Raw genomic sequence first — 57671 nt, 5'->3', positions numbered from 1 at the left:
CTTCGTCCTCAACGGCGTCGGGCTGGGCATCGCGCTGGCCTGTCTCGGGTTCTCGCGGTACGTGCTGGGGCTGTCCGGGCCGCTGGCCGACAACATCGCGGCCAACGTCGTGGGGCTGCTGCTGGGCACGCTGTTCCGGTTCTGGTCGTACCGCACCTGGGTCTTCCCGGCGATCCAGCAGACCACCTGACCGGCCCAGCAGGCCACCTGACGCCGGCGGCGGCTCAGCTCGCCGCGGTGCGGGTACGCGGTCCGGCCCGCAGCACCTGAGAGTCCAGCTTCCGCCCGACCAACTGCTCGGCCAGGCCGGCCACCGCGAGCAGGGCGTCCAGGTCCACCCCGGTGTCGATGCCCATGTCCTCGAGCATGTACACCAGCTCCTCGGTGGCGATGTTGCCCGAGGCGCCCGGGGCGTACGGGCAGCCGCCCAGGCCGCCGACCGAGGCGTCGAAGTCGTCCACGCCCAACTGCAGCGCGGCGTAGACGTTGGCCAGGCCGGTGCCGCGGGTGTTGTGGAAGTGCAGCCCGAGCGGCACGGCCGGATGAGCCGAGCGGGTGTCGCCGACCAGGTGGGTGACGCGGGTGGGCGTCGCCATGCCCGTCGTGTCGCCGAAGGCCAGCGAGTCGACGCCGGCCGCCACGCCCTGCCCGACCGCCCACAGCACGCGCTCGACCGGCACGTCGCCCTCGTACGGGCAGCCCCAGGCGGTGGAGACGATGAGCTGCAGGGTGCCGCCGCCGTCGTGGACCAGCCGCGCCAGCTCCGGCAGCTCAGCCAGCGACTCCTCGGTGGAGCGGTTGATGTTCTTGCGGTTGTGCGTGTCGGAGGCGGAGACGACCACCTCGAGCTCGGTGAAGCCGGCGGCCAGCGCCCGCTGCGCACCACGCAGGTTCGGCACCAGCGCTGAGTAGCGGACCCGGGGGTCGCGGCGGACCCGCGACCACACGTCGTCGGCGTCGGCCATCTGCGGGATCGCCTTCGGGTGCACGAACGACACCGCCTCGATGCGCCGCACCCCGGTCCGGGACAGCGCGTCGATCAGCTCGACCTTGGCCGTCGTCGAGATGGGGTCCTCGTTCTGCAGGCCGTCGCGTGGGCCGACCTCGCGCACGCTCACACTCTGGGGGAACGCCACCGTCACTCACCTGGCCAATCGGGACGCCGCTTCTCGTTGAACGCCGCCACACCTTCATTTCTATCCCCGCTGAACGCGGTGGCGCGCCAGGCGGCGTCCTCGATGTCCAGCCCCGACCGCAGCGACGCGTCCAGGCCGTGCCGCATCGCCTGCTTGGCGTTGCGGACCCCCACCGGGGAGTTCGCGGCGATCGACGCGGCCAGCTCCAGCGCGGCGGCCCGGTCCTGACCGGCGGGGACTACCCGGTCGACCAGTCCCAGGCGATGCGCTTCGGCGGCGTCGACCCGGCGGCCGGTGAAGATCAGATCGGCGGCTCGGTTCCAGCCCAGGCGCCGCGGCAGCAGCTGCGTGCCGCCGCCACCGGGGACCAGGCCGACCGTCACCTCCGGGAGCCCGAGCACGGCGGTCTCGTCGGCGACGATCAGGTCGCAGCCCAGCGCCAGCTCCAGCCCACCGCCGAGGGCGTGGCCGTGCACCGCCGCGACGGTCGGCACCGGCAGCTCCAGGACGCCGGTGAACGCGGCCCGGAAGACCAGGCGCTGGCGCCGCAACCCGTCGTCGTCGATGGTCTTGCGCTCCTTGAGGTCGGCGCCGACGCAAAAAGCTCGCTCGGCCGACGACGACAGCACGATCACGCGCACCGCGGGGTCGGCCGCGACCTCGGCGGTCGCGGCGACGATGGCCCGCGCGTGCTCGGTGGAGATGGCGTTGAGCGCCTCGGGGCGGTCGAGCACCAGCTCTGTTACACCAGGTACGCCGTCGGGCCGGTTGATCGTCACACTGCTCATGCGGCTGACCCTATCGGCCGGCGGCGAACTCCCTGGCGGCCTCGGCGATGTCCTTCGCGGTGTCGATGGCGCGCCAGTAGCCCTCGATCGGGAAGCCGGCCAGCCGGCGTTGCTTGGCCAGCGACGGGAACGTGGTGCGCTCGTGGTCGCCGACGTCGGGCAACAGGTCGAGGATCTCCGGCGCGAACACGTAGATACCGCCGTTGATCGAGTACGGAGACGGCGGAGACTCGACGAAGTCGGTGACCCGGCCCAGCTCGTCCAGCTCGACCACGCCCCAGGGCATCCGCGGCCGGGCCAGTCCGATGGTGGCGACGGCCTGGCGCTCGGCGTTGTAGGCGGCCATCGCCCCGAGGTCGAAGCGGGTCCAGATGTCGCCGTTGAGCGCGTACCAGCTCTGGTCCGGGTGCGGCAGGTGCTTGCCGGCGTACTTGAGCCCGCCGCCGCGGCCCAGCGGCTCGTCCTCGATGACCGACTGGAGGCGCACCGGCTGCTCCCGGGAGTCCAGGTGCGACACCAGGACGTCGCTCAGGTGGCCGGCGGAGACGACGACGTCGGTGACGCCGGCCTCGGCGAGCCATTCCAGCTGATGGTCGATGATGCACCGACCGGCGATCTCGATCATCACCTTGGGGACGGTGTCGGTGTACGGCTTGAGGCGCGAACCCTGCCCACCGGCGAGGATCACGGCCTGGCGCACCGGCGCTGCGCTCATCATGCCGCGGACGCTACACGGCACCGGCTGGGAGATGCCCAGCGGCTCCCTTCGAACTGGTCGCATGTACGCACCACCTCGCCCGGGGCGTATATGCGACCAGTCCGAAAGCGGACCGAAAACGTCGACCCCGAGGCGCCACCAGCCGCCGGCCGGTCCCGGCAGCAGGACCCGCCGCAGCAGGTCGGGGTAGCGCGGATCGGGCAGCGTCAGGGCCAGGGCCTCGTCGAGGCTGAACCAGCGCACGTCGTCGTGCTCCTCCGGGGCGAGGTTGCGCGGGGTCCGGTGCCGCCGGGTGACCTGAACGCCGAGTTGTTCCTCGGCAGTCGCGGCGCACCGCGTCCACCGCGCACGAGCACCCCGGCGGCAACCCGATGCTCGACCGTCACGACGGCCTCACGGCGCCGTCGGCTCGCGCCGCACCGTCACGGTGAACGCGTTGACGATGCCCAGGCCGCGCACCGTCGTCGGCGGGAGGGCGCGCAGCGCGAAGTCGCCCACGTCGGCCAGCTCCTTCGCCGTCACGTCGTCGACCATCACGGTGTTGCGCTCGGCCAGCGCGGTCAGCCGGGCCGCGAGGTTGGTGGGTGTGCCGAACACGTCGCCGAGCCGGGCCACCACCGGGCCGGTCGCGATGCCGACCCGGATGTCGGGCAGGGTAGTGTCCTCGCCGATCTCGGCCACCAGCCGGCAGGCGATGGCCGCCGCGGTCTTGGGATCGTCGGCGGTGAACACGACCTCGTCGCCGAGCGTCTTGATCACCCGGCCGCCGGTGCCGAAGATGACGTCGTTGGTGGTGGCCTCGAACCGCTCGACCAGCTCGCCCAGCGCCTCGACGCTGAGCCCGCGTGACAGCCGGGTGAACGACACCAGGTCGGCGAAGCCCACCGACGCCGGCGCGGCCAGCAGCGGCGCCTCACCGATGCGCCCGATCGCGACCAGCCGGTTCACCGACGCGGCAAGCTTGCGCCGCCACGCGTAGATGAGCAGCCTCTCGAACTCCGGCAGCAGCTTCTGCGCGACCAGGTACGCCGACGTCAGCCGGCTGCCGGTGCCGCGGCCGGACGCCTCGTTCTCCTCGATGATCTCGGCGAGAGTCTCGACGTGCCACTCGGCCAGACGGCCGGTCATCCGCCCCAGCGCCCGCACCATCTGAACCGCCGTGGCCTCGTCGACCACGTCGTCGCGCACGAGGTCGGTGACGCCGCGCAGCGCCTCCAGGTCCCAGACGGTGAACGCCTGCTCCTCGCCGACGTCGGGGAAGCCGAGGGCCCGCCAGTACCGCAGTGCCTCCTCGACGGTGAGGCCGGCGCCTTCGGCGATCTGCTCACGCGTGTAGCGCCGGGACGCGCCCAGCAGCAGCCGCTCCAGCTCGTCGGCGGTAGGCCGCCGTGTCGGCTCGGGCGGCAGGGTCACGCGCGCTCGTCCTCGTCGTGCGCCTCGCGCACGAGCTCGCTCAGCTTCAGCTGAACCTGCTGGACCCGGGGGACGTCATCGAGTCGGACCTGCCCCTGCTCGCTGGCGGCGGAGACCACCAGCGTGCCGCACCGCAGGACGCGGTCGTTGAGCTGCATCTCGTAGGCGACATCGTTGATCACTCGCAGCGGGATGTCGCGCCCGGTGCGCGTGATGATGCCCTTGCGGGTGACGAGCCGCTCGCTGGTGATGGTGTAGGTGGTGGTCAGCCAGGTGAGGAACGGCCAGATCACCCACACGAAGAGCACCACGACGCCGACGATCACCAGGGCCCAGCGGCCGATGGTGCCGATCAGCTCATCGTCGGGTAGCGCGCCCAGGCCGAAGCCCACGCCGGCGGCCAGCACCAGCAGCACGAGGACCGGGACGATGAGCGCCTTGATATGCGTGTGCAGGTGGAAGATCACCTGCTCGTCGTCGCTCAGGTGCTTGTCGGAAAAGCCCATGCCGTGAATCCTGGCACGTCGCGGCACCGCAGGTGAACCGCCACACTCACCGAGGCCGCAGATGCACGACGTCGCCGGCTCCGACGACGACCGTCCCGGCGCCCGTGTCGACCACCAGCCGCCCGGAGTCGTCGACACCCGTGGCGCGGCCGTCGACGGCGGCACCGTCGGGCAGCTCGGCGCGGACCTCCCGTCCGATGGTGTCGCAGCGGTCCCGGTAGGCGGCCGCCAACGACGGCATCAGGTCACCCCCGGCGGCCCGCCAGGACCCGTACCACGCGGCCAACCGGTCGGCGACGGCGTCGAACAGCGCGGTCGGCTCGACCCCGGTGGCCGCCAGCGACGCCGCACCCGGCGGCAGCTGCTCCGGAGTCTGCGACACGTTGAGCCCGATCCCGACGACGGCAGCCGGCCCGCGCTCCGTCTCGACCCGCTCGGTCAGGATGCCGGCCAGCTTCCCGACGACGTCCCCCGCGCCGGCGGCCAGGAGCACGTCGTTGGGCCATTTGAGCACCGCGGACGCGCCGGCGGCACGTTCGACCGCCTCGGTCACCGCGACACCGGCCAGCAGCGGCAGCCACGGCCATCGCGCGCCGGGTACGTCGTCCGGCCGGAGCAGGAACGACATCGCCAGCGACGTGCCCGGAGGGGCCTCCCACCGCCGGTCGAGCCGGCCGCGCCCCGCACTCTGGTGATCGGCGACGACGACGAAGCCCTCGGCCGCGCCGTCCCGGGCCCCGGCGGCGACGTCAGCGTTCGTCGACCCCGTCGTCGCGACCCACCGCACGTCCCACACCGTCACCGCACCAGCCTTTCTCCCGCCGTCGGAATGATCACGTTCAGCACGAGATCTCGTGTCGCACCACCCTTACAAGCATGGTGCGACACGAGATCTCGTGCTGAACGTGATCATTACGGGAGTGGGCAGGAGCATCCACGGCGGCGGGTGGCTCAGCCGGTGTTCTGGAGGCCGGCGGCGACGCCGTTGACGCTGATCTGCAGGAGCCGGCGGTTGGCGGCTTCGGCAGCGGAGCCGGACTCCACCTCGTCGCGCCGGAGCGCCCGCAGCGCCCGGACCTGCAGGTACGACAGCGCATCGACGTAGGGGTTGCGCAGCGCGACCGCCCGGCCCAGCACGTGGCGGTCCTCCAGGAGTCGGCTGTGCCCGGTGACGTCGAGGACCCAGCGCGTGGTGAGCGCGTGCTCGTCGAGAATGCGTTCGGTCAGTTCCGGCCGGTCGCCGAGCGCGAGGTACCGGGCGGCGATGCGCCGGTCGGACTTGGCCAGCGACATCTCCGCGTTCTCCATCATCACGGTGAACAGCGGCCACTCGGCGTACGCGCGGCGCAGCAGCTCCAGGTCGCCGACGGCGGCCAGCCCGGAGCCCAAGCCGTACCAGCCGGGCAGGGTGACGCGGGTCTGCGACCACGAGAACACCCACGGGATGGCGCGCAGGTCGTCCAGCGACGACACGGTCAGCCCGCGCCGCGCCGGTCGCGAGCCGATGGGCAGCGAGCCGACCTCCTCCAGCGGGGTGACCCGGGCGAACCAGTCCGGGAAGCCGTCGGTGCGCACGAGCGCGTGGTAGGCCTCGCGAGCGGCCTCGTCCAGCATGGCCGCGACCGAGGCGAAGTCGACGGCCGCGGCCCGGGCTCGCTCCTCCACGGCCGGCGTGGAGGCCAGCAGCACGGCGGAGGCCACCTGCTCGATGTGCCGGCGGGCGATGGCGGGGTCGCCGTACCGGGCGAAGATGACCTCGCCCTGCTCGGTGAGCTTGAAGCGGCCGTCGACGGAGCCCGGCGCCTGCGCCAGGACGGCCCGGTTGGCCGGCCCGCCGCCGCGGCCCAACGCGCCGCCGCGGCCGTGGAACATGGTCAGCGTGACCTCGTGCGAGCGCGCCCACGCGGTGAGCCGGGCCTGCGCGTCGTAGAGCGCCAGCGTCGCCGAGACCGGGCCGACGTCCTTGGCGGAGTCGGAGTACCCGAGCATGACCTCCAGGCGCCGGCCGGTGGTGTCGAGCCGGGCTTTGGTCTGTGGCAGTTCGACGACCTCATCGAGGATGTCGACACAGGCGGCGAGGTCGGCCCCGGTCTCGAACAGCGGCACGACGTCCAGCGCCAGCGGCCGGCCGTCCAGCGCGTGCCGGGCCAGCGCGTGCACCGCGGCGACGTCGTCGGCGGACTGGGTGAACGAGACGACGTAACGGCGGCAGGCATCGGGGCCGAAGCGGGCCTGGATCTGCGCCATCACCCGGATGGTCGCCAGCACCTCCTCGGTGCGTTCGGACAGCTCGCCGCCGGCGGCGATCTCGTCCAGCGCGGCCTTGTGCACCGCGCTGTGCTGGCGGACCTCCAGCTCGGCCAGGTGGAAGCCGAACGACTCGACCTGCCAGATCAGGCCCTGCAGCTCGCCGTAGGCCTGCCGGGCGGCGCCGGCCTCGGCCAGGCTCCCCTGCACTGCACGCAGGTCGGCCAGCAGCTCGGCGGCCGTGCCGTAGGACAGGTCGGCGTCGCGGCGGCGGGTGGCACCGACGCGCGCCGCAGCGTAGAGAACCGCGATGCGGTGCGGCTCGTTCGGCGAGCGGGAGGCCAGCTCGGTGTACGCGTCGGGCTGGGCGGACTCGGCGTCGGCGAGCATGCGGCGCACCTCGGGCGAGGCCGGAGTGTTGGCGGCATCGAGGGTGAGCCCGCGCCCGACCCGCGTGCAGGCGGCCTCCAGCGCGGACAGCACGTGGTCGGACTGGATGGCCATGGCCTGACGGGTGATGGCGCTGGTGACGTTGGGGTTGCCGTCGCGGTCGCCGCCGATCCACGAGCCGAGCCGGACGAACGCCGGCACCTGGGGGGCCGCGACGGGACCGGTGCCGGCCGCCGCGTCGCCGCCGGACAGCGCCATCTCCGCCCGCCGGTACACCTGCGGCACGACGTGGAACAGGACGTCGTCGAAGGCGGACATGGCCGTACGGACCTCGTCGAGCGGTCCGGGCCGGTCGACCCGCAGCGGCTCGGTGCGCCACAGCACGTCGATCTGCTCCAGCAGCATCCGGTGCGTCTCGGCGTCCTCGGACGCGCCGAGGCGGGGGTCGTCGCGTCGCTCCAGCAGCCCCGCGATGCGCCGGATCGCGGTGACGATGGCACGCCGGCGCGCCTCGGTGGGGTGCGCGGTGAGCACCGGGCGGAACTCCAGCCCGTCCAGCAGGTGTTTGGCCTTGTCCTGCCCGGCCAGCCGGGCGACGTCCTCGACGGCCTTGGCGACGGTGCCGGCCAACGGGTGGTCGGCGCGGTCGCCGGCGCGCAGCGAGCGGACCCGGTGATACTCCTCGGCGGCGTTGACCAGGTGGAAGTAGACGGTGAACGCGCGAGCGACCTCGTCGGCCCGCTCCAGCGTCCACGACGCGACCAGCTGTTCGGCCTGCGTGGCGGCGTCGTCGGCGACGGTCTGGTCCTCGTGGTGCGAGGCGATGGTCAGCTCGCGGAGCCGCTCGACGTCGGCGAGCAGCCCGTTGCCGCCGTATTCGCGCAGCACCTGGCCGAGCGCGTCGCCCAGCTGGCGCACGTCGGCACGGAGCCGCTCGGGCATCTCGAAACGGGCGGCCTCGCGGGAACCGGTGGCAGTTGCGGCCATGCGGCCCAGGGTAGTGACGTCGAGCCTGGCCGGCGGTCGTGCCCCACAGTGCGAGACGGCGCCTATCGCCCGTGCTCTAACCTGCTAGAGCTTCGTCCACCCATCGGAGGCACCGACATGACCGTGCACGACGTCCCCGACATCCACACCACCGCGGGCAAGCTGGCCGACCTGCGGCAGCGGATCGACGACGCGGTGCACGCGGGCTCGGAGCGGGCCGTTGAGAAGCAGCACGCCCGCGGCAAGAAGACCGCGCGCGAGCGCATCGCCATGTTGCTGGACGAAGGGTCCTTCGTCGAATTCGACGAACTGGCCCGGCACCGCTCCACTGCGTTCGGCATGGAGAAGAACCGTCCGTACGGCGACGGCGTCGTCACCGGCTTCGGCACGATCGACGGCCGTCAGGTCGCGGTGTTCGCGCAGGACTTCACCGTCTTCGGCGGCAGCCTCGGACAGGTGTTCGGCGAGAAGATCGTCAAGGTCATGGACTTCGCGCTGAAGACGGGCTGCCCGATGATCGGCATCAACGACTCCGGCGGCGCGCGCATCCAGGAGGGTGTGGTCTCGCTCGGCCTCTACGGCGAGATCTTCCGCCGCAACGTCCACGCGTCCGGCGTCATCCCGCAGATCTCACTGATCATGGGGCCGTGCGCGGGCGGCGCGGTGTACTCGCCGGCCATCACCGACTTCACGGTCATGGTCGACCAGACCTCGCACATGTTCATCACCGGGCCCGACGTCATCAAGACCGTGACCGGCGAGGACGTCGGGTTCGAGGAGCTCGGCGGCGCCCGGTCGCACAACACCAAGAGCGGCAACGCGCACTTCATGGCCGCCGACGAGGCCGACGCCATCGACTACGTCAAGGCGCTGCTGTCGTACCTGCCGCAGAACAACCTCGACCCGGCGCCCTCGTTCCCGGACGCGGACGCCGTGCCGGAGATCACCGACGCCGACCTCGCGCTGGACACGCTGGTGCCCGACAGCGCCAACCAGCCGTACGACATGCACGCCGTCATCGAGGCCGTGCTCGACGAGGGCGATTTCCTCGAGGTGCAGCCACTGTTCGCCGGCAACATCGTCGTCGGCTTCGGCCGCGTCGAGGGCCAGTCTGTCGGCGTCGTGGCCAACCAGCCGATGCAGTTCGCCGGCACGCTGGACATCGACGCCTCGGAGAAGGCCGCGCGGTTCGTGCGAACCTGCGACGCCTTCAACATCCCGGTCCTGACGTTCGTCGACGTGCCCGGGTTCCTGCCCGGCACCGACCAGGAGTGGAACGGCATCATCCGCCGCGGCGCCAAGCTCATCTACGCCTACGCCGAGGCCACCGTCCCGCTGGTCACGGTCATCACCCGCAAGGCATACGGCGGCGCGTACGACGTCATGGGCTCCAAGCACCTCGGCGCCGACGTCAACCTCGCCTGGCCGAGCGCGCAGATCGCGGTCATGGGCGCCCAGGGCGCGGTGAACATCCTGTACCGGCGCGAGCTCGCCGAAACCGCCGACCCGGAGGCCCGCCGCGCGGAGCTGATCACCGAGTACGAGGACACCCTGGCCAACCCCTACGTCGCGGCCGAGCGCGGCTACGTCGACGCCGTCATCGCACCGTCGCGGACCCGGGTGGCCATCGTCCAGGCGCTGCGCGCACTGCGCACCAAGCGCGAGAGCCTGCCGCCCAAGAAGCACGGCAACATCCCGCTGTAGCCGGCCTGAGCCCGGCCGGGGTCATCCAAGGTTCATTCCTCGTTCCCGGCCGCTTCCGCCGTGCGACCGGTCGCTTCGGTTGGCTGAGACCTCCCGAGCCACCAGGAGGTCGTCGTGAACAGCACCGCCGGTACGAGCGCGAGGACGTGGAGCCGACGGGGATTCCTGGGGGTCTCGGCCGGCGCGATCGCCATCCCGTTCGGGCTGGGCAGCCCGCAGGCCGGTGCCGGCGAGGACGGGTTCCGGTTCGGTGTCGTCGCCGACTGCCAGTACGCCGACTTCGAGAACACCGGGACCCGCCACTACCGGGCGTCCATCGGCAAGCTGGCCGAGGCGGTCGAGACGTTCAACCAGAGCGACCTGGAGTTCATCACCCACCTGGGCGACTTCGTCGACCGGTTCGAGCGCAGCTTCGCCGAGATCCTGCCGGTGTTCGAGAAGGCGCGTCGGCTGAAGGTCCACGTCCTGGGCAACCACGACTTCCAGATGCCCACCGACCAGCTGCTCGATGTGCTCGACATGCCGAACCAGTACTACCACTACCGGCGCGGCGGCTGGCGGTTCGTCGTCCTCGACACCAACGACGTCAGCACGTACGCGAACCCCGAGGGCTCGGAGAAGCACGAGCTGGCCCAGGAGATGTACGACGAGCTGGTGCGGCAGGGCGCCGTCAACGCCTACACCTGGAACGGCGCCGTCGGGGAGGACCAGCTGGCCTGGCTCGAGGACGTGCTGACGATGGCACGGCGCAGGGGCGAGAAGGTGGTCCTGAGCGCGCATCACCCGGTGTACCCGAAGGACGCGCACAACGCGTGGAACGACCACGCGCTGCTGGACGTGATCGACTCCTACGACAATGTGATCGCCTACTTCAACGGGCACAACCACCAGGGCAACTACGGGTTCCGCAACGGCGTCCACTACGTCACGTTCCGCGGGATGGTCGAGCTGGACTCGAACGCGTTCTCGATCGTCCAGGTCCACGCCGACCGCTTCGAGATCGACGGGTACGGCCGCGAGCCGAACCGGACGCTGCCGTTCCGAGCCCCGTGAGACGGGGTTAGGGTGACGGCGTGAGCGAGACGCCGTTGCTACGGGTGGTGCGGGGCAACCCGACCGACGAGGAGCTGGCCGCGCTCGTCGTCGTGCTCACGGCGAAGGCGACGGCCGGACGTGCGCCGTCGGGCCCGCGGCGGTCGTCCTGGGCGTCGTACTGGGCCTATCGGGCGCCGCTCACTCCGGGCGCGGGTGCCTGGCGGGCCAGCGCGCTACCTCGCTGACGGGGCGAATCTGACCGAAAAGGACGCGACCGTCTAGGGTCGCTCCCGTGACCAATCCGCAGCCACCGCGAACCGTCGACGAGATCGCTGACGCCTACGTCGACGCGTACGCCGCCCTCGACCCCTACACCGCCACGTACGTCGGCCTGACCGGCCACGACGACGCGAGCACCGACCTGTCGCCCGACGGCTTCGCCGCGCGGCGGGCGCTGGCGCGGCACACCCTCGCCGACCTGGACGCCGCCACCGCGGCCGACGAGCGCGAGCGGGTCGCCGCCGAAGCCATGCGGGAACGGCTCCGCCTCGACCTGGAGATGGACTCCGCCGGGCTGAACCGCAACCTCAACGTCATCGACAGTCCGATGCACTGGGCACGCGAGACCTTCGACCTCATGCCCACCGAGACCGGCGAGCAGTGGGCCAACATCGCCGCTCGGCTGCGACAGGTACCCACCGCGTTGGAGCAGTACCAGCACACCATGCGCGAGGACACCGCGGCCGACCGGCCGCCGGCGCTGCGCCAGGTGCTCGCGGTCGCCGAGCAGGCCCGCCGCATCTCCGGCACGTTCTTCGGCGAGCTGGTGTCCACCGGCCCGGAGGCGATGCGCGGCGACCTGGACCCGGCCGCCGCCGAGGCGTCGCTGGCGTTCGAGCGGTTCGGCCGGTTCCTCACCGACATGGTCGCGGCGAAGGCCCGTGAGGACGACGCCGTCGGCAAGGACGCCTACGCCATCGCCTCGCGGTACTTCCTCGGCGCCGAGATCGACCTGGACGAGACGTACGAGTGGGGCGTCGCCGAGCTGACCCGCATCGAGGCGGAGATGGCCGAGGTCGCCCGTCAGGTCGTTCCCGGCGGCAGCGTCGACGACGCCGTCGCCGCGCTCGACGCCGACCCGGCCCGGATGATCGCCGGTACCGACGCGCTCCGGGCGTGGATGCAGACCCTCTCCGACCGCACCGTCGAGTCGATGAACGGCGTCCACTTCGACATCCCGGAGCCGATCCGGCGGCTGGAGTGCCGCATCGCGCCCACCAAGGACGGCGGCATCTACTACACCGGCCCCAGCGACGACCTCACCCGGCCGGGCCGGATGTGGTGGTCGGTGCCGGAGGGGGTGGACCACTTCTCCACCTGGCGCGAGACGACGACGGTGTTCCACGAGGGCGTCCCGGGGCACCACCTGCAGGTCGCCCAGGTCATCTACCGCCGCGAGGTCCTCAACCGCTGGCAGCGGCTCATGTGCTGGGTGTCCGGGCATGGCGAGGGCTGGGCGTTGTACGCCGAGCGGCTCATGGCCGACCTCGGGTTCCTCGACGACCCCGGCGACCGGCTGGGCATGCTCGACAGCCAGGCGTTCCGCTCCGCGCGGGTGGTGGTCGACATCGGGATTCACCTCGGCAAGGACATCCCAGAGTCGCTGGTGCGCTCCGACGGGCTGGCGCCCGGACCATGGACCGCGGAGTCCGCGTACGCGTTCCTGCGGGCGCACTGCCGGCTGCCCGACGAGTTCCTCCACTTCGAGCTGGACCGTTACCTCGGCTGGCCGGGCCAGGCCCCGTCGTACAAGGTCGGTGAGCGGATCTGGCTGGCCGCCCGCGACGATGCCCGGCGCCGTCAGGGCGACGCGTTCGACCTGCGGGAGTTCCACCGGGCGGCCCTCGACCTCGGCTCGGTCGGCCTCGACCCGCTGAAGAACGCCCTGGCCCGCCTCTGACAGCCGTCCCGTGATCGAGCCGCTTGCTGCTCGACGGGGTTCGGCCGGGCGAGCAGCGCCGGACCAGACCCACCGCCCAGCCGGCGGCTACGGCTGCCGGCCGGTCCCTAGGACCCGCCAGAGGGTCGGGTCCTCGCCGCCGAGCCGCCACACGAACACCCCGCCGAGATCGTGCTCGGTGGCGACGTCCAGCTTGGCGGCGAGGCTGGGTGCGTCCTCGAACCAGACCGCGTGCTCGTTCTGAGCGCCGGGGTAGGTGAACCACGGCACCTGCGCGTCGGTGTCCCACTGCACTACGCTGTCGTGCCGCTCGGCGACGGCCATGGCGTCGGCGAACATGACGCTGCGGGCGCCGTCGTCGCCGGCTGCTCCCCAGTCGTAGCCGTGCGCGGCCAGCCCGAGGATCACCCGGTCCTCGGGGATGTGCCGGACCGCGAACCGGACGACGTCGTCGACCCAGCCGACCGGCGCGATCGGCCCGGGCTCGGAGCCGGCCCACGCGTGGTCGTAGGCCATCACGCGGACCTCGTCGACAGCGGCCCCGGCGAGCTCGTAGAGCCGGGCCAGTCCGGGCGGATCGTCCGTGGTCGCGGCTGGCAGGGCCGCCGTCAGCCGCCTGCCCTGGTCGTGCAGGGCGTCGGCGAGCTCGTGCAGGAAGACCCCGAACGCTTCGTAGTCCTGCGGTGCCAGCGCCTCGTAGTCGACGTCGATCCCGTCCCAGCTGTTGGCGTGGACGGTGTCCACGATTGCCTGGACGTGCCCGGCCCGCCGCCGCGGATCGGCCACGAGCTCGTGCACCAGGGCGCCGTCCCACTGGTCGTCGCGGAAGTTGCTGATGGACGGGATCACCTCCAGGCCCAGCGCCCAGGCCTGGTCGCGCACGTCGTCGGTCTCCGACTCCTGGTTGCGGGTCAGCCCGCCGGCGTCGGTGGGGGTGTACCAGACCGGGCTCACCGAGGTCAGTACGTCGGAGGCGACCTGAAGGGAGGCCAGGCCACGCTGCTGATCCCACGGCGCCAGGTACGCGCCCACCGTCCAGGTCCGCTCGGGCGGCTCGTCCGGGCTGGTCGCCGGGATCGCGGCCCACGAGGTGATCAGGAGCGCGACCAGGACCGCTACCCCGAACCGGCTGAAGACCGCCGCGACGCCGCGGCTCCACGCCGGACGGCGAGACACGGACGTCGTGTGGACCAACCCGGGCAGCAGCCGGACCGGCCGGCCGGCGGCGACGTCCTCCGCCCACCCGAACAGCACCGTGGCCAGCACGGTCAGGGCCGCGGCCAGGAGCGCGACGGCGCCCAGGGCGGGAACGCCGAGATCGGCACACAGCCCTACGGCGAGGACGATCGCGATGCCGTGCCACAAGTAAAGCGTCACGACGCGCGCGGTCATGAAGTCGACCAGCCGCCCCAGCAGCGGAACCCGGTCCACCCCGTCCGGCCGCGGAGACCATCGCATCAGCAGCAGGACGGCGCCCACGGACCACAGCGCCTGCGCCACCGGGATCTTGTAGAGGTCGTTGCCGAACTCGGGCGCCGCCTGGGTCAGCGCCCACCCCAAACCGGCGGCCATGCCGGCAGCTGCCAACGTCGCCGCGATCGCCAGATGCAGCCGGCGCAGCCCGCCGCTGCGGTACGCGAACCCGAGGAGCCAGCACGCGCCAAAGGTCGCGAAGTCCAGCAGTCCGTCCCCGGGCGTGCCCCACGCATCCAGTTCGAGCGGGCCAGCGGCGCTCAGGACGATGACGGCGATCGGTGCCAGCACCGTGGGCACGGGCCATCGCCGGAAGGCCCACATCAGCACCGGCGACAGCACAACGAACCAGAGGTAGGCGCGCACATACCACAGCGGTTCGGTGGCGCCGGCCGCCCACGCACTAGCGGGCGGGTCGAGCACCGGGACGATCCAGTACACCAGCTCGTCCCACGGCACCGGTACGGTGTCGCCGTCGGCGTCCCAGCCGCGCCACAGCATTGCGGGGACGACCACCGCGCCCAGCAACCACAACGGCGGCAGCAGCCGGCGCAGCCCCTGCGCGATCACGTCGAAGGCCGGCGCCCGTTCCAGCGACCGCGCCACCAGCGAACCCGCCACCGCGAAGATCACGCCCATTGCCGGGAACACGATGGACTGCCAGGCCCACCCGGCCAGGTGGTAGGCCATCACCCCCAGGAGAGCGACGGCCCGGTATACGTCGAGGTGCCGCTCCCGCTCCATGGTTCCTGTTGCGCCCATCATCGCGCCTCCCGAGTGGACGACTCATGCATGGAGGATTCCCGGGTGGTGATTCCGTGGGCCGACGTCCGCGGACCTGGGTGGACGGCGGCGGACTCGTCCTCCTGTTTGCCCACCCTTCGCAGCTTCTGCCAGCGCAGCCGGATGCCCTCCAGCGCCGTGACGATGGACTGGATCACCACCGCATACATCAGCTGCCGGTACACCAGTTGCTGCAAAGGCAGCAGCCACAGCCCGGACATCGACTCACCGTCCAGCCGGCTGGCGTACGCTCCGGCGAACAGCTGGCTGCCCACCAAGGCGAGCCAGCCCAGCAGCGTGCGGACCGGGTCGAGGAACACCAGGCCATAGACCAGGAAGACGTCGATCAACGGCGCCAGCAACGGCAGCAGCACCTGGTAGAGCGCCAGGTGCAGCAGCCCGATCCGGCCGAAGCGGCCCGAGCGGCCGGGCTCCACGACCGCACGACGGTGCTTCCACATCGCCTGGATCGTCCCGTAGCTCCACCGGTAGCGCTGTCGCCACAGCTCACCCATGCCGGCGGGGACCTCGGTCCACGCCACCGCGGTCGGCTCGTACACCACCCGCCAGCCGGCTCGCGAGATCGCCATGGTCAGGTCGGTGTCCTCGGCCAGCGTGTCGTCGCTGACCCCGCCGACCTCCGTCAGCGTGCGCCGACGGAACCCGCCCACCGCGCCCGGGACGGTCGGCATGCACTGCAGCACGTCGTAGGCCCGGCGGTCGATGTTGAAGCCGACGACGTACTCGATGTGCTGCCAGGCGCCGAGCACCCCGGACCGGTTCGCCACCTTCGTGTTGCCGGCCACGGCACCGACGCCCGGGTCCGCGAACGGCTGCACGAGCTGGCGGACCGTGTCCGGCCCGAACGTCGTGTCGCCGTCCATCATCACGATCAGGTCGTGCCTCGCGTGGGCGACCCCGGTGTTCAGGGCGGCCGGCTTGCCACCGTTGGGCTGCCGGATCACCGTCACGTCCGGCAGGTCCAGCGCCCGCGCCACCTCCGCCGTCGCGTCGGTCGATCCGTCGTCGACGACGATCACCTCGGCGGGGTGGTCGCTGCGAGCCAGGGACCGGACGGTGTCGGCGATGCAGGCCTCCTCGTTGTACGCGGGGACGATGACCGACACCGGGTCGTGGGCCGGAGGCCGGTGCGGCGCCGACCGCCGCCGGCGGGCATGCCGGCGCGCGAGCACCACGAGCGTCAGCAGCCGTAGGATGACCAGGGCGCCGGCGATGGCCGTGAGGAAGGCGAGCACCGTTGTCGCCGTCGTCGCGGCGCGGACCAGGACGAGCAGCGTGGTGCCGCGCAGCCACTCGACCTGGTCGGCCCGTGGGTTGAGATCCTCCCCGCCCACAACGTCGGCGACCGTGGCGAATCGGTAACCGCGGGCGCGCAGCTCCGGGATGAGCCGGTCCAGCGCCTCGACGGTCTGCGCGCGGTCCCCGCCCGAGTCGTGCATCAGGACGATCCCGCCGGCACCGTTTTCGGGAATGGCGTCCCGTGCGATCGCGTCCGCGCCAGGACGGGACCAGTCCTTGGTGTCGTGGGTGGTCAGTACCGTGATATACCCTCCACGGCCGAGGTTGCGGATCGACGGCCAGGTGGTGTCGTCGATCGCCTCGGACACCGACGAGTACGGTGGGCGCACGAGCGCCGACGTCACGCCGGCGGCACCGGCCACCGCGAGCTGGGTCTGCGAGAGCTCGAGCTCGCGGCGCCAGTCCGGGAGGTAGGCGAGGTCGGGGTGGGTGAACGTGTGGATCCCCAGCTCACTGCCGGCCGAACGGATCTGGCGGACGAGTCCCGGCCACTGGGCCACGAGGTTCCCGACCACGAAGAACGTGGCAGGGACGTCGTGGCGGCGCAGCACCTCCAAGACGCGCGGCGTCCACACCGGGTCCGGGCCGTCGTCGAAGGTGAGCACGACGGTCCGTTCCGGGATCGCGAACGCACGTGCCGTGCCGTCGCGCAGGTCGATGATCGGCCGGCCGGAGCGGACGACGTCCGGGACGCTGTAGGCGTCGGTGGGCGGCGCCACTCGGTGGTCAGCACCGAACTGCGCCTTGACCAACCCGTTCACCAGGAGCAGCACCGCGAAGACGACAATGACCACGCTGATGAGCAGCCAGTGCAGCCGCGGCGTGGTCGCATGGGCCATGCCTGAGGTCCTGGTCAGCTGGTCCGGCGGGGGTCGCGGCCGGACCGACGTCATCTCGGTACGCCCACCTCGGCCGGTCGCGGCGTTCTCTCGACTGCCGGGACATCCGTAGATCCGCTCCGGTCACCGGGACGCACGGGGTCGGCTGCCAGGCTGGCGACCAGCAGCGCGACATAGAGCACGCATACCGCGGCGACCGCCAGGCCCCACCAGGTCATCCTGCGGCGTCGCCGACCGCGATGGTCGAGGAACACTGGCCGGCCGCCGGCACGAGCAGGTGGGTGCCGGTCTCGATCATGCGCTGACCGCACGAACAGCTGCGGGGCGACGGCAACACCGTCGATTTCGTGCATGGCTCCCCCCGAGTGCGCACGATTTCGAACGTCACGCCCGGCCGGCGGGTGCCCACCACACCTCGGGTGCCGGCTCGTCGCGGCGCGGCCTGTACCGGCGATCGTACGTCCATATCCGGCGAACGGCGCGGGAACGATGGTCCCGACTTCGGCGGAGCGCGACTTTCCGCCCGACTTCGGGAATAGCACTCCGTCTGGGTGGGTTAGGGTGTATCGGCCATGGCGAACATCTGGGGACTCACCGAGCGCCTGCACGTCGATCTGCGACGGCAGGCCAGCGCGGTCTGTCCGGGTTGAGCCCAAGCGAGCGCCCGCCGCGCCGGCGATGGGCGGCCCCGCGCTCGCCGCTCCCCGTGTGACCGTCCCCCGTTCCGTGTTCCGAAAGGCTTCAGCATGTCCCAGTCCACGACCGCCGATGCGCCCGCGTCCAGACGGCTGCGGCTCCCGTCCTTCTCCGTCCAGGTCCTGATCGGCCTGGTCCTCGGCGTCGTCCTCGGCCTCGTCGCCCGCAATCTGGGCCCGGCCGCCGACGGCAACCCCAACTGGCTCACCAGCACGCTCGACACCGTCGGCGGGCTCTTCGTCGACCTGCTCCGCACCGCGGTCGTCCCGCTGATCTTCACCGCGATCGTCGCCAGCATCGCCAACCTGCGCAACGTCACCAACGCCGCCCGGCTGGCCGGTCAGACCCTGCTGGGGTTCGCCGCCACCGCGCTGATCGCGGTGAGCATCGGCCTCGCGCTGGGGCTCATCCTGCAGCCCGGCGAGCACACGTCGGTCACCGAGGCGGCCGCCGCCGAGCCGGGCCGCACCGGCGACTGGTGGGCGTTCCTCACCAGCCTGGTCCCGACCAACGTCCTCGGCCTGGAAGCGTCCACGTCGCTCGACCCCGAGTCCGGCGCGGCCGCCACCAGCCTGACCTTCAACGTGCTCCAGCTCGTCGTGGTCTCCGCGGCCATCGGCATCGCGGCACTGAAGGTCGGTGAAAAGGCCGAACCGTTCCTGGCCTTCAACCGGGCGGCCCTGGCGATCATCCAGAAGGTGCTGTGGTGGATCATCCGGCTGGCCCCGATCGGGACGATCGGCCTGCTGGGCTACGCCGTCGCCGACTACGGCTGGGACGCCATCGGCTCGCTCGGCCGCTTCACGCTGGCCATCTACGTCGGGCTGGCGCTGGTGCTCTTCGTCGTCTACCCGGTCCTGCTGCGTGCGCACGGCCTCAACCCGCTGAAGTTCTTCACCGGCGCCTGGCCGGCGATCCAGCTGGCCTTCGTGTCGCGCTCGTCGGTCGGCACGCTCCCGGTGACTGAGCAGGTCACCGAGCGCAACCTCGGCGTCTCGCGGTCCTACGCGTCGTTCGCGGTGCCCTTCGGCGCGACGACGAAGATGGACGGATGCGCCGCGATCTATCCGGCCATCTCCGCGATCTTCGTGGCCCAGTTCTTCGGCCTGGACCTCAGCATCTCCGACTACCTGCTGATCGTGCTGGTGTCGGTGGTCGGCTCGGCGGCGACCGCGGGCACCACGGGCGCGACGGTCATGCTCACGCTGACGCTGTCGACGCTGGGCCTACCGCTGGCCGGGGTCGGTCTGCTGCTGGCCGTCGACCCGATCCTCGACATGGGCCGTACCGCGGTCAACGTCGCCGGCCAGGCGCTGGTGCCGACCATCGTCGCCAAGCGCGAGGGCCTGCTGGACCTCGACGTCTACAACGCCGACCGCCGCGGCGACGTGTTCGCCGGCAGCGAGCCGGAGGACGACGAGCCGGCGCGGCCGGCCAGCCTGGCGACGGCATGAGGCAGCACCATCGCAACCGAACGACCGAAGACAGGGCCGCCGGTCGCGGGTTAGCCTCGCAGTGACCATGAAGGCCCGGTGATCGTCGGCGGTCGAATGTCCGCAGGGCATCGACCGCCGATGATCATTTTCGGTAACGTGAGGTCCTGTGTTGCGGCTGCTACTGGCTTCCCAGTCCCCTGCCCGGCTGGCGACGCTGCGTTCCGCCGGCATCGAACCGGTGGTCCAGGTCTCCGGCGTCGACGAGGACGCGGTGCTCGACGAGGCACGTTCCCGCGGCCCGTTGTCCCCACGCGACGTCCCGCTGCTCCTCGCGCGGGCCAAGGCCGAGCACGTCGCCGGGCGCACGTTCGCCGGCATGATCGTGCTGGGCTGCGACTCCGTCCTGGAGCTGGACGGCGAGATCCACGGCAAGCCGGCCGACGCCGACGAGGCCGCCCACCGGTGGCGGCTCATGCGCGGGCGCTCCGGCATCCTGCACACCGGGCACTGGCTCATCGACCTGCGCGAGCCCGACGCGGGTGAGGCCGGCGGCCGCCCGCGAGGGCCGGGCGACACGTGGCAACCCACACAGGTGGAAACAGCCCGCCGCTCCCTAGGCGAGACCGCCGACACGACGGTGCACTTCGCCGACCTCTCCGACGCCGAGATCGACGCGTACGTCGCCACCGGCGAGCCGCTGCGGGTGGCCGGCGGATTCACCATCGACGGCCTCGGCGGCCCGTTCATCACCGGCCTCGAGGGCGACCATCACGCCGTCGTCGGCCTGTCCCTGCCGCTGCTGCGGCGGCTGCTGGCCGAGTTCGGCGTCTCCATCACCGACCTGTGGCGCACCGACCGCGACCACGAACCCGTCCGTCGCCGGGCCCGCCGCGCCGGCCGCCCATGATCATCAACGGTTGGCGACGTCATAGCGTCGCCAACCGTTGATGATCATGGGAGGAGACGCCGACGGTCAGACCGGCGGGACGCCGTGCCGGCGGCGCGAGAACGACCGGTCCTTGCCGGCCGCGGCGGCCAGCCGGGCCACCAGTTGCTCGCGCAGCTGCTCCGGCTCGACGATCGCGTCGATCACCAGGTCCGAGGCCAGCCGCAGGATGTCGATGTCGGCCTCGTATTCCGAGCGCAGGCCGGCCACGTAGGCCGCTCGCTCGCCCTCGTCCTCGATGGCGGCGATCTTGTTGAAGTAGACGGCGTTCACCGCGGCCTCAGGGCCCATCACCGCGATCTTCGCCGTCGGCAGCGCGAGGCAGGCGTCCGGGCCGAAGCCGGGTCCACACATCGCGTAGAGCCCGGCGCCGTAGGCCTTGCGGACGATCACCGACACCGTCGGCACCGTCGCCTCAGCCACCGCGGTGATCATCTTGGCGCCGTGCCGGATGATGCCCTGCCGCTCGACCTGCGAGCCGATCATGAAGCCGGGCACGTCGGCGAGGTAGACCAGCGGGACGTTGAACGCGTCGCACAGCCAGATGAACCGGGCAGCCTTGTCGGCGGAATCGACGAACAACACGCCGCCCTTGACCGCCGGCTGGTTCGCCACCACGCCGACGACCTGGCCCTCCAGCAGCCCGAACCCGGTCACCAGTTCGGCCGCGAACAGCGGCTTGACCTCGAAGAACGAGCCGTCGTCGAGCAACGCGTCGATGACGTCGTGGATGTCGTAGCCCAGCGCCTCCTCGGCCGGTAGGAGGTCGCGGGTGAACTCGCGCGACGGCGCACCGGCCGTGTACGACGGCGGCGCGGTCCGCCACGACCCGGGCAGATAGGAGAAGAACGCCTTCGCCTGCTCGATCGCCTCGGCGTCGTCCGCGGCCAGGTTGTCGCCGCAGCCGGACACCGTCGCGTGCATGCGGGCGCCGCCCATCTCATCCAGCGTGACCCGCTCGCCCACGACCATCTCGGCCATCCGCGGCGAACCCAGGTACATGGACGCGTTGCCCTCGACCATGATCACGATGTCGCAGAAGGACGGGATGTACGCGCCGCCGGCGGCGCTGGGCCCGAACAGGCAACAGATCTGCGGCACCTTGCCCGACAACGCGACCTGGTTGTGGAAGATGCGCCCGGCACCGCGCCGCCCGGGGAACAGCTCGACCTGGTCGGTGATGCGCGCCCCGGCGGAGTCGATAAACCAGAAGACCGGCAGCTCGTCGCGGAGGGCGACCTCGGTGACCCGGACGATCTTCTCGACGGTGCGGGCGCCCCAGGAGCCGGCCTTGACCGTGGGGTCGTTCGCGACGACGAGCGCGGGCCGGCCGTCGACCAGGCCGCGGCCGGTGACGACGCCGTCGGCGGGCAGGTTGCCGTCCAGCGCGTTGGCCAGCTGGCCGTCCTCGACGAACGTGCCTGCGTCGAAGAGCAGGTCGAGGCGGTCGCGGACGTACAGCTTGCCCTGCGCGGTCAGCTTCGCCGCACCGGACTCCGACGGCGCCTCGGTGGCCTTCCGGGCCGCCTCGACCTCGGCGTAGTGGTCGCGCCCCACGTCCAGCCCCTTCCCTCTCCCATGGTCATGTTCCCTCGCGGTCGCTCAGCGTCCACGAGGAAACATGATCATGCCGAAACCGGCAGCCCCAGGCCACGCGCGATGACCATCCGCTGGATCTCGCTGGTGCCCTCGCCGATCTCCAGGATCTTGGCGTCACGGTAGAACCGGGCCACCGGGTACTCCTCCATGAACCCGTACCCGCCGTGCACCTGGGTCGCGATCCGGGTCGCGGTGACCGCAGCCTCGGTCGCGTAGAGCTTGGCCGTCGCCGCGGCCTGCTTGATCTGTGGCGCCGGCGCGCCTGCGTCGCGCAGTGCGGCCGCCCGGTACGTGAGCAGCCGCGCCGCCTCGGCCATGACGTGCAGGTCGGCGACCTGGAAGGCCACGCCCTGCTTGCTGCCGATCGGCGCTCCGAACGACGTGCGCTCGTTCGCGTAGCCGACCGACGCGTCGATCATCGCCTGGACACACCCGACCGCCAGCGCGGCGATGGCGATACGTCCGTCATCGAGCGTGGCCAGGAACTGCGCGAACCCCGTGCCGCGCCCGCCGAGCAGGTGATCGGCCGGCACCCGGGCGCCGTCGAACGTCAGCGGGTGAGTGTCCGAGGCGTGCCAGCCGAGCTTGTCGTAGGCCGGCTCGACGACGAAGCCCGGCGTGCCTGCCGGGACGATGATCGCCGACACCTCCGCCGTGCCGTCCGGCTGGTCCCCGGTCCGCGCGGTGATGGTGACGCAGCTGGTCAGCTCGGTGCCGGAGTTGGTGATGAACTGCTTGGCGCCGTCGATGACCCACATGTCGCCATCCAGAACGGCGCGGGTGGCGGTCGCGCCGGCGTCGGACCCGGCGCTCGGCTCGGTCAGCCCGAACCCGGCGAGCGACCGGCCGGCGACCAGGTTTGGCAGCCAGCGCCGCTTCTGCTCCTCTGTGCCGTAGGCGAGGATCGGCGTGATGCCCAGGCCGACGGCGGCCTCGAGCGTGATGCCCATCGACTGGTCGACGCGGCCGATCTCCTCGATGGCCACGCACAGGCTGGTGAGATCGCCGCCGGCCCCGCCGTACTCCTCCGGCGCGGTGAGGCCGAACAGGCCCAGCTCGCCCATCGCGCGGACGGTGCCCACGGGGAACTCGTGTTTGCGGTCCCACTCCGCGGCGTGTGGCGCGATCTGCTCGCGGGCGAACTCACGGACAACGGCGCGGAACTCCTGGTGCTCCGCGGAGAGCTCGAACATCGTCGTTCCCGCTTCCTGGTGCTGTTGGTACTTGACGTTTACGTTAACGTAAGTTGGACGAGCGCACCAGGTACACCACTAGGCGAGTACGCGCATCACGAGGCGTGCATGCATGGTGTACCACGAGATTTCGTGCTGAACGTGATCATTCGGAAGGGGTCGGGCGTGGGTGACGAGCGGACGTGGAGCATCGCGGAGCTGGCCGAGGAGTACGGCGTCACCCTGCGCACCATCCGGTTCTACGAGGAGCAGGGGCTGCTCACGCCGCAGCGCGACGGCACCCGCCGGGTCTTCCGCGACGGCGACCGGGTGCGGCTGGGCCTGGTGTTGCGCGGCAAGCGCCTCGGCTTCGGACTGGACGAGATCAAGAAGATCATCGGGATGTACGACGCCGAGCCGGGCGAGGTCGGCCAGCTGCGCTACCTGCTCGAGCAGATCGCGCATCGGCGCGCGGAGCTGGAGCAGCGCCGGCGCGACATCGACGCGACCCTGACCGAGCTCTCGGACCTGGAACGTCGCTGCCGCGCCGACCTCGCGCGCCTCACCCCCTCCAGGTGATCAGCCGGCGCAGTTCTGGCCCGCGTCCAGCGCGATGCCCGACACCGTCTCGCCGTCGTTGGTGTGGAACACCCAGTTGACCGCGGGGTTGTACGCGTCGGGCACGAAGGGGTCGAACGTCTCGCCCTCTATCAGGCCGGGATACGCCTGCCGGACCTGCTCCAGCGTCGAACCGCGCCCGAGCCCCAGCGGCGTCGTCGACGCGTCCACGGACGAGCTGACGAACGTCACCCGGTAGTCGTCCTCGGACTCGGCCGGGGTCGGGCCGGAGTCGGTGCGCAGGTCGCGGCGGACCGAGATCAAGCCGCTGAGGTGTTGGTACTGGAACGTGCCGTAGCAGTACACGGCGTCGGCGGCCGGCGTGATCTGCACACCCTCGAGCTGGCTGAGCTCGCCGACGGTCATGCCGAGCCACACCGGACCGAACGCCTCGTCGCCGCTGACCCGCCAGCCGCCGGGTTCGAAGTCCTCCGGGCCGCCGGTGTAGGTCGGCCCGTCGGGCTCGTTCGGGGCGTCCGCCGGGTCGCTGCAGCGGTCCACGCCGTCCAGCATCACCTCGGTGACGAGCCCGGTGTCACCGATCGTGAACACCCAGCTGCGGATGGTCTCGTCGCCGAGGTCGACGCCGAGGTCGCCGTTCCCGTAGCGCGTCGCCCCAGGGTACGCGGCGAGGACGTCGGCCTCGCTGGCGCCGACGGTGATCCCCTCCGGCGTGGCGATCGGCTGGTCCGAGCGCATCGTCGCGACCTCGTAGTACGGCGTCGGGTCGTCCGGAGGGTCGCCCCACGAGCCGCGGACCGAGATGGTGCCGTAGACGTTCTCGGTACGGTACTCGCCGTAGCACATGGTCGAAATGCCGCGCTCCGGCCCGTAGGGGGTGATCTCCACCCCGTCCAGTCCCTCGAGCGTGGCCAGCGGCGTGCCGACGGTGAAGCCGTCGATACCAACGTTCGGGTCGATCACGATCGGGGCGGCCTCGGGAGCGGTCTCCTCGCCGTCCGGCTCAGTCGGGTCGGTCGGGTCGGCGTCGTTCTCCGAGGCACCGGTCGGATCGCCGGTCGGCGCTGCGGTGGGAGTCTCCGACGGGGTCGGGTCCCCGTCGGCGGTGTCGTCCGGGCCGGGCAGGACGGTCGGCGTCTCGGCCGGCACGATCTCGTCCGGCCCGGCGCCGAGCTCGCCCACCGTCGCCATCGAACCCAGCGCGAGTGCCGCCACCAGCCCCACCGATGTGACCGTGGTCGCCGCCACACGGACGGTGCGCCGGCGCTGGGCGCCGGAGACGATGCGACCGACGGCATCCGGGCGCGCGCTGAGCGTCAGGCGATCGTCGCCGAGGACGCGCCGCAGTTCGTCGTCGAAGTGGTTCATCGCTGTTCTCCTTCCACCGCGACGATCGTTCGCAGCTTCGCCATCGCCTTGCTTGCCTGGCTCTTGACCGTTCCCTGGCTGATGCCGAGCGCGGCGGCGATCTCGGCTTCGGACAGGTCCTCGTAGTAGCGCAGCACCAGGACCGCCCGTTGCCGCGGCGGCAGCTGCGCCAGCGCCTGCCAGAGCGGTTCGCCGTCCATCCGGTCCGCCGGTGCCACACCGCGGTCGGGCACGTCGTCGACCAGCACCTCACGCCGTCGCCGTCGCCAGCGGCTCACATGTGCGTTGGCCATCGACCGACGCACGTAGGCCAGCGGGTCGCTGCCTTGCCGCATCACCTTCGTCCAGCGCGAGCCGACCTTCTCCAGCGCGGTCTGGACCAGGTCCGCCGCGTCGTGCGGAGACCCGGTCAGGGCATGCCCGTAGCGCAGCAGGCCAGGCAGGCTGGCGCGCACGAACTCCTCGAAATCCACCATCGCCTCATCCGGATCGACCCAGCTGACCGTCGCCGTCGCGTCCACGATCGCGGCGTCGTCGTCAGGGGACTGTACGAGCATCGCGACCCCCACTCGAACCTTTTCTCGTTGTCGACAACACGCCCCACCGGCCCGATGGGTTGCCTCGATGCACGGCGCTCGGCGCCAAGCCGGACGAACGCCGCGGGTCGGGCGGCCGGGGAGCGGTCCCCTAGACTCACCTCAGCCCAGGGAGGAGTGAGCGTGGAATACCGCCGGATCAGCAGAGTCCTTGTCGCGAACCGCGGTGAGATCGCGGTGCGGGTCATCCGTGCCTGCCGCGACGCGGGCCTGGCCAGTGTCGCAGTGTACGCCGACGGCGACCGCGACGCCCCCCACGTCCGACTCGCCGACGAGGCCTACGCGCTCGGCGGCGAGACCGCCACGGAGACCTACCTTGCGATCGCGAAGCTCCTCGACGTCGCCGCCCGCGCCGATGCCGATGCCGTGCACCCCGGCTACGGGTTCCTGGCCGAGAACGCCGAGTTCGCGCGCGCCGTCATCGACGCCCGGCTGACCTGGATAGGCCCGCCGCCGGCCGCCATCGAGGCGCTGGGCGACAAGGTCCGCGCCCGCCACATCGCCGCCCGCGCCGGCGCGCCGCTGGTCGCCGGCACCCCCGACCCCGTCACCAGCGCCGACGAGGTCATCGAGTTCGCCAAGGAGCACGGGCTGCCCATCGCCATCAAGGCCGCGTTCGGCGGCGGCGGCCGTGGCCTGAAGGTGGCCCGGACCCTGGAAGAGGTCCCCCACCTGTACGAGTCGGCGGTCCGCGAGGCGGTCGCGTCGTTCGGCCGCGGCGAATGCTTCGTCGAGCGCTACCTCGACCGGCCGCGGCACGTCGAGACCCAGTGCCTGGCCGACCACTATGGCGCCGTCGCTGTGATCTCTACACGCGACTGCTCCCTGCAGCGCCGGCACCAGAAGCTGGTCGAGGAAGCGCCCGCGCCGTTCCTCTCCGACGAGCAGAACGCCGAGCTCTACCGCGCGTCCAAGGCCATCCTGCGCGAGGCCGGCTACGTCGGCGCCGGCACCTGCGAGTTCCTGGTCGGCAACGACGGCACCATCTCCTTCCTCGAGGTCAACACCCGCCTGCAGGTCGAGCACCCGGTGACCGAGGAGGTCACCGGCTTGGACCTGGTGCGTGAGATGTTCCGCGTCGCCGAGGGCGAGGAGCTGGGCTACGACGACCCGCCGCTGCGCGGGCACTCGTTCGAGTTCCGCATCAACGGCGAGGACCCGGGCCGCAACTTCCTGCCCACACCCGGCACGGTCACCACGTTCCGGCCGCCGGCCGGCCCGGGCGTGCGGGTCGACGCGGGCGTCGAGGCGGGCAGCGTCGTCGGGCAGAACTTCGACTCGCTGCTGGCCAAGCTCATCGTCACCGGGGCGAGCCGCGAGGAAGCGGTGCAGCGGGCCCGGCGCGCGCTGGCGGAGTTCGAGGTCGACGGGCTGGCCACGGCCATCCCGTTCCATCGGGCGGTCCTGGACGACGCGGCGTTCGTCCCGGCCGACGCCGGCACGCCGTTCTCGGTGCACACACGCTGGATCGAGACGGAGTGGGACAACCGCGTCGAGCCGTTCGTCACGTCCGGTTCCGACGCGGGTGAGGGCGAGGCACCGCGCGAGCGGGTCACCGTCGAGGTCGGCGGCAAGCGGATCGAGGTCGTGCTGCCCGCGGGGCTCGGCTCCGCCGGCGCCAGCGGCTCCGGCGGTGCCGCCGGTGGTCAGACGCGCCGCCCGGCCCGCCGCGGCGCCGGCCGGGCGAGCTCGGCGTCCGCCGGCGGCGACACGCTGACCTCGCCGATGCAGGGCACCATCATCAAGGTGGTCGCCGAGGACGGTCAGTCCGTGGCCGAGGGAGACGTCGTCGTGGTCATGGAGGCCATGAAGATGGAGCAGCCCATCACCGCGCACAAGGCCGGCACCGTCGCCGGGCTGTCCGCGCAGGTCGGCGCCACCATCGCCAACGGCGCGGTCATCTGCACCATCGTCGACTGACAGGACGCCCCGTGATCGTCAACGATTTCGGGTGTGATCACGCCCGTAATCGTTGACGATCACGGGGAAGATGGGTGGGCCCTCGGATGGTTGTCGTAATTGACACGTCAACGATTCGAGAGGAATGCCCCCATGCCCGCTCTGTCGGACACCGCCCGCGACCTGTTCTCCCGCCCCATTCCCGGTTGGGCGACGGTGATCGACGCCGACGGACGACCGCACAACAGCATCGTCTGGGTCGACCTCGACGGCGACGAAGTCATCTTCAACACCGCCGCCGGACGGGTGAAGGAGCGACACCTCCGCGAGAACGACGTCGTCTCGATCAGCGTCCTGGACCCGGAGAACGCATGGCGGTGGGTCAGCGTCACCGGCACGGCAACGCTGTCCACGGCGGACGGCGACGAGGTCATCGACCGGCTGGCGAAGAAGTACCTGGACGCCGACAGCTACCCGTTCCGCAAGGAGGGTGAGCAGCGGGTCACCGTGCGCGTGTCGGTGGATCAGCTGCTGGAGGAAGCCGCCTGAGAGTTCAGGGCGACGGCCGTGGTCCCGACGGGGCCGCGGCCGTCGCGCGTCTCAGGCCACCCAGCTGACCTGGACGTCCGCGTCGAACAGCTCGCCGTACCGGGCGGCGGCGGTGGCGGCCGCGTTCTTCGTCGGGGCGCCGAGCCGTGCGAACGGCTCGACGGTGACGGTGAGGGTGGAGTTCTTGAGCTCGTGGCTCCACACCCCGCGCACGACGCCGTCAACCACCAGGATCGGCGAGATCCACCCGGCCGCGCGCGAGACACGGTCGATGCAGCCCTCGGGCACGGTGTGGACGCGGTGGCCGACCGGTGCGATGACGTACGGGTCGAAGCCGGGCAGCAGCCAGACGCCGTCGCCGGCCCGGGGATCGGTGCCGGCCATGGCGTCGAGCCCGGCCGGGGTGGCCCACGACGCGATGCCGTCGAGATCGACCGCGACCATGACGTCGGCGTGCTCCTTGAACAGCCGCCGTGCCGCCGCCTGGTCGATGCCCCACCAGCGGGAGAAGTCGGTGTGCGTGGCCGGGCCGTACGTGTCGAGGAACCGGCCGATTACTGTGGCCAGGGCGGTGTGCTCGTCGGGCCGGGTGTCCCAGGGCGCGTCGGGCAGCCAGCCGCGCGGGTCGGTGAACGTGGCGGCGCGGTCGCGGTCGGGGCCGGAGCACAGCAGGCCGCCGGCCGCGGCCGGCTTGAACAGCTGACCCCACCCCGAGCGCAGCGCCTTCTCGACCCCCGGTGTGCTGATGACCCGCAGGACCTCGGCCGACAGCTCCTCGCGCGTGAGGAACCTGCCCGGTAACACCTCGCCGATGACGTCGGTGACACGGCGCAGATCGTCGCCGGAGACGCCGTGGTAGCGCTCCCAGGCCGGGGTGAGCTTGGGGAACTGCCGCTGCGAGAACGCGGCCGTGAGCAGCGGCAGCTCCGCGGACGGGAACAGGTGCAGAGTGCCGCGCATGCCCCAGGTGCGTACCAGGGAGCGGTCGGTCCACAACGCCGTGCCGATGTCGCCGAGCTGGTAGGACGGGGTGCGTACTCCCGCGATCAGCTCCGCCGACGAGGCCACCTGCGCGTGCAGCCCGAGAAGCCGCGATGCGGTGTCGACCAGCCCTGACGACGGCTCGGCGACGTACTGGCGGCGCAACCGCCAGGCCAGCGCCTGACCCCACGAGACCTTCTCCACGGTCACCATCGAACCATGCGGCACCGACAGAGATCGTGACCGACAGGACCTGACCGTGGCACGACGGCGCCAACCGTGGATGATGGGAGTATGTCGAGCGTTTGGGACGATGCGGCCGATGCCCTGCGCAGCTCCAGGCTGTACGTCGATGACACAGCGGCCGATGAGCTTCGAGCCGACGGCCGGCCATTTGATGGCGCCGCCCAGACGAGCGCAGAGCAGACGCTGAGCGATGCTGAGACACCCATCTACCTGGTCGTGCTGCCAACCAGTGCTGCTAACGACGACGACCCGCTCGGCCACATCGCCCGTGAGGTCCAGGAAGACGGAACGTACGTCGCATATCTGCCGAATCGGCAGGCGGACGCCGGGTCGACCGTGATGGACAGCAGCGCCGCACGGCAGGCTGCGCAAAGCCTTGCAAGTTCCTCCAACGACGTGTCGCAGTTCGTCGATGAGCTCGTGCCGCAACTGGAGGAGCTGGCGGCGAACGGCGGCTCGGGCGGCGGGGGGAACGGCAACGCTTCGTCGAATGATGGCGGGGGCGGGCTGCTCCCGTTGGCCATCCTGGCGGCCGCGGGCGGCGGCGGGTTCCTGCTCTACCGCCGCAACAAGCGCAGCAAGGAGCGTGCCCAGCTGGAGCAGGTGCGCGACGCGCTGGACGAGGACATCACCACGTACGGCGAGCGGCTCTCGGCCATCGACCTCGACGTCCGCGACGACTCCAAGGTCCCGATCGAGGCGCGGCACGAATACAGCCGGGCCCTGGACCTCTACGAGAACGCGAAGATGTACTCCGATCGCGCGGAGCGGCCCACGGACCTCAAGCCGGTCACGTCGGCGCTGGAGGAGGGCCGCTGGCTGCTGTCGTGCGTCGACGCCCGGCTCAAGCACGAGCCGATCCCAGACCGGCGGCTGCCGTGCTTCTTCGACCCCGGCCACGGCCCGTCGATCGAGGACATCGAGTGGGCACCGCGGTACGGCGCCCCGCGCGCCGTCCCGGCCTGCGCCGCCGACGCGCTGCGGATCAAGAACGGCGGTGACCCGGAGGTCCGGATGGTGCCGGTCGGCGACGGCGAGCGGCGGCCGTACTACGACGCCGGTCCCGCGTACGGCGGCTGGGCCGGCGGGTACTTCGGCGGTCTGCTCCCGGGCATGCTCATGGGCACGATGCTCGGCTCGGCCATGGCCAACCCGATCTACGTCGACGGCGGCGGCGGTGGCGGCGACGCCGGTGGCGGCGGTGACGGCGGCGGCGGTGACTTCGGCGGCGGGTTCGACGGCGGCGACTTCGGCGGCGGCTTCGGTGGAGGCGACTTCGGCGGCGGCTTCGAGTGACCCGGCTCGCCTGAGCACCCATGCCGACACCTGACTTCATCCTGGCCTTGCGCGAGCACGTCGGCCACGACCTGCTGTGGCTGACCGGTGTGACGGCGGTCGTCGTCGACGGTGCCGGGCGGGTGCTGCTGCACCAGCGGTCCGACACCGGCGAGTGGGCGCTCATCTCCGGCATCCTCGAGCCCGGCGAGCAGCCGGCGCACGCCGTCGCGCGGGAGGCGTACGAGGAGACCGGCGTGCACATCGCCGTCGAGCGGATCACCAGCGTCGTCACCGACCCGCCGGTCCGCTACCCGAACGGCGACGTCGTGCAGTACCTCGACATCGCGTTCCGGTGCCGGCCGGTCGGCGGCACGGCCAGGGTCAACGACGACGAGTCGCTCGCGGTCGCGTGGTTCGCCCCCGACGAGCTGCCGGAGCTCCACCCGCACATCCAGAAGCGGCTCGACCACGCGCTCAACGGCGCCGGCGCGACGGCCTGGTTCGACCCGCCGCCACCCGGTCAGACCGGCTGATCAGCCGCGCAGGTGCAGCCGCCTGGCGGCCTCGGCCACCGACCCGGACAGCGACGGGTACACGGTGAACGCCCGGGCCATCTGGTCGACCGTGAGCGACGCCTCGACCGCCACGGAGATGGGGTGGATCAGCTCGCTGGCCTTCGGCGCCACGACCACCCCGCCGACGATGATGCCGGTGCCGCGGCGGCAGAACAGCTTCACGAAGCCGTCGCGGATGCCCTGCATCTTGGCCCGCGCGTTGGTGGCCAGCGGCAGCTTGACGGCGACGGCGTCGATCTCGCCGGCGTCGACGGCGGCCTGACTCCAGCCGACGGTGGCGATCTCGGGCGCGGTGAAGACGTTGGCCGCCACCGCCTTGAGGTCCAGCGGCGTGACGGCGTCGCCCAGTGCGTGCCACATGGCCGTGCGGCCCTGCATCGCCGCGACCGAGGCCAGCATGTTGACCCCGGTGACGTCGCCGGCGGCGTAGACGCCTCGCGCGGAGGTCCGCGACACCCGGTCGACCTTGACGAAGCCGCGGCCGTCCAGGGCGATGCCGCACTCCTCCAAGCCGAGGTCCTCGATGTTCGGGACCGACCCGACCGCCATCAGGCAGTGCGAGCCGCGGACGGCCCGCCCGTCGGTGAGGGTGACGACGACACCGTCGCCGTCGCGCCGCACCGATGCCGCCCGTGACCGCGACAGCACCTTCAGCCCGCGCCGGGCGAACACCTCCTCCAGCACGTACGCGGCGTCAGCGTCCTCGCCGGGCAGCACCCGGTCGCGCGACGAGACCAGCGTGACGTCGCAACCGAGAGCGTTGTAGGCGCTGGCGAACTCCGCGCCGGTGACGCCGGAGCCGACCACCACCAGCCGCTCGGGCGCCTCGGTGAGGTCGTAGACCTGTTCCCAGGTGAGGATGCGCTCGCCGTCGGGCTCAGCCTCGGGCAGGATGCGTGGGCGCGCGCCGGTGGCCAGCAGGGCGACGTCGGCGACCAGCTCGTGCGCGCCGTCGTCGACGACGACGCGGTCGCCGGGCGCCAGCCGGCCCGAGCCCCGGACGATCCTGACGCCGGCCTTCTCGACCGCCGCCGCGGTGTCCGCTGACTGCGCCTTCGCCAGCGCCAGGACCCGGCGGTTGACCCGGGCGAGCTCGACGCCGACCGCACCCCCGAGCACCACGCCGAGCTCGCCTGACTCCGCGGTGTCGGTGAGCACCTCCGCCGTCGCGATCAGCGTCTTGCTGGGCACGCAGTCGGTGAGGACCGCCGACCCGCCGACGCCGTCGCGATCGACCAAGGTGACCTCCGCTCCGAGCTGCGCGGCCACCAGGGCCGCCTCGTAGCCGCCAGGCCCGCTACCGAGAATCGCCACACGTGTCACATCGGCCATTGTTCCGTACCGTGGTCGCAGCCCCGGTTCACGCCCCGCGAGCTGTGGCATGGCACCCTGTGTCCGTGCCGTCGACATCCGATCCCGACGCCGGCGAGCGCCGGCCAGAGCCGCGGTCGCGCAACTGGCGGCTGATCGGCTGGCTGGCGATGCTGACGGTCGCCGTGACGGTCCTGGACCAGGCGAGCAAGGTCTGGGCGGAGGCGGAGCTCTCCGGGCGTGAGCCGATCCAGCTGATCGGCGACCTGTTGCAGCTGCGTCTGCTGTACAACTCCGGCGCCGCCTTCTCCATCGCGACCGGGATGACGTGGCTGCTCACGCTCATCGTGGTGATCGTGATCGCGGCGGTCATCCGGGCGTCGGCGCGCCTCGGCTCGCCGGGCTGGACCGTCGCGCTGGGGCTCCTGCTCGGCGGCGCGTTCGGCAACCTCATCGACCGGCTCTTCCGCGAGCCCGGCTTCCCGGAGGGCCACGTCGTCGACTTCATCGATTACGGCGGCCTGTTCGTCGGCAACATCGCCGACATCGCCATCACCGTGGCGGCCGTGCTCATCGCGGTCCTGACGCTGCGCGGCAGCACCGTCGACGGCGCCGGCCAAGCCGCGTCGAACGCGGCCGACGAACGACCCTGACCGACTCCTACCCGTTTGAGCGTCGCCCGACCTGGGAACGGAACCGGCACGGGGCCACAGGCGCGAGGAGGCGATCGACGATGCGCGCGCGCAGATGGGTAGCAGCGGCCGGCACTTTCGTCCTGGTGATGGCGGCATGTACGCCCGGTGGCGATGACGACGGCGACGAGGGCGGTGACGGTGGCGGTGACGGTGGCGGCGAGCTCGTTTGGGCCATCGGTGGTGCCGAAGCGCAGCCCGGCGGTGTTCACCAGCAGGTCGCCGAGTTGTGGAACGAGCAGAACCCCGACAACCCGATTCGCATCGAGCTCCTGCCGGAGGAGGCGGATCAGCAGCGCGAACAGCAGGCGCTCGAGCTGCAGGCCGAAGGCAGCGGCTTCGACGTGCTCGGGGTGGATGTGATCTGGACCGGAGAATACTCAGAAAACGGCTGGGTCGAGAGCCTCGAGGACGTTCGAGACGAGATCGAGGAGGCGTCCCTTCCGGGAGCTTTCGAGTCGGCCACCTGGGGTGGCGAGCTCTGGGCGGCGCCATACAACACGAACGCTGGATTCCTCTACTACCGGACCGACCTCGTCGACTCGGCGCCCACCACCTGGGATGAGCTGTGCCAGACGGCAACCACGACGGCCGCCTCCGCGGGTATCGGCGGCTTCATCGGGCAGGGAGCGCAGTACGAGGGCTTCGTCGTCAACTGGCTGGAGTACTACTGGAGCGCGGGCGGCGAGCTGTACAACGACGACCAGACCGAAGTGCTGTTCGACACCGAGATCGCCGCAGAAGCCACCCAGTTCATGGCTGATGCAATCAGTGAGGGCTGCTACGCGCCCGGATTCAATACCGCTCAGGAGGAGCCGGCCCGCAACGAGTTCCAGCAGGGAAACGTGGTGTTCATGCGCAACTGGCCGTACGTGTACGGGCTGGTCAACGAGGACACCGGGAGCCCGGCGAACGGCAACTTCAACATCGCGCCGCTTCCTACGTTCGAAGGCGAGGGCACCATCTCCGCGCTCGGCGGCTTCAACAACGCGGTGAGCGCGTTCTCCGACAACACGGATGCGGCGATCGACTTCGTCGTCTGGGCAGCGACGGACCCGGAGCCTCAGACGATGCTGGCGACCGAGGCATCGGTGCCACCCACCCTGCAGTCTGTCTACGACGAGCTCGACGACCCGGTCATGGCGTTGCTCGGCGAGATCCTCCCTGACGCCAAGCCGCGGCCGCCGGCACCGCAGTGGAACGAGATCAGCGTGGAGATGCAGCGGGCGTTGCACCCTGCGGTCAACGGCCAAGCAGACATCGAGCAGGCCGTCGAGACCGTCCGCACCTTCCTGGAGGGAACGATCGAGTAGTAGGCGGGACGGCGGCGACGGGAGGCCAGCGTGACCGAGATGCGGACCGCGCCGACCGGCGATGCGCGCGCCGACCGGGGCCCTGCGCGCACCCGACGCAAAGGACTCTCCGAACGCGCGCTCGCACGCTTGTTCATCGCGCCGTCACTGCTGGTGATGGCCTTGGTGGCGCTGTTCCCGGTCATCTACGCGATCGTCCTGAGCCTCTACTCGTACACCCGCCGGCAACGCACGGGCTTCGGCGGGCTCGACAACTATGTCGACGCGCTCACGGATGGACGATTCTGGTCGGCCACGCAGTTCACGTTCACGTTCACGGTGACATCCGTGGCGGCGGAGTTCCTGATCGGTCTGGGGTTCGCGTTGCTGATGAACCAGACATTCCGCGGTCGCGGGATCACGCGGGCGGCCATCCTGATTCCCTGGGTGATCCCGACTGTCATCGCCGCCCAGATGTGGTTCTTCATGTTCAACGTGACGCCGGGGTTCATCAACAACATCTTCGGGCTCGGTGACTTCAGCTGGCTGGGGCAACCTGGGTGGGCGACGTTCGCGATCGTGTTCGCCGACGTCTGGAAGACGGCTCCGTTCGTCGCGTTGTTGCTCCTGGCCGGATTGCAGACCATCCCCAGTGAGATGACCGAGAGCGGCCTGGTGGACGGAGCCAACGCGTTCCAGCGGCTGTGGTACATCACCTTGCCGCTGCTGCGCCCGGCGATCCTGGTCGCCCTGTTGTTCCGGACCGTCGACGCGCTGCGCGTCTACGACCTGGTGGCGGTGATGACGGGCGGGGCGTTCGACACGGAGTCCCTTTCGGTGCTGGTCCAGCAGTACGTCGTCCGCACGCCGAATCCCGGCTACGGCTCGGCGTTGTCCACGATCACGTTCATCCTCATCCTTGCCGTCGGAATGGTCTTCGTGAGAATGCTCGGCCGAGACATCGTCGTCGGAAGAGGAGCAGAGCGATGAGCGACGTCGCGACGACTCCTGACCGCGAGATCGCGGTGACTCCGCGCCGGAACGGAGCGCGGCTCTGGGGAAAGACCGGGCTGCTCAGCGTCATCCTGTTGTGGTGCCTGTTCCCATTCTTCTGGCTCATCATGACCAGCCTGAAGCTCGGCGATCGGGCGCTGAACAGTCCCGACCTCTTCCAAGGTCCGTTCGGGCTGGGCAACTACGGCAACGTGTTCGAGCAGGACTTCCACCTGAACCTGCGCAACTCCCTGGCCATCGCCGGCATGACGACGATCATCTGCATCGTGATCGGCTCACTCGCCGGTTATGCGCTGGCCCGGCTGCCGCTGAAGCGGAAGATCCTCCTGCTGACCGGTGTTCTCGCGGTGTCGTTGTTCCCGCCGGTCGCGCTGGTGCCGCCGTTGTACGAGCTGTGGCGCAACCTTGGCCTGCTGAACACCTGGGAGGGCCTGTACATCCCGTATACGGCGTTCACACTGCCACTGACGATCTTCATCTTGACGACGTTCTACGCGGCCATCCCGAAGGAACTCGAGGAGGCGGCTCGCGTCGACGGCGCGACGCCGTTCCAGGCGTTCTACAAGGTCATCTTCCCGCTGGCGGCACCGGGCGTGTTCGCCGCGGCGATCATCATCTTCGTCACGGCCTGGAATGAGTTCCTCCTCGCCAGCACGTTCGCGCCCCGCAACGCGGAGATCGCCCAAACCGTGCCGGTCGCGATCGCCGGGTTCACCGGCCAGGTCGAGTTCCAGCGCCCGATCGGCACCATCACGGCGGCGTGCGTGGTGGTCGTGATCCCGATGATCATCGTCGCGCTGGCGTTCCAGCGCCGGATCGTCGCCGGGCTGACCGCCGGCAGCGTCAAGGGCTGATCCGGCACCGCGACGTGCGCGGTACAGTCGCCCGGTGACCGACGCCCTGGATGGCCCGCGCGCGGGCGCTCGCGCCGCCGCGGATCACCTGGCGGCCGCGACCGGCGTGGAGCGGCACGACATCGCGCTGGTCCTCGGTTCCGGTTGGGGCGGCGCGGCGGACCTGATCGGCGACACCGTCGCGGAGGTCCCCAGTTCCGAGGTCCCCGGCTTCGCGCCGCCGGCCGTCGCCGGCCACGTCGGCACCATCCGCTCGATCCGGGTCCGCGACACCGACCGGCACGCGCTGGTGCTCGGCTCGCGCACCCACCTCTACGAGGGCCGCGGCGTCCGCGCGGTCGTGCACGGTGTACGGACCGCGGCCGCCGCCGGTGCCTCCACGCTGGTGCTGACCAACGGCTGCGGCGGGCTGCGCGAGGAGTGGCCCGCCGGCACACCGGTGCTGATCAGTGACCACATCAACCTCACCGCCGCGTCGCCGCTGGAGGGCGCGACGTTCGTTGACCTGACCGGCCTTTACTCGTCCCGGCTGCGCACCGTCGCCCGCGAGGTCGACCCGTCGCTGCCCGAGGGTGTCTACGTCCAGTTCCGCGGCCCGCACTACGAGACTCCGGCCGAGGTCCGCATGGCCCAGCGCATCGGCGGCGACCTGGTCGGCATGTCGACGACGCTGGAGGCGATCGCGGCCCGGGAGGCCGGCGTCGAGGTGCTCGGCGTCTCGCTGGTCACCAACCTCGCCGCCGGCATCAGCGCGACCCCGCTCAGCCACGACGAGGTCATCGCCGCCGGCCGCGCCGCCGAACCGCGCATCAGCGCACTGCTGGCGGCCGTCGTCGCCCGGCTCTGAGCCCGGCGCCGCTCGGTCAGCGGCCTGTCAGCGGACCGTCAGCCGCTCCTCCGACGCTGGTCATCGCACGGGCCACCGGCCCGCGCCGTTGATCACGGGACGACGCATGACCACAGACACCTTGGCCATCGAGGCGTACGGTCTGATCGTCTCCACCCCGGCGTCGCGAGCCGGGCGAGCAGCGCACGCACGCCAGCACCCGGTACCGCGCCGGCCGGCCCGGCCCGCACGGGTCCGAGGATGGACACCCGCATGCTCCTAGGATCTCCTGAACGCGACGCGGCGCCCGGCCCGCCCCGCAAAGAAAGGGATGGTTCGCGATGAGCGACGTGCTCGACAAGGCTCGCGCCTGGCTGGCCGACGACCCCGACCCGGCCACTCGCGCCGAGCTCCGGGCGGTGCTCAGCCGGGCCGTCGACGGCGACGACGACGCGCTGGCGGACCTCGCCGACCGGTTCGCCGGCATCCTGCGGTTCGGTACCGCCGGTCTGCGCGGCGCGCTGGGCGCCGGACCCAACCGGATGAACCGCGCCGTCGTCATCCGCGCCGCCGCCGGGCTGGCCGCGTACCTGCGCGACACGCGCATCCCGGTCGACGGCCGGCGGCACCGCGTCGTCGTCGGCTTCGACGCCCGCTACCGCTCCCACGACTTCGCCCTCGACACCGCCGCCGTCATGACCGCGGCCGGCTTCGACGCGCTGATCATGCCGCGGACCCTGCCCACGCCGGTCCTCGCGTTCGCCGTCCGGCAGCTCGACGCAGACGCCGGCGTCATGGTCACCGCCAGCCACAACCCGCCCGAGGACAACGGCTACAAGGTCTACCTCGGCGGCGACGACGGCGGCTCGCAGATCGTCTCACCCGCCGACGCCGAGATCGCCACCCACATCGACGCCGTGGCGTCGGTCGCGTCCGTGCCGCGCGCCGAGACCGGCTGGGCCGAGATCGGCGAGGATGTCGTCGACGCCTACCTGACGTCGGCCGCCGCTGTCGCAATGCCGGGCGGTCCGCGGCAGGCGCGGATCGTGCTGACGTCGCTGCACGGTGTCGGCGGCGCGACCGTCCTGGACACGCTGCGCCAAGCCGGCTTCACCCACCTGCACGCGGTGGCCGAGCAGGCCGACCCCGACCCGGACTTCCCCACCGTCGCGTTCCCCAACCCGGAGGAGGCCGGCGCCATCGACCTCGCGCTGGCACTGGCCCGCGACGTCGGCGCCGACCTCGTCATCGCCAACGACCCCGACGCCGACCGGTGCGCCGTCGCGCTCCCCAGCCGAGCCGACGAGCGCGACGGCGACTGGCGGATGCTCCACGGCGACCAGGTCGGCGCGCTGCTCGGCGAGCACCTCGCCGCGACCGGCCGCGGCGGCGTCTTCGCCAACTCGATCGTCTCCTCGCGCCTGCTCGGCCGGATCGCCGCCGCACACGGCCTGGAGCACGTCGAGACGCTCACCGGGTTCAAGTGGATCTCCCGGGTGCCCGGCCTGCGCTACGGCTACGAGGAGGCGCTCGGCTACTGCGTCGATCCCGAGTCGGTGCGCGACAAGGACGGCATCTCGGCCGCGGTGCTGGTCGCCGAGCTGGCCGCCGCCACCCAGGCCGGCGGCCGGACGCTGTGGGACGTCCTGGACGACCTCGCCCTCCGGCACGGCCTGCACGTCTCGGACCAGCTATCCGTCCGGGTCGACGACCTGTCGCTCATCGGCGGCGCGATGGCCCGGCTGCGGGCGACGCCGCCGTCGACGCTGGCCGGCTCCCCCGTCACCACCGCCGACGACCTGTTGGCCGGCGACGGCGGCCTGCCGCCCACCGACGGGCTGCGCTACCTGACCGCGGACGGCTCACGCGCCATCGTGCGGCCGAGCGGGACCGAGCCCAAGCTCAAGTGCTACCTGGAGGTCGTAATCCCGGTCGCGGCCGCGTCCGGCCTTCCGGCGGCTCGCGAGACGGCCACCCGCCGCCTGGCCGCCATCCGCTCCGACGTGAGTGCCGCGTTGGGCCTCTGACCAGCACAGACAGCGGCCGATCAAGGGCTGGCGGAGTTCCTGCTCGGACACTGGGGCTCTGACTGCGGCGACGCTCTCAGAGCCCCAGTCGGCTGACACGAAGTCCGACCGGGCCGATTCGCGGACCCCCAGGCCACATCGGCCATCCCGGGCGAGATGTCCACAGGTCCGGATCGGCACCCGAGGGTATCCACATTCCGCCGTCGCGCCCTGGCGCCGGCCGCGATCGGCTGGTCGAATCGAGCCATGAAAGACAGCACCGACGCTCCCTCGCAAGCCCTCGGCGAGATCGAGCCGGAGCATCTGGCCAGATTGTCCTCCTATCGGACCGTCGGGGACGGTGCCGCGCCGGGGGTGTGGTCCGGCGGCGACAGACCGGAATGGGGGCATCCGGGTGTGCGCGACGGATCGGTGGTGTATGAGCTGTGGACCGCCGGTGCCGTCCTTCGCACCGCACGGGCCTATGCCGGCCTGAGCCAGCGGGAGCTGGCCGAGCGGACCGGGCTGGCGCAGTCGACCATCGCGCGCATCGAGGCCGGGCGCACGGTCGCGCGCTGGTCGGTGGTGTTCCGGTGCGTCCTTGCCTGCGAGCTGACCTTCGCGCTGCTGGCGCCCGAAGGCGAGGTGATCGGCCACGAGCCGCTGGTGGTCGACCGGGATGCCGCAGGGCGGCGGTATCCGGCGCACCTGCGTGTTCGTCGCGTGGGTCGCCGGAGTCACTGGTGGCGCGACAAGCACAACGTGCCGGACCTGCGCCGGCGCGTCCCTCGATTCACGTTCGACCGGCGGCATCGCTGGGACCCGCCCGACCCGGTCCTGGTCCGTCGCCGTCGGCGAAGGCAGGCCCTGCGGCGCCTAGACTCGTGAGCGTGACCGTGCTCTCCGCGCTCGACGACGCGCGCCTGTCCGACATCACGTCGTCGGAGGCGTCGCTGCGCCGCTTCCTCCACGGACTGCCCGGGGTCGACCAAGTCGGCGCCGAGGCCAGGGCGGCCATGCTGGCCACCCGGTCCATCAAGACCACGGCCAAGCAATTCGCCATCGACCTCGCCATCTCGATGATCGACCTCACCACGCTGGAGGGCCAGGACACTCCGGGCAAGGTGCGCGCGCTGTGCGCCAAGGCACTGCGCCCGGACCCGTCCGACCGCTCCGTGCCGCGGGTCGCGGCGGTCTGCGTCTACCCCGACCTGGTCGCGACGGCGAAGGAAGCCCTCGGCGCCGGCTCGGACGTCAAGGTCGCCAGCGTGGCCACCGGCTTCCCGTCCGGGCGTACCAGCCTCGCGGTGAAGGAGGCCGACACCCGCGACGCGGTCGCCGCCGGCGCCGACGAGGTCGACATGGTCATCGACCGCGGTGCCTTCCTGGCTGGCCGGTACGGCCAGGTCTTCGACGAGATCGTCGCCGTCAAGCAGGCGTGCGCCCGCGCCCATGGCGCCAACGATGATGGTGCCGGTGCGCACCTGAAGGTCATCCTCGAGACCGGCGAGCTGGCGACGTACGACAACGTCCGGCGAGCGTCCTGGCTGGCGATGCTGGCCGGCGCCGACTTCATCAAGACCAGCACCGGCAAGGTCGTGCCGGCGGCGACCCTCCCGGTGACTCTGGTGATGCTCGAGGCGGTGCGCGACTTCCGCGACGCCATCGGCCGGCAGGTCGGCGTCAAGCCTGCCGGGGGCATCCGCACCAGCAAGGACGCCATCAGGTACCTCGTGCTGGTCAACGAGACCGCCGGCGAGGACTGGCTCGACCCCGACTGGTTCCGACTCGGCGCCTCCAGCCTGCTCAACGACCTGCTGATGCAGCGGCAGAAGATGCTCACCGGCCGCTACGCGGGTCCCGACTACTTCACGCTCGACTGAGGCGGCCACACCATGACGAAGTTCGAGTACGCACCGGCGCCGGAGTCGCGCGCGATCGTCGACATCAAGAGCTCCTACGGCCTGTTCGTGAACGGCGAGTTCGCCGACCCCGTGGACGGGTCGTCGTTCAAGTCGGTCAACCCCGCCACCGAGGAGGTGCTCGCCGAGATCGCGCAGGCCGGCCACGCCGACGTCGACGCCGCCGTGCAGGCCGCGCGGCGCGCCTACGACCGCGTCTGGTCGAAGCTGTCCGGCCGCGACCGCGGCAAGTACCTGTTCCGCATCGCGCGGATCATCCAGGAGCGGGCCCGCGAGCTGGCCGTGCTGGAGTCCATCGACAACGGCAAGCCGATCCGTGAGTCGCGTGACGTCGACATCCCGCTGGTCGCCGCCCACTTCTTCTACTACGCCGGATGGGCCGACAAGCTGCGCTGGGCCGGCGCGGGGCCCGACCCGAAGCCGCACGGCGTCGCCGGCCAGGTCATCCCGTGGAACTTCCCACTGCTGATGCTCGCGTGGAAGATCGCCCCGGCGCTGGCCGCGGGCAACACCGTCGTGCTCAAGCCAGCCGAGACGACGCCGCTGACCGCGCTGCTGTTCGCCGAGATCTGCCAGCAGGCCGACCTCCCGCCCGGTGTGGTCAACATCGTCACCGGCGCCGGTGAGACCGGCCGCCTGCTCGTCGAGCACCCCGGAGTGGACAAGGTAGCGTTCACCGGGTCCACCGAGGTCGGCAAGCAGATCGCCCGCAGCGTCGCCGGCACCACCACGAAGGCGACCCTCGAGCTGGGCGGCAAGGCCGCGAACATCGTGTTCGACGACGCGCCGGTCGACCAGGCCGTCGAGGGCATCGTCAACGGCATCTTCTTCAACCAGGGCCACGTGTGTTGCGCAGGTTCGCGGCTGCTGGTCCAGGAGTCTGTGTACGACGAGACCCTGGCCCGGCTGAAGCGCCGGCTGACCACGCTGCGCGTCGGCGACCCGCTGGACAAGAACACCGACATCGGGGCCATCAACTCTCACCTGCAGCTGGCCCGCATCCGGGAGCTGGCGGAGGTCGGCGAGGCCGAGGGCGCGCAGCGCTGGTCGCCGGAGTGCGAGCTGCCCGACCGCGGCTTCTGGTTCCCGCCGACGGTGTTCACCGGCGTCACGCAGGCGCACCGGATCGCCCGGGAGGAGATCTTCGGGCCGGTCCTGTCGGTGCTGACGTTCCGCACGCCGGCCGAGGCGGTCGAGAAGGCGAACAACACACCGTACGGGCTGTCCGCCGGCGTCTGGACCGACAAGGGCTCGCGCATCCTGTGGATGTCGCAGCGGCTGCGCGCCGGCGTCGTCTGGGCCAACACCTTCAACCGGTTCGACCCGACCTCACCGTTCGGCGGATACAAGGAGTCCGGTTACGGCCGCGAAGGCGGCCGGCACGGCCTGCTGGCATACCTGAAGGCGGAGGACTGATGGCGGAGCGCCTGGCGGTCAAGAAGACCTACAAGCTGTATATCGGCGGGAAGTTCCCGCGCTCGGAGTCCGGCCGGTCGTACCAGGTCAGCGACGCCAAGGGCCGGTTCCTCGCCAACGCCGCCTGGGCCACGCGCAAGGACGCCCGCGACGCCGTCGTCGCCGCCCGCAAGGCGTACCCGGGCTGGTCCGGCGCTACGGCGTACAACCGCGGCCAGGTGCTCTACCGGGTGGCCGAGGTCATGGAGGGCCGGCACGCGCAGTTCGTCGACGAGGTCGCCGCCGGCGAGGGCGTGGCGCGCGGCAAGGCCGAGAAGCTCGTCGACGAGGCCATCGACCGCTGGGTCTGGTACGCGGGCTGGTCTGACAAGATCGCCCAGGTGGTGGGGTCCAGCAACCCGGTCGCGGGCCCATATTTCGACTTCTCCGTCCCGGAACCGACCGGCGTGGTCGCGGTGCTGGCGCCGCAGCGGTCGTCACTGCTCGGCCTGGTGTCCGTGCTCGCGCCGGTCATCGTGGGCGGCAACACCGCCGTCCTGGCGGCGTCGCTGGAGCGGCCGCTGCCGGCCGTCACGCTGTCGGAGGTGCTTGCGACGTCCGACCTGCCCGGCGGCGTGGTGAACATCCTCACCGGACGGGTCGGCGACACCGCTGCGTGGCTTGCCGCGCACATGGACGTCAACGCCGTCGACCTCGCCGGTGCCGCCGGTGACGCCGAGCACGCCCGCCAGCTGGAGCTGGCCGCCGCCGACAACCTCAAGCGGGTGGTGCGCGCGCCCGAGGCCGAGCCCGAATGGACCGCCGAACCCGGCCTGGAACGCATCACCGCCTACCTGGAGACGAAGACCGTCTGGCACCCGGTCGGCATCTGAGGTGCCCTCACTTCACCGGCGCCGGGGGCAGGGTCGGAGTCGCGGTCGGGCTTGAGGCCGCCGCGACCATAGGCTCGGAGCATGCACGGACGCGGGTTCCTGCTGGTGGCGGTGGTCGCCGCCGCGGCCGGCGCGGGCTGCGCGGGAGCGGACCGGGCCGACGACGGTGTCAGGTCGCCGTCCGCGGGTGGGTCGCCCAGCGGGCTCGTGCCCGACGATCTGGCCACGTCCAGCCCGCCGGCGACCCAGTCCCCGACGAACACACCGACGCCCACGCCGGACCCCGGCCCGGTCACGCTGGCCTTCGCCGGCGACATCCACTTCGAGGGCCACCTGCGGGCCCGGCTCGACGACCCGGCGAGCGCCCTGGCGCCGATCGCCCCGCAGCTGGGGGCCGCGGACGTCACCGTCGTGAACCTGGAGACCTCGGTCGGTGCCAGTGGCGCCCCGGAGCCGGGCAAGCGGTTCACCTTCCAGGCCCCGCCGTCGGCCTTCACCGCGCTCCAGGCGGCCGGTGTCGACATCGTCACCATGGCGAACAACCATGCGATGGACTTCGGCGCGGACGGACTGGCCGACACGCTGGCAGCGGTCGCGGCCGCACGGCCGGGCCTGGACGTCGTCGGGGTCGGCGCCGACGCGGCCGAGGCGTTCGCCCCCGCGGTCCGCGACGTGCGCGGCACCACCGTCGCGGTTCTCGGCGCCAATGTCCCCGACGACCCGGGCGCCGACCCGACCGGCCACTGGGCCGCGACCGAGACCTCCGCCGGGGTGGCGACAGCGCTCGATCCGGCGCCGCTGCTGAGGGCGGTCGCCCAAGCGCGGACCGTCGCCGACATCGTCGTCGTGTACCTGCACTGGGGCGTGCAGGGCGAGAGCTGCCCGAGCCCATCGCAGACCACGCTGGCCGCTGCCCTGTCCGACCCGGCGACCGGGGCGGACGTCGTCGTCGGAAGCCACGCCCACCGGTTGCAGGGCGCCGGACGGATCCGGCCGAACGGCGCCTACGTCGCGTACGGGTTGGGCAACTTCGTCTGGTACACGCAGGCCTCCGACGCCACCGCGGCCACCGGGGTGCTCACGGTCACCGTCGACGACGGCGAGGTGACCGGCGAGGCCTGGGCGCCGGGGCGCATCGGCGCCGACGGCCTGCCGGTGTTCGCCAGCGGCGCCGCGGCGCAGCGGTTGACCGCCGACCGCGACGCGCTGCGCGACTGTGCCGGGCTCACCGCGCTGCGGTGAACCGCCGCAGCCGCAGGCTGTTGGTGACCACGAACACCGACGAGAACGCCATCGCCGCGCCGGCCAGCATCGGGTTGAGCAGCCCGGCCGCCGCCAGCGGCAGCGCCGCGACGTTGTAGGCGAACGCCCACACCAGGTTTCCCTTGATCGTGGCCAAGGTGCGCCGGGACAGCCGGATGGCGTCGGCGGCGGCGTGTAGGTCACCGCGGACCAGGGTCAGGTCCGAGGCTTCGATCGCGACGTCGGTGCCGGTGCCCATCGCCAGGCCGAGGTCGGCCTGGGCGAGCGCGGCCGCGTCGTTGACCCCGTCGCCGACCATCGCCACGACCTTGCCCTGCGCCTGCAGCCGCTTGACGACGTCGACCTTGTCGGCCGGCAGCACCTCGGCGACCACTGCGCCGATGCCGACCTCGCGTGCCACCGACGCCGCGGTGGCCTCGTTGTCACCGGTCAGCAGGATCGGCGTGAGGCCGAGCCCGCGCAGCCGCTCGACGGCGGCCGGGGAGGTCGCCTTGATGGCGTCGGCGACCACCAAGACCCCGCGGGCGGCACCGTCCCAGCTGACGACGACGGCGGTGCGGCCCTGCGCCTCGGCCCGCTCCATCGCCACGACCAGCGACGACGGCAACTTCTGCGACCACTCCTCGAGCAGCCGAGGCCGACCGACGAGGACCGCCCGGCCGTCGACCATGCCCTGGACGCCCAGTCCCTCGACGTTGCGGAAGTCATCGGCCTTCGGCAGGGCGCCCAGCCGGGACGCGGCCCCGTCGGCCACCGCCCGGGCGATCGGGTGCTCCGAGGCGTTCTCCAGCGCGCCGGCCGTGCGCAACACCTCGTCGGCGTTTTCGCCGTCGGCCGGTACGACGTCCAGCAGGGTCATGGTCCCGGTGGTGACGGTGCCGGTCTTGTCCAGCACGACGGTGTCGACCTTGCGGGTGGACTCCAGCACCTGCGGGCCCTTGATGATGATGCCGAGCTGGGCCCCGCGACCGGTGCCGACCAGCAGTGCCGTCGGCGTGGCCAGGCCCAGCGCACACGGGCACGCGATGATCAGCACGGCGACGGCGGCGGTGAAGGCCCCGGCCGCGCCGGAGCCGGTACCGAGCCAGAAGCCGAGCGTGCCCGCGGCCAGCGCGATGACGATCGGCACGAAGATCCCGGAGACCCGGTCGGCCAGCCGCTGGACCTCCGCCTTGCCGCTCTGCGCGTCCTCGACCAGCTTGGCCAGCTGCGCGAGCTGGGTGTCGGCGCCGACCCGGGTGGCACGGACGACCAGCCGGCCGTGCGCGTTGACGGTAGCCCCGACGACGTTGTCGCCGGTGCCGACCTCGACCGGGACGGACTCACCGGTGATCATGGAGACGTCGACCGCCGACGCACCCTCGACGACGACGCCGTCGGTGGCGATCTTCTCCCCCGGCCGCACCACGAACAGATCGCCGACGGCCAGCTGGTCGGCCGCGATGCGCTCCTCCCGGTCGCCGCGCCGGACGGAGACCTCCTTGGCGCCCAGCTCCAGCAGGGCGCGCAGGGCGGCTCCGGCCCGCCGCTTCGACCGGGCCTCGAAGTACCGCCCGGCCAGGATGAACGTGGTGACGCCGGCGGCCACCTCCAGGTAGATGTTGCCGTCGCCGCCGCCCCGGGAGATGGTCAGCTCGAACGGGTGCTCCATGCCGGGCATGCCAGCGGTGCCGAGGAACAGCGCGTACAGCGACCAGCCGAGCGCGGCCAGCGTGCCCATCGACACGAGTGTGTCCATGGTGGCGGCGCCGTGCCGCAGGTTGACCCAGGCGGCCCGGTGGAACGCCGCACCGCCCCAGACGACGACCGGCGCGGCCAGCGTCAGGGACAGCCACTGCCAGTAGTCGAACTGCAGCGCCGGAACCATCGCCAGGACGATAACCGGCACGCTGAGCAGCGCGGACACGGTGAGCTTGTCGCGCAGCGCCCGCGCCGGGTCCAGCCGCTCGCCGTCGCCGTCATCGTCGCGCCCGGACGGGGCACGCGTGGGCTCGGGCAGCCTGGCCGTGTAGCCCGCGGCCTCGACCGCCGCGATGAGCTGCGCGGTCTCGACGCCCTCGCCGTACGTCACGCGCGCCTTCTCGGTGGCGTAGTTGACGCTGGCGGTGACGCCGTCGAGCCGGTTGAGCCGCTTCTCGACCCGGGCGGCGCAGGAGGCGCAGGTCATGCCGCCGATCTGCAGGTCGACGGTGCCGGCGCTCATGAATCCTCCCCGTGGTCGTCGACGGCGGGGACGCGCACCGTGAACTCGGCGGTGCGCACGACGCCGTCGTGCTTGAAGTCCAGGAACAGCCGGTAGTCGCCGGCCGATGCGGCGGTCGCGTAGAAGGCGATGTCCGGGCCCGGTTCGGTGGTGCCGTCACCGGGCTCGCCGTCAGGGTGGACGTGTAGGTAGGCGAGGTCGCCGTCGCGCAGCGCGACCAGGTGCCCGTAGGCGCCCAGGTACGGCTCGAGGTCGGTGACCGGGCGGCCGTCACGGCTGACCGACAGCGTCAACTTGGCCTCTTCGCCCGGATGCGGCTCGCCGTCGAGGGTGACGGTGTACCCGTCGACCTCCGCGGTGGTCGCCGGCTCCGGCAGCGCGGCCGGCTGGTAGGCGCCGGCGACCGCGAGGTCCGCGGCCAGCACCAGCCCGTCGTCCTCGCCGGGAACGACGAAGTCGGCGAACAGCTTCCACTCGCCCGGAGTGAGCGCCAGCGGGATACTCCAGGTGCCCGCGGCGTCGCGGACGGGGTGCACGTGCTGGTAGCCGGTGAGGTCGCGGCGGACCGCGATGAGGTGCAGCTCCTCGTCGTGCTCCTCCTCGAACGTGGTGACGGCGGCGCCGTCGGGCCCGAGGATCCGGAACGAGAGCGGGGTGGCCGGACCGGCCGGCAGCGTGTCGGCGTCCAACGCGAAGGTGTAGCCGCGGTCGGACACCATCAGCCCACCCGGCAGGTGCCCGCCGGACGCGCCGTCCGCGCCGCTGTGGCTCGCGGCCTCGTCTCCGTCATCACCGCTGTGCGTGTCGGTGGCCTCGTCGCCGTGTTCGGCTTCCGCGGCCGCGGGCTCGTCGCCGTCGTCGATCGGCCCGGCGGCGCGACCGATGCCGGCGGCCAGGGCGAACACGCCGGCCAGGCAGAGCGCGTAGATGCCGAGCTTGGCGGGAGCGTTCATGATTTTCGCTCCTCGCCGCGCGCTCAGGAGCCGGCGAGCTGGTAGCCGGCCTCTTCGACCGCAGCCCGCACGGCATCGTCCGTGAGCGGAGCATCGCTGGTGACGTCGACCGCGCCGTTGGCGAGGTCCACGTCGACCTGGGTGACGCCGTCGATACGGCCTACCTCTTCGCGGACGGAGCTCACGCAGTGCCCGCAGGTCATGCCGACGACGGTGTAGGTGGACGTGGTCATGGCGAAACCCTTCTGACGGATCGGATGTGGGAAGGTCAGGACCGCACGAGACGGGCGATGGCGTCGGAGGCTTCCTTCACCTTGATGTCGGCCTCCGGGCCGCCGGAGCGCGCGGCCTCGACCACGCAGTGCGCCAGGTGCTCCTCGAGCAGCCCGAGCGCCACCGACTCCAGCGCCTTCGTCATCGCCGACACCTGGGTGAGGATGTCGATGCAGTACTTCTCGTCAGACACCATGCGCTGCAGCCCGCGCGCCTGCCCCTCGATGCGGCTCAGCCGCTTGAGGTAGTCGTCCTTGCGGTGGATGTAGCCGTGCGTGCTGTGCGAGTCGGCTGGCGTCTCGGCTGGTGTCTCGGTCATGGCGGTCCTCCTTGCGATGCCCTCACTGGAACCATACCCCGGTGCGGTATTCATCGCATGACCTGACCGTACAGTACCCCCCTAGGGTATGTCCAATGTGGGTCGGGTCACACCGATGCATGGCAGACTTGGAGCCCGTGCACCGTGTCGTCCTCCTCGCGGGCCCTTCGGGCAGCGGCAAGTCCCGGCTGGCGCGCGAGAGCGGCCTCCCGGTACTGAACCTCGACCACTTCTACCGCGACGGCGACGACCCGGACATGCCGCGCCACCCCGAGCTGAGCATCGTCGACTGGGACGATCCGCGCGCCTGGGACGCCGGCCGCGCCGTCGACACGCTGACCGAGCTGTGCCGCACCGGGTCGGCGCGGATCCCCGTCTACGACATCGCGCACGACCGCGCCACCGGTAGCGAGCCGTTCACCGTCGGCGCCGCACCGGTCTTCATCGCCGAAGGACTGTTCGCGGCCGAGATCGTGCGGGACTGCCGCGCCCACGGCATCCTGGCCGACGCCATAGTGCTGCATCGCAAGCCGTGGAAGAACTTCCTGCGCCGGCTGGCCCGCGACCTCGCCGAGCGCCGCAAGCCGCCGCTCACACTGCTACGCCGCGGGCTCGCGCTGCTGCGGGCGGAGCGGGCTGTCGTACGCCGGCAGCGCGAGCTCGGCGCCCGGCCGGCCGACGCCGCTGAGGTGCGCCGGGCTCTCAGGGCTGCGGCCGAGACACCCTCCGGGATGCCCTGAGCAGCCCTCTCCGGGTTCGACCATCCTCCAGACGGACGTCTGTGAGCCGGGCGCGCGCCTACCGTTGAGGTATGAGTACGAGCGACTACTACCCCACCGCCAGCCGCGGCGGGTTGGTCCGGCCGCGCGGCAACCGGATGATCGCCGGTGTCTGTGCGGGCCTGGCCCAGCGCTTCGGCATGAAGACCCGAACGGTCCGCATCCTGGCCCTGGTGTCCTGTCTGCTGCCCGGCCCGCAGGTGCTGGCTTACATCGCCCTCTGGCTGATCATGCCCAACGAGGACTGACCCGGCCCGCACGCACCGGCGCGTCCACCGGGTCCCACCGGCCCGGACCGGTACAACGGTGACGTGGTCCACCACATCGCGACGCTCCCGCGCCATCGCGAGGCCGACCGGGCCCGTCGTGGGCGCAACCTGCGCCGTGCCGGCGTCGCGGTGCTGTGCGTGCTGGTCGCGGCCGGGCTGACCGGCGCGCTGGGGCCGCGCGCGGGCACCGTCCGGGCCGACGGCGGCGGCTACGAGCTGTCGATCCGGTACGGCCAGGTCACCCGGCCCAGCATCCCGGTGCCCCTGGAGATCACGGTCCGCCGCGACGGCGGCTTCGCCGGCCCGGTGACGCTGAGCATCAGCAGCGACCTGCTCGACCGCATCGACTTCAACGACTGGTACCCGAACCCTGACGCCGAGACCGCCGGCCCGACCGTCGTGGAGTACGAGTTCGCGCCGCCGTCGGGCGAGGTGCTGCACGTCCTGCTCGACGCGCGGACGGCACCCGGGCAGCTACCCAGCACGCAGCGGTACGCCGTCGCCGTCGTCGAGCAGGACACCGAGGTGGCTCGTGCCACGTTCCGGATGACGGTGCTGCCCTGATGGACGTCATCGTGCGCGCCGCCATCGTTTTCGCGATCCTCTGGTTCGTGCTCCGGGTGTCCGGCAAACGGCAGGTCACGCAGCTGTCGGCCTTCGAGCTGATCCTGCTGGTGACGCTCGGCGACCTCATCAGCCAGACCGTCCTGCAGGAGGACCTGTCGCTCACCGGCGGGGCGCTCGCGGTCGCCACGTTCACGCTGCTGTCGATCCTGCTCTCCTGGGTGAGCTGGCGGTTCCGCCGGATCCGTCCGGTGCTGGAGGGTGAGCCGACCATCCTGATCCGGGACGGGAGCGTCGACGACAAGGTCCTGCGCTACGAGCGGCTGCCGATGGACGACGTGCTGGCCGCGGCCCGCGAACACGGCGTGCGAGACCTCGCCGAGGTCGACCTCATGGTCCTGGAGGCCGACGGAACATTCTCGATCTTCACCCGCTCCCCGGCCGAGGAAAACGACCAGGACGAGGCACCGCCGCGACGAGGTGGAGCACCCGCGTGACTCGCCGCACAGGATCACCGATCGCCGCGCCCGCCGAGATAGCCTCACGGCGTGGTTCGCAGCGTCTACGTGGCCTCGGTCACCGGTGAGACAGGGAAGTCCACCGTGGCCCTGGGCACGCTGGAGGCGCTGACCCGTCGCATCGGCGAGGTCGGGGTGTTCCGGCCGGTGGTCCGATCCGGCCAGCAGCCCGACTACGTCCTGGAACTCCTGGTGGAGCACGACGGCGTCGACCTGCCCTACGAGGTCTGCGCGGGCGTCACCTACGAGGACGTGCACGCCGACCCCGACGCCGCGATGAGCACCATCCTCAGCCGCTACCGTGCCGTCGCCGCGCAGTGCGAGGCCGTGGTCGTCGTCGGCAGCGACTACACCGACGTCGACAGCCCGACGGAGTTCTCGTTCAACGCGCGGGTGGCGGCGAACCTCGGCGCGCCGGTGGTCCTGGTGCTCAACGGCCATGACCGCAGCCCGGTCGACCTCGCCGCCGTCGCCGAGATGGCCACCGCAGAGCTGACCGCCAACTACGGCACGCTCGCCGCGGTGGTGGCCAACCGGGTGCCACCGGAGTCGGTCGACGACGCCCGCGCGGCGCTGGAGCCGTACGGCCCGGCGTACGCGCTGCCGGAGGAGCCGTTGCTGTCCGCGCCGACCATGGGCGACCTCGTCCAGGCCGGCGGCGGCACGCTGTTCCGCGGCGCGCCGGAGCGGCTCGGCCGCGAGGTGAGCGGTCTGGTGGTGGCCGGCATGACACTGCCGAACGTGCTGGACCGGCTCGCCGACGACGCCGTCGTCATCACCCCGGCCGACCGCAGCGACGTTCTGCTCGGCGTGCTCCTCGCGCACGCGTCGAAGACGCTCCCGACGCTGGCCGGCATCGTCCTCAACGGCGGCTTCGAGCTGCCCGCGCAGATCCTCCAGCTCATGGACGGCCTGGACCTCGAGCTCCCGATCACGACCGTGCCCGGCGACACGTTGGCGACGGCGACAAAGCTCGCGGCGGTCCGCGGCCGGCTCACCCACGGCGCCACCCGGAAGGTGCAGACCGCGCTGGCGCTGTTCGACGAGTACGTCGACGCCGGCCACCTGCTGGACCGCCTCGACGTCACCCGCAGCAGCGTCGTCACGCCGCTGATGTTCGAGCACGACCTGGTCGACCGGGCGCGTGCACAACGCAAGCGCATCGTGCTACCCGAGGGCGAGGAGGAGCGGGTGCTCCGCGCCGCCGACACCGTGCTGCGCCGCGGCATCGCCGACCTGACCCTGCTCGGGCGGCCCGACGACGTCCGCGCCGCCGCCGACAGGCTCGGGGTGGAAATCAGCGCCGCCGACGTCGTCGACCCGCGCGAGAGCGAGCTGCGCGGCCGGTTCGCGCACGAGTACGCCCGGCTGCGCGCGCACCGCGGTGTCACCCAGGAGGCCGCCTGGGACCAGGTGGCCGACGTGTCGTACTTCGGCACGATGATGGTGCTGCTGGATCTGGCCGACGGCATGGTGTCAGGCGCGGCGCACACCACCGCGCACACCATCCGGCCGGCGTTCGAGGTGGTCAAGACGCTGCCCGGGGTATCCATCGTGTCCAGCGTCTTCTTCATGTGCCTGCGCGACCGGGTGCTGGTGTACGGCGACTGCGCGGTCAACCCGGACCCGACCGCTGAGGAACTGGCCGACATCGCGATCTCGTCGGCCGCCACCGCCGCACAGTTCGGGGTCGGCCCACGCATCGCGATGCTGTCGTACTCCACCGGGTCGTCGGGCTCCGGGTCTGACGTCGACAAGGTGCGGGCGGCGACCGCGCTGGTGCGCGAGCGCGGTCCGGACCTGGAGGTCGAGGGCCCCATACAGTACGACGCCGCCGTCGATGCCAGTGTTGCGCGGGCCAAGCTGCCGGGCAGCGAGGTGGCCGGCCGGGCGACGGTGTTCGTGTTCCCGGACCTCAACACCGGCAACAACACCTACAAGGCCGTGCAGCGCAGCGCCGGCGCGGTGGCGATCGGGCCGGTGCTGCAAGGTCTGCGCCGACCGGTCAACGACCTGTCGCGGGGCGCGCTGGTGCGCGACATCGTCAACACGATCGCGATCACGGCGATCCAGGCCCAGTCGGCGGAGGCCTCGTGAGCACGACAGCCTCCGGTGGGTGGGAGGATGCCGTCTCCGCCCGCCTCGCTCGTTCCTCGCTCGGACGCCCGCGCCTACCCCTGACGGCATCCTCCCACCCACCGGCCGGACTAGCGCGCTGCCAGCTCCAGGACGTCGGCGACCTGGGCTCGGGCGGCGTCGACGTCGGGGATGGGGTACAGGCCCACGCTGCGTACGCCGGCGTCCTCCAGCGACCGCAGGTGCGCGGCGGCGTCGTCCATGGTGCCGACCGGGGCCATCTCGATCCACCACTCCGGCGGCACGGTGGCCAAGCCGTCGATGCCCTTGCTGGCGTAGCGGGCGGCGAGGTCGTCGTAGAACGGGAGCGTGGTCAGGCTGGGCGTCGGGTGGTCGAGCTGGCGGCCCAGCCACGGCGCCATGGTGCGGTAGGCCTCGCTGCGCTCCTTGGCCACGCAGACGACTCCGAAGACGGCGACGTGGAAGTCGTCAGCGCTGCGACCGGCCTGCTCCAGCGACCAGCGCACGTAGGAGGCGCCGGCGGGCTCGGCCAGCACCAGGCCACCCGCGGCGCGGCCGGCCATGGCCAGCGACCGCGGCCCGCGCACGCCGGCCAGCAGGGGCGGCGGGTCGGCCGGCGGCTGGTCGAGCTGGACGGCGTCGAGCTGGACGTAGTGGCCGTGCGAGGTGACCTCCTCACCGGCCAGCAGCCGGGTGACCGCGACCATGACCTCCTCGAGCGCGGTGACCGGCGACGCCGGCCGGACGCCCATCTGGCCCATCCACGGCTGCACGCCGTGCCCGATGCCGGGCAGCACCCGACCCGGACCGAGCCCGTACAGGGTGGCGATCTCCATGGCCGTGACGGCCGCGGTGCGCACCACCGCTGGCAGGATGCCGATGCCGACGGTGAGCCGTTCGGTGACGCTCAGCGCGGCGGCAGCCAGGCTCGGGCCGCTGGTGAAGAAGCAGTCCTCGATGACCCACAGCTGCCCGGCACCGCCATGGTCGAGCGAGCGGGCGATCTCGGTGACGAAACTCGGCGGGAACGTCCGGTCGAAGCACATTCCGACCTGAAGGCGGTTGCTCGGCATGGCGGCAGACTAACGGCCCCCTCCGACAGGAACGGACGACACAGATGACCGCGACCGTCCTCGTGCTGAACTGCGGCTCGTCGTCGATCAAGTACCAGCTCATCGACGCCGGGGAGACGACCCTGCTCGCGAAAGGGATCGCCGAGCGCATCGGCGAGCCGTCGAGCCGGGTCAAGCATGAGATCGGCGACCAGGTCGACGAGCGCGACGCCGACCTCGCCGACCACGCCGCGGCGCTGGACGACATCGTCACGGCGTTCCAGGCCGCGGGCGAGCGGCTGACCGAGCGCGGCCTCGTCGCCGTCGGCCACCGGATCGTGCACGGCGGCGACCGATTCACCGAACCGGTCACCGTGGACGACGACGTCGAGCGCGCGATCGCGGAGCTGGCGCCGCTCGCGCCGCTGCACAACCCGCCCGGGCTGACGGCGCTGCGGCTGGCCCGGCAGGCGCTGCCGGACGTGCCGCACGTGGCTGTCTTCGACACCGCGTTCCACCACACGCTGCCGCCGGCCGCGTCCACGTACGCGCTCGACCGTGAGCTGGCGGCGCGGTACCACGTGCGCCGCTACGGCTTCCACGGCACGTCGGTCTCGTACGTCAGCCGCGAGGCCGCCCGGCTGCTGGAGCTCGACCCGGAGGACGCCAACCTCATCGTGCTGCACCTGGGCAACGGCGCGTCGGTGACGGCGGTGCGCGGCGGCCGGTCGGTCGACACCTCCATGGGGCTGACGCCGCTGGAAGGGCTGGTCATGGGCACCCGCGCCGGCGACATCGATCCCGGCGTCCTCACCTACCTGCACCGCGAGGCCGGCTTCTCCGTCGCGGACCTGGACGAGCTGCTCAACCGCCGCAGCGGCATGCTGGGCCTGGCCGGCGCGAACGACATGCGCGAGGTGCACCGCCGCGCACGTGAGGGCGACGAGACCGCCCGGCTGGCCCGCGAGGTGTACTGCCATCGCATCCGCCACTATGTCGGCGCCTACCTCGCGGTGCTGGGCCATGCGCACGCGATCGTCTTCACCGCGGGCGTCGGCGAGAACGACACGTGGGTGCGCTCCCACTCGCTGGCCGGCATGCGTCGGCTCGGCGTCGAGGTCGACCACGTGCGCAACTCCTTCGCCACCAGCAGGTCGCACGTCATCTCCCCCGACGAGGCAGACGTCACGGTGATGGTGGTGCCGACCAACGAGGAGCTGGAGATCGCCCGCCAGGCCACCGCCCTCGTCTGCGCTGGTTGACTCCGCACATTGCCGCAACTGTTCACTTTTGGTTCGAGTCGCCGCGACCGCCGGTCAACGCTGAGCTGACAGCGTCCGTCACACCCCGCACCTTTCCCGGGGCGAGATGGAGGAGACCAGTGACCGCAGACGGCATCCGGCTCGACCGGCGCCGGTTGCTCCAGCTCGGCGGCGTCAGCGCCGCGTCGATCATGCTGGGCACCGGCGCGATCTCCTCGGAGCGGGCGCACTCGGCGCCGTCGTTCCAGGCCGACCCGTTCAGCCTCGGCGTGGCCTCGGGCGATCCGCTACCCGGCAGCGTCGTGCTGTGGACCAGGCTGGCGCCCGACCCGTTGGCCGAGGACGGTCACGGCGGGATGCCGCCGCGGCCGGTCCGGGTGCGCTGGGAGGTCGCCACCGACGAGCGGTTCCGCCGGGTGGTCCGCCGCGGCAGCGTTGAAGCGACCCCTGAGCTGGCGCACTCGGTGCACGCGGAGGTGAACGGCCTGGAGCCGGGGCGGTCCTACTTCTACCGGTTCGCCGCCGGCCGCGCGGAGAGCCCCGTCGGCCGGACCCGGACCGCGCCGGCTCCGGACGCTCGGGTGTCCAGCCTGGCGTTCGCGTTCGCGTCGTGCCAGGCCTGGCCGGACGGCTTCTACACCGCGTACCGGCACCTGGCCGACGAGGACCTCGACCTGGTCGTCCACCTCGGCGACTACATCTACGAGTACGGCATCCCGGCAACGGGCGGGAACCGCAACACACCGGTCCCGGACCACTTCGCCACCGAGACCGTCAGCCTGAAGCGCTACCGCACCCAGTACGCGCTGTACAAGAGCGACCCGGACCTTCAGGCGGCGCACGCGGCGTTCCCGTGGCTGGTGACGCTCGACGACCACGAGGTCGAGAACGGCTGGGCCGATGACGTACCCGAGGGCAACACGCTCACCCCCACCCGGGAGGAGTTCCTGGAACGGCGCGCCTCGGCGTTCCGCGCCTACTACGAGCACCTGCCGATCCGCAGCACAGCACTGCCGACCGGCCCGGACATGCGGCTGTACCGTCGCTTCACCTTCGGCCACCTGGCCGAGTTCAACCTGCTCGACACCCGGCAGTACCGCTCGCCAATGGCCGACGCCGAGACTGACGATCGGTTCGACCCGTCGCGCACTCTGACCGGCGACGAGCAGGAGCGCTGGCTGCTCGACGGGCTGTCCGCGTCGAGCTCGCGGTGGAACGTGCTGGCCCAGCAGATCCGGGTCGCCCAGTTCGACCACGGCTCGGAGTCCGACCCGAACCTGCCGCAGGACGGCTGGGAAGGCTTCGGCATGGACAGCTGGGACGGCTACGTCGCGTCGAGGGACCGCGTCTTCGGTGGCATCGCCGAGCGCGGCGTGCGCAACCCCGTCGTGCTGACCGGCGACTGGCACCGCCACCTGGTGGCCGACATCAAGGCCGACTACGCCGACCCGAGCTCGGCCACCATCGCCTCGGAGCTGGTGGGCACGTCGATCAGCTCCGGCGGCAACGGCACCGACATCGACAACCTCGGCCGGGCCGGACTGCTGGTCAATCCGCACGTGAAGTTCTACAACATCCAGCGCGGCTACGTGTCGTGCCGGCTGGACGCCCAGCGGTGGACGACGCGGTTCCAGGTGCTGCCGCAGGTGCTCACCCCGGGTGCGCCGGTCTCGACCCGCGCCACCTACGTCATCGAGGACGGCCGTCCGGGCGCGGTGCCGGCATGACGATCGACTACCGAACGCCGCTCGGGCCCGTCGTCGCGCTGTCCGCGACACCGCAGGAGGGACCGGCACGCCAGGCGGTCGTCCTGGACTGGACGCCGCCGGCCGGCGGCCGCGTCCTCGACCACTACATGGTGTACGGCTCACCACGCCCGGGCTTCACCGCCCGCGAGGCCGAGCTGGTGGTCGAGGCTCCGGTCAGCCGGTACGTCCACGCAGGTCTCGGCCCGGACCCCGAGACCTGGCACTACCGGGTCGTCGGCATCGACGCCGCCGGCAACGTCGGCGCGTTCGAGCGATCGCCGCTGGTGACGAGCACCACGCCGGCGTCGTTCGTCGTCGGCGCCACCGCGTCCAGCCAGTTCTCCGACGACTATGCCGCCCGGTTCGCCGCCGACGGGTCGATGTCCAGCCGGTGGGCGGCGGCCTACACCGACGACGAGTGGATCCAGGTCGAGCTGGCCCGGCCGATCGCGACCGGCCGGGTGGAGTTGCACTGGCAGGGCGCGTACGCCCGCGACTACGACCTGCTGGTGTCTCCCGACGGTGCCGCCTGGACGGTGGCGCGCGAGGTCCGCGGGAAGGCGACGGCGGCGCCGGACGCGCACGAGGTCGACGGCGCCGGCGAGTTCCGGTTCGTGCGGATGCACGGCCGGCTGCGCGCCACCCAGTGGGGCTTCTCGATCTGGGAGTTCTGGGTCTTCCCGGCGACGCCCGGCTGAGCGCACTCTCGTCCCGTTGATCGTGGACTAACAGCGGAATCGGCGCCCGTTTCGCCCGATCGATTTCGCGGAAACTCCAAGATCAACGCAGCGGGCGGGTTACGACCCGTCCCGCGCCAGCCGACTGGCGCCGGAGACCGCGCGTCGACCGGTTCCGACCACTCTTGCCAGCCGATCACCTCCGGTGGAGGCTGCTGCCTGCGACCACCGCGTCCGGGCACCGGGCGCCTCGGGGGGCTTGGTCACCTG

Annotated in this window: 52 protein-coding genes (1 of these 52 only partly in view); 32 read left to right on the top strand and 20 right to left on the bottom strand. The window is 71.7% G+C overall.

Annotated elements, in window-relative coordinates; translation table 11 throughout:
• Positions 1–190 carry the 3' end of a GtrA family protein gene (locus tag E1269_RS00525; RefSeq protein WP_203432650.1) on the top strand. Its footprint begins 320 nt before the window's first position, so 190 of the gene's 510 nt are visible here — the last part of the coding sequence; its start codon lies off the left edge, out of view; the stop codon is at positions 188–190.
• Positions 191–224: 34 nt separating this feature from the next.
• On the opposite strand, the gene E1269_RS00520 is transcribed toward E1269_RS00525, so the two are convergent.
• The 7 genes from E1269_RS00520 to E1269_RS00490 all read right to left on the bottom strand — a co-directional run bounded on the left by E1269_RS00520 (position 225) and on the right by E1269_RS00490 (position 8185).
• Complete coding sequence (locus E1269_RS00520; RefSeq protein WP_131889902.1) at positions 225–1142, bottom strand: hydroxymethylglutaryl-CoA lyase; 918 nt, start codon at positions 1140–1142, stop codon at positions 225–227.
• Positions 1139–1924, bottom strand: a complete 786-nt coding sequence (locus tag E1269_RS00515; protein WP_131889900.1) for an enoyl-CoA hydratase/isomerase family protein — start codon at positions 1922–1924, stop codon at positions 1139–1141. The genes E1269_RS00520 and E1269_RS00515 overlap by 4 nt, the downstream gene beginning before the upstream one ends.
• 10 nt (positions 1925–1934) lie before the next feature.
• On the bottom strand, positions 1935–2642 hold the full coding sequence (locus E1269_RS00510) for a nucleotidyltransferase family protein (RefSeq protein WP_131890419.1): 708 nt from the start codon (positions 2640–2642) through the stop codon (positions 1935–1937).
• A 393-nt stretch (positions 2643–3035) separates the two neighbouring features.
• On the bottom strand, positions 3036–4055 hold the full coding sequence (locus tag E1269_RS00505) for an adenylate/guanylate cyclase domain-containing protein (RefSeq protein ID WP_131889898.1): 1020 nt from the start codon (positions 4053–4055) through the stop codon (positions 3036–3038).
• A complete protein-coding gene (locus E1269_RS00500; protein WP_131889896.1) occupies positions 4052–4561 on the bottom strand; it encodes a PH domain-containing protein in 510 nt (169 codons plus the stop codon). The genes E1269_RS00505 and E1269_RS00500 overlap by 4 nt, the downstream gene beginning before the upstream one ends.
• 46 nt (positions 4562–4607) lie before the next feature.
• Positions 4608–5363, bottom strand: coding sequence for a biotin--[acetyl-CoA-carboxylase] ligase (locus E1269_RS00495; RefSeq protein WP_131889894.1), 756 nt, complete (start codon positions 5361–5363; stop codon positions 4608–4610).
• A gap of 149 nt (positions 5364–5512) precedes the next feature.
• Positions 5513–8185, bottom strand: a complete 2673-nt coding sequence (locus tag E1269_RS00490) for a phosphoenolpyruvate carboxylase (RefSeq protein WP_131889892.1) — start codon at positions 8183–8185, stop codon at positions 5513–5515.
• Between the two features lie 117 nt (positions 8186–8302).
• Between E1269_RS00490 and E1269_RS00485 the strand changes: the two genes are divergently transcribed.
• The 4 genes from E1269_RS00485 to E1269_RS00470 all read left to right on the top strand — a co-directional run bounded on the left by E1269_RS00485 (position 8303) and on the right by E1269_RS00470 (position 12884).
• Positions 8303–9889: an acyl-CoA carboxylase subunit beta gene (locus tag E1269_RS00485; protein ID WP_203432646.1), complete on the top strand. Its 1587-nt coding sequence runs from the start codon at positions 8303–8305 to the stop codon at positions 9887–9889.
• A gap of 114 nt (positions 9890–10003) precedes the next feature.
• Positions 10004–10942, top strand: coding sequence for a metallophosphoesterase (locus E1269_RS00480; RefSeq protein ID WP_131889890.1), 939 nt, complete (start codon positions 10004–10006; stop codon positions 10940–10942).
• A 20-nt stretch (positions 10943–10962) separates the two neighbouring features.
• The gene (locus E1269_RS00475; RefSeq protein WP_131889888.1) at positions 10963–11169 is read left to right on the top strand and encodes an acyl-CoA carboxylase subunit epsilon; all 207 of its coding nucleotides are present in this window, start codon (positions 10963–10965) and stop codon (positions 11167–11169) included.
• Between the two features lie 47 nt (positions 11170–11216).
• A complete protein-coding gene (locus tag E1269_RS00470; protein ID WP_131889887.1) occupies positions 11217–12884 on the top strand; it encodes a DUF885 domain-containing protein in 1668 nt (555 codons plus the stop codon).
• An 87-nt stretch (positions 12885–12971) separates the two neighbouring features.
• On the opposite strand, the gene E1269_RS00465 is transcribed toward E1269_RS00470, so the two are convergent.
• Together E1269_RS00465 and E1269_RS00460 are read right to left on the bottom strand one after the other, a co-directional pair.
• Positions 12972–15119, bottom strand: a complete 2148-nt coding sequence (locus tag E1269_RS00465; RefSeq protein WP_162606154.1) for a glycosyl hydrolase family 18 protein — start codon at positions 15117–15119, stop codon at positions 12972–12974.
• Positions 15119–17299 (bottom strand): bifunctional polysaccharide deacetylase/glycosyltransferase family 2 protein, encoded by a 2181-nt coding sequence (locus tag E1269_RS00460; protein WP_131889883.1) that lies wholly within the window; start codon positions 17297–17299, stop codon positions 15119–15121. Before E1269_RS00460 ends, E1269_RS00465 begins: the two co-directional genes overlap by 1 nt.
• Positions 17300–17871: 572 nt before the next feature.
• On the opposite strand from E1269_RS00460, the gene E1269_RS34070 reads away from it, so the two are divergent.
• The 3 genes from E1269_RS34070 (at position 17872) to E1269_RS00450 (ending at position 20338) form a co-directional block, all read left to right on the top strand.
• Positions 17872–17949: a putative leader peptide gene (locus E1269_RS34070; protein WP_420810594.1), complete on the top strand. Its 78-nt coding sequence runs from the start codon at positions 17872–17874 to the stop codon at positions 17947–17949.
• Positions 17950–18045: 96 nt separating this feature from the next.
• Positions 18046–19449 carry a dicarboxylate/amino acid:cation symporter gene (locus E1269_RS00455; protein ID WP_131889881.1) on the top strand — a complete coding sequence of 468 codons (1404 nt, stop codon included), beginning with the start codon at positions 18046–18048 and terminating at the stop codon, positions 19447–19449.
• Between the two features lie 148 nt (positions 19450–19597).
• Positions 19598–20338, top strand: a complete 741-nt coding sequence (locus E1269_RS00450; protein ID WP_131889879.1) for a Maf family protein — start codon at positions 19598–19600, stop codon at positions 20336–20338.
• Positions 20339–20404: 66 nt separating this feature from the next.
• On the opposite strand, the gene E1269_RS00445 is transcribed toward E1269_RS00450, so the two are convergent.
• Together E1269_RS00445 and E1269_RS00440 are read right to left on the bottom strand one after the other, a co-directional pair.
• Positions 20405–21934 carry an acyl-CoA carboxylase subunit beta gene (locus tag E1269_RS00445; RefSeq protein ID WP_131889877.1) on the bottom strand — a complete coding sequence of 510 codons (1530 nt, stop codon included), beginning with the start codon at positions 21932–21934 and terminating at the stop codon, positions 20405–20407.
• A 68-nt stretch (positions 21935–22002) separates the two neighbouring features.
• Positions 22003–23169 carry an acyl-CoA dehydrogenase family protein gene (locus E1269_RS00440; protein ID WP_131889875.1) on the bottom strand — a complete coding sequence of 389 codons (1167 nt, stop codon included), beginning with the start codon at positions 23167–23169 and terminating at the stop codon, positions 22003–22005.
• A gap of 165 nt (positions 23170–23334) precedes the next feature.
• Here E1269_RS00440 and E1269_RS00435 point away from each other — a divergent pair, with 165 nt between their 5' ends.
• A complete protein-coding gene (locus E1269_RS00435) occupies positions 23335–23727 on the top strand; it encodes a MerR family transcriptional regulator (protein WP_203432642.1) in 393 nt (130 codons plus the stop codon).
• On the opposite strand, the gene E1269_RS00430 is transcribed toward E1269_RS00435, so the two are convergent.
• Positions 23728–25095 carry a hypothetical protein gene (locus E1269_RS00430; RefSeq protein WP_162606153.1) on the bottom strand — a complete coding sequence of 456 codons (1368 nt, stop codon included), beginning with the start codon at positions 25093–25095 and terminating at the stop codon, positions 23728–23730. It abuts the gene before it with no gap.
• Positions 25092–25571: a SigE family RNA polymerase sigma factor gene (locus tag E1269_RS00420; RefSeq protein ID WP_420810593.1), complete on the bottom strand. Its 480-nt coding sequence runs from the start codon at positions 25569–25571 to the stop codon at positions 25092–25094. The genes E1269_RS00430 and E1269_RS00420 overlap by 4 nt, the downstream gene beginning before the upstream one ends.
• A gap of 258 nt (positions 25572–25829) precedes the next feature.
• Between E1269_RS00420 and E1269_RS00415 the strand changes: the two genes are divergently transcribed.
• Positions 25830–27611, top strand: coding sequence for an ATP-binding protein (locus E1269_RS00415; protein WP_131890415.1), 1782 nt, complete (start codon positions 25830–25832; stop codon positions 27609–27611).
• A 132-nt stretch (positions 27612–27743) separates the two neighbouring features.
• On the top strand, positions 27744–28139 hold the full coding sequence (locus E1269_RS00410) for a PPOX class F420-dependent oxidoreductase (RefSeq protein ID WP_131889865.1): 396 nt from the start codon (positions 27744–27746) through the stop codon (positions 28137–28139).
• Positions 28140–28190: 51 nt separating this feature from the next.
• Here E1269_RS00410 and E1269_RS00405 read toward each other — a convergent pair whose 3' ends face one another.
• Positions 28191–29324, bottom strand: a complete 1134-nt coding sequence (locus E1269_RS00405; RefSeq protein WP_162606152.1) for a winged helix DNA-binding domain-containing protein — start codon at positions 29322–29324, stop codon at positions 28191–28193.
• 90 nt (positions 29325–29414) lie between these two features.
• On the opposite strand from E1269_RS00405, the gene E1269_RS32045 reads away from it, so the two are divergent.
• Positions 29415–30662 carry a hypothetical protein gene (locus E1269_RS32045; protein ID WP_162606151.1) on the top strand — a complete coding sequence of 416 codons (1248 nt, stop codon included), beginning with the start codon at positions 29415–29417 and terminating at the stop codon, positions 30660–30662.
• 20 nt (positions 30663–30682) lie between these two features.
• Positions 30683–31177: an NUDIX hydrolase gene (locus tag E1269_RS00395; RefSeq protein WP_131889861.1), complete on the top strand. Its 495-nt coding sequence runs from the start codon at positions 30683–30685 to the stop codon at positions 31175–31177.
• On the opposite strand, the gene E1269_RS00390 is transcribed toward E1269_RS00395, so the two are convergent.
• The gene (locus E1269_RS00390) at positions 31178–32551 is read right to left on the bottom strand and encodes an NAD(P)H-quinone dehydrogenase (RefSeq protein ID WP_131889859.1); all 1374 of its coding nucleotides are present in this window, start codon (positions 32549–32551) and stop codon (positions 31178–31180) included.
• Positions 32552–32616: 65 nt separating this feature from the next.
• On the opposite strand from E1269_RS00390, the gene lspA reads away from it, so the two are divergent.
• From lspA to E1269_RS00335, 11 genes are all read left to right on the top strand, one after another.
• Positions 32617–33183 carry a signal peptidase II gene (gene lspA / locus E1269_RS00385; protein ID WP_203432637.1) on the top strand — a complete coding sequence of 189 codons (567 nt, stop codon included), beginning with the start codon at positions 32617–32619 and terminating at the stop codon, positions 33181–33183.
• 80 nt (positions 33184–33263) lie between these two features.
• Entirely contained in the window at positions 33264–34535 is a 1272-nt protein-coding gene (locus E1269_RS00380) for an ABC transporter substrate-binding protein (protein WP_131889857.1), read from the top strand.
• A 39-nt stretch (positions 34536–34574) separates the two neighbouring features.
• Positions 34575–35504, top strand: a complete 930-nt coding sequence (locus E1269_RS00375; RefSeq protein ID WP_131890411.1) for a carbohydrate ABC transporter permease — start codon at positions 34575–34577, stop codon at positions 35502–35504.
• Positions 35501–36382: a carbohydrate ABC transporter permease gene (locus E1269_RS00370; protein ID WP_131889855.1), complete on the top strand. Its 882-nt coding sequence runs from the start codon at positions 35501–35503 to the stop codon at positions 36380–36382. The genes E1269_RS00375 and E1269_RS00370 overlap by 4 nt, the downstream gene beginning before the upstream one ends.
• A gap of 34 nt (positions 36383–36416) precedes the next feature.
• A complete protein-coding gene (locus tag E1269_RS00365; RefSeq protein WP_131889853.1) occupies positions 36417–37229 on the top strand; it encodes a purine-nucleoside phosphorylase in 813 nt (270 codons plus the stop codon).
• 320 nt (positions 37230–37549) lie between these two features.
• Positions 37550–39235: a phospho-sugar mutase gene (locus tag E1269_RS00360; RefSeq protein WP_131889851.1), complete on the top strand. Its 1686-nt coding sequence runs from the start codon at positions 37550–37552 to the stop codon at positions 39233–39235.
• Between the two features lie 246 nt (positions 39236–39481).
• A complete protein-coding gene (locus E1269_RS00355) occupies positions 39482–40102 on the top strand; it encodes a helix-turn-helix domain-containing protein (protein ID WP_131889849.1) in 621 nt (206 codons plus the stop codon).
• An 8-nt stretch (positions 40103–40110) separates the two neighbouring features.
• Positions 40111–41097, top strand: coding sequence for a deoxyribose-phosphate aldolase (gene deoC / locus E1269_RS00350; protein ID WP_131890409.1), 987 nt, complete (start codon positions 40111–40113; stop codon positions 41095–41097).
• A gap of 12 nt (positions 41098–41109) precedes the next feature.
• Positions 41110–42552: an aldehyde dehydrogenase family protein gene (locus tag E1269_RS00345; protein ID WP_131889847.1), complete on the top strand. Its 1443-nt coding sequence runs from the start codon at positions 41110–41112 to the stop codon at positions 42550–42552.
• The gene (locus E1269_RS00340; RefSeq protein ID WP_131889845.1) at positions 42552–43424 is read left to right on the top strand and encodes an aldehyde dehydrogenase family protein; all 873 of its coding nucleotides are present in this window, start codon (positions 42552–42554) and stop codon (positions 43422–43424) included. The genes E1269_RS00345 and E1269_RS00340 overlap by 1 nt, the downstream gene beginning before the upstream one ends.
• An 81-nt stretch (positions 43425–43505) precedes the next feature.
• A complete protein-coding gene (locus E1269_RS00335) occupies positions 43506–44666 on the top strand; it encodes a CapA family protein (protein ID WP_131889843.1) in 1161 nt (386 codons plus the stop codon).
• On the opposite strand, the gene E1269_RS00330 is transcribed toward E1269_RS00335, so the two are convergent.
• From E1269_RS00330 to E1269_RS33690, 4 genes are read right to left on the bottom strand one after another with little or no spacing between them, the layout of a single operon-like run.
• Positions 44650–46890 (bottom strand): heavy metal translocating P-type ATPase, encoded by a 2241-nt coding sequence (locus E1269_RS00330; protein WP_131889841.1) that lies wholly within the window; start codon positions 46888–46890, stop codon positions 44650–44652. The genes E1269_RS00335 and E1269_RS00330 overlap by 17 nt on opposite strands.
• Entirely contained in the window at positions 46887–47843 is a 957-nt protein-coding gene (locus tag E1269_RS00325) for a hypothetical protein (RefSeq protein ID WP_131889839.1), read from the bottom strand. The genes E1269_RS00330 and E1269_RS00325 overlap by 4 nt, the downstream gene beginning before the upstream one ends.
• Before the next feature lie 23 nt (positions 47844–47866).
• Positions 47867–48076, bottom strand: a complete 210-nt coding sequence (locus tag E1269_RS00320) for a heavy-metal-associated domain-containing protein (RefSeq protein WP_131889837.1) — start codon at positions 48074–48076, stop codon at positions 47867–47869.
• Positions 48077–48111: 35 nt separating this feature from the next.
• Positions 48112–48435, bottom strand: a complete 324-nt coding sequence (locus tag E1269_RS33690; RefSeq protein WP_131889835.1) for a metal-sensitive transcriptional regulator — start codon at positions 48433–48435, stop codon at positions 48112–48114.
• A 137-nt stretch (positions 48436–48572) separates the two neighbouring features.
• On the opposite strand from E1269_RS33690, the gene E1269_RS00310 reads away from it, so the two are divergent.
• The 5 genes from E1269_RS00310 to pta all read left to right on the top strand — a co-directional run bounded on the left by E1269_RS00310 (position 48573) and on the right by pta (position 52662).
• On the top strand, positions 48573–49175 hold the full coding sequence (locus E1269_RS00310) for a uridine kinase family protein (protein WP_203432631.1): 603 nt from the start codon (positions 48573–48575) through the stop codon (positions 49173–49175).
• 71 nt (positions 49176–49246) lie between these two features.
• The gene (locus E1269_RS00305; RefSeq protein ID WP_131889833.1) at positions 49247–49462 is read left to right on the top strand and encodes a PspC domain-containing protein; all 216 of its coding nucleotides are present in this window, start codon (positions 49247–49249) and stop codon (positions 49460–49462) included.
• 63 nt (positions 49463–49525) lie between these two features.
• Positions 49526–50047: a hypothetical protein gene (locus tag E1269_RS00300; RefSeq protein WP_131889831.1), complete on the top strand. Its 522-nt coding sequence runs from the start codon at positions 49526–49528 to the stop codon at positions 50045–50047.
• A complete protein-coding gene (locus E1269_RS00295; protein ID WP_131889829.1) occupies positions 50047–50544 on the top strand; it encodes a DUF421 domain-containing protein in 498 nt (165 codons plus the stop codon). Before E1269_RS00300 ends, E1269_RS00295 begins: the two co-directional genes overlap by 1 nt.
• Before the next feature lie 51 nt (positions 50545–50595).
• Positions 50596–52662, top strand: a complete 2067-nt coding sequence (gene pta, locus E1269_RS00290; RefSeq protein ID WP_131889827.1) for a phosphate acetyltransferase — start codon at positions 50596–50598, stop codon at positions 52660–52662.
• A gap of 110 nt (positions 52663–52772) precedes the next feature.
• On the opposite strand, the gene E1269_RS00285 is transcribed toward pta, so the two are convergent.
• Positions 52773–53735: an LLM class flavin-dependent oxidoreductase gene (locus tag E1269_RS00285; RefSeq protein WP_203432629.1), complete on the bottom strand. Its 963-nt coding sequence runs from the start codon at positions 53733–53735 to the stop codon at positions 52773–52775.
• 44 nt (positions 53736–53779) lie between these two features.
• Here E1269_RS00285 and E1269_RS00280 point away from each other — a divergent pair, with 44 nt between their 5' ends.
• From E1269_RS00280 to E1269_RS00270, 3 genes are all read left to right on the top strand, one after another.
• Positions 53780–54976: an acetate/propionate family kinase gene (locus tag E1269_RS00280; RefSeq protein ID WP_131889825.1), complete on the top strand. Its 1197-nt coding sequence runs from the start codon at positions 53780–53782 to the stop codon at positions 54974–54976.
• A gap of 191 nt (positions 54977–55167) precedes the next feature.
• Entirely contained in the window at positions 55168–56703 is a 1536-nt protein-coding gene (locus E1269_RS00275) for an alkaline phosphatase D family protein (RefSeq protein WP_131890403.1), read from the top strand.
• Positions 56700–57422, top strand: a complete 723-nt coding sequence (locus E1269_RS00270; RefSeq protein WP_131889823.1) for a discoidin domain-containing protein — start codon at positions 56700–56702, stop codon at positions 57420–57422. The genes E1269_RS00275 and E1269_RS00270 overlap by 4 nt, the downstream gene beginning before the upstream one ends.
• The last annotated feature ends 249 nt before the right edge of the window (positions 57423–57671 follow it).

Source organism: Jiangella asiatica, from assembly GCF_004349065.1.
Lineage (GTDB): Bacteria > Actinomycetota > Actinomycetes > Jiangellales > Jiangellaceae > Jiangella > Jiangella asiatica.
The sequence above is the reverse complement of the archived record's forward strand: the minus strand, read 5'-3'. Positions and strand labels throughout refer to the sequence as shown.

Excerpts from the sequence above, each read along its gene's own strand:
- E1269_RS33690 (WP_131889835.1), bottom strand. The coding sequence starts at position 48,435 with ATGACCGAGACACCAGCCGAGACGCCAGCCGACTCGCACAGCACGCAC.
- E1269_RS00280 (WP_131889825.1), top strand. The coding sequence starts at position 53,780 with ATGACCGCGACCGTCCTCGTGCTGAACTGCGGCTCGTCGTCGATCAAG.
- E1269_RS00390 (WP_131889859.1), bottom strand. The coding sequence starts at position 32,551 with ATGGCCGATGTGACACGTGTGGCGATTCTCGGTAGCGGGCCTGGCGGC.
- E1269_RS00330 (WP_131889841.1), bottom strand. The coding sequence starts at position 46,890 with ATGAGCGCCGGCACCGTCGACCTGCAGATCGGCGGCATGACCTGCGCC.
- E1269_RS00490 (WP_131889892.1), bottom strand. The coding sequence starts at position 8,185 with ATGGCCGCAACTGCCACCGGTTCCCGCGAGGCCGCCCGTTTCGAGATG.
- E1269_RS00515 (WP_131889900.1), bottom strand. The coding sequence starts at position 1,924 with ATGAGCAGTGTGACGATCAACCGGCCCGACGGCGTACCTGGTGTAACA.
- E1269_RS00420 (WP_420810593.1), bottom strand. The coding sequence starts at position 25,571 with ATGGTGGATTTCGAGGAGTTCGTGCGCGCCAGCCTGCCTGGCCTGCTG.
- E1269_RS00370 (WP_131889855.1), top strand. The coding sequence starts at position 35,501 with ATGAGCGACGTCGCGACGACTCCTGACCGCGAGATCGCGGTGACTCCG.
- E1269_RS00380 (WP_131889857.1), top strand. The coding sequence starts at position 33,264 with ATGCGCGCGCGCAGATGGGTAGCAGCGGCCGGCACTTTCGTCCTGGTG.
- E1269_RS00455 (WP_131889881.1), top strand. The coding sequence starts at position 18,046 with ATGTCCCAGTCCACGACCGCCGATGCGCCCGCGTCCAGACGGCTGCGG.
- E1269_RS00285 (WP_203432629.1), bottom strand. The coding sequence starts at position 53,735 with ATGCCGAGCAACCGCCTTCAGGTCGGAATGTGCTTCGACCGGACGTTC.
- E1269_RS00340 (WP_131889845.1), top strand. The coding sequence starts at position 42,552 with ATGGCGGAGCGCCTGGCGGTCAAGAAGACCTACAAGCTGTATATCGGC.
- E1269_RS00295 (WP_131889829.1), top strand. The coding sequence starts at position 50,047 with ATGGACGTCATCGTGCGCGCCGCCATCGTTTTCGCGATCCTCTGGTTC.
- E1269_RS32045 (WP_162606151.1), top strand. The coding sequence starts at position 29,415 with ATGTCGAGCGTTTGGGACGATGCGGCCGATGCCCTGCGCAGCTCCAGG.
- E1269_RS00410 (WP_131889865.1), top strand. The coding sequence starts at position 27,744 with ATGCCCGCTCTGTCGGACACCGCCCGCGACCTGTTCTCCCGCCCCATT.
- E1269_RS00360 (WP_131889851.1), top strand. The coding sequence starts at position 37,550 with ATGAGCGACGTGCTCGACAAGGCTCGCGCCTGGCTGGCCGACGACCCC.
- E1269_RS00275 (WP_131890403.1), top strand. The coding sequence starts at position 55,168 with ATGCTGGGCACCGGCGCGATCTCCTCGGAGCGGGCGCACTCGGCGCCG.
- E1269_RS00270 (WP_131889823.1), top strand. The coding sequence starts at position 56,700 with ATGACGATCGACTACCGAACGCCGCTCGGGCCCGTCGTCGCGCTGTCC.
- E1269_RS00500 (WP_131889896.1), bottom strand. The coding sequence starts at position 4,561 with ATGGGCTTTTCCGACAAGCACCTGAGCGACGACGAGCAGGTGATCTTC.
- E1269_RS00345 (WP_131889847.1), top strand. The coding sequence starts at position 41,110 with ATGACGAAGTTCGAGTACGCACCGGCGCCGGAGTCGCGCGCGATCGTC.
- E1269_RS00510 (WP_131890419.1), bottom strand. The coding sequence starts at position 2,642 with ATGATGAGCGCAGCGCCGGTGCGCCAGGCCGTGATCCTCGCCGGTGGG.
- E1269_RS00485 (WP_203432646.1), top strand. The coding sequence starts at position 8,303 with ATGACCGTGCACGACGTCCCCGACATCCACACCACCGCGGGCAAGCTG.
- E1269_RS00305 (WP_131889833.1), top strand. The coding sequence starts at position 49,247 with ATGAGTACGAGCGACTACTACCCCACCGCCAGCCGCGGCGGGTTGGTC.
- E1269_RS00440 (WP_131889875.1), bottom strand. The coding sequence starts at position 23,169 with ATGTTCGAGCTCTCCGCGGAGCACCAGGAGTTCCGCGCCGTTGTCCGT.
- E1269_RS00355 (WP_131889849.1), top strand. The coding sequence starts at position 39,482 with ATGAAAGACAGCACCGACGCTCCCTCGCAAGCCCTCGGCGAGATCGAG.
- E1269_RS00325 (WP_131889839.1), bottom strand. The coding sequence starts at position 47,843 with ATGAACGCTCCCGCCAAGCTCGGCATCTACGCGCTCTGCCTGGCCGGC.
- E1269_RS00320 (WP_131889837.1), bottom strand. The coding sequence starts at position 48,076 with ATGACCACGTCCACCTACACCGTCGTCGGCATGACCTGCGGGCACTGC.
- E1269_RS00395 (WP_131889861.1), top strand. The coding sequence starts at position 30,683 with ATGCCGACACCTGACTTCATCCTGGCCTTGCGCGAGCACGTCGGCCAC.
- E1269_RS00460 (WP_131889883.1), bottom strand. The coding sequence starts at position 17,299 with ATGGCCCATGCGACCACGCCGCGGCTGCACTGGCTGCTCATCAGCGTG.
- E1269_RS34070 (WP_420810594.1), top strand. The coding sequence starts at position 17,872 with ATGGCGAACATCTGGGGACTCACCGAGCGCCTGCACGTCGATCTGCGA.
- E1269_RS00375 (WP_131890411.1), top strand. The coding sequence starts at position 34,575 with ATGCGGACCGCGCCGACCGGCGATGCGCGCGCCGACCGGGGCCCTGCG.
- E1269_RS00335 (WP_131889843.1), top strand. The coding sequence starts at position 43,506 with ATGCACGGACGCGGGTTCCTGCTGGTGGCGGTGGTCGCCGCCGCGGCC.
- E1269_RS00465 (WP_162606154.1), bottom strand. The coding sequence starts at position 15,119 with ATGGGCGCAACAGGAACCATGGAGCGGGAGCGGCACCTCGACGTATAC.
- E1269_RS00430 (WP_162606153.1), bottom strand. The coding sequence starts at position 25,095 with ATGAACCACTTCGACGACGAACTGCGGCGCGTCCTCGGCGACGATCGC.